Raw genomic sequence first — 56,349 nt, forward strand, 5'->3', positions numbered from 1 at the left:
TCTGGGCCGATGTGTTGGGCGTGCAGCGCGTGGGCCGCAACGACAACTTCTTCGAACTCGGCGGCCATTCGCTGCTGGCGCTGAGGCTGCTGGAGCGCATGCGCGCCCAGGGCTGGTCGACGCAGGTGCGCACGCTGTTCCAGCAGCCACAGCTCGGCGCATTCGCGCAGGCGCTGGTGCTGGAGCCTGCGCGGCAGGAGCTGTCCGTTCCTCCCAACGGCATTCCGGCGGATTGCCGGGCGATCCAGCCGGAGATGCTGACGCTGGCGACCCTGGATGCACGGCAGATCGCGCGCATCGAGGCGGCGGTGCCGGGCGGGGCCGCCAACATCCAGGACATCTATCCGCTGGTGCCGATGCAGGAGGGGATGCTCTTCCACCACCAACTGCAGGCCGAGGGCGACGCATACATCACGCTGAACCGCCTGAGTTTCGAAAGCCGCGGAAGGCTCGAGCATTTCGTCGCCAGCTTCAACGAAGTGATCGCGCGCCACGACATCCTGCGAACGGCCGTGATGTGGGAAGACCTTCCCGAACCGATGCAGGTGGTGCATCGCAAGGCCGTGCTCGAACTCCAGTGGCTGGCCGATGCCGGGCCCGGCGGCGCGAGCGCTTCCGCGCGGCTCGATGCCCACGTCGACCCGGCGCGCTACCGCATCGACGTGCGCAAGGCACCGATGCTGAGGGTGATTGCGGCCCACGAAGCGGACAAGGGCCGCTGGCTCCTGCAGCTGGCCAACCATCACCTGGTGGTGGACCACACCACGCTGGAGCTGGTCGTCGAGGAAATCGCGCTGATCCAGCAAGGCCGCAGCGCCGAGTTGCCGGCGCCCGTACCGTTCCGCCACTTCGTCGGGCAGGCCAGGCTGGACCTGAGCCAGGCCGGGCACAAGGCCTTCTTCAGCCAGATGCTCGCCGATGTGGAGGAGCCGACGGCGCCCTTCGGCCTGCTCGACGTGCAAGGCGACGGCACCCGGGTGCGGGAAGCCTCGCTTGCGCTGGATGCACGGCTCGCATCGCAGGTCAGGAGCCAGGCGCAGAGATGCGGCGTGAGCGCCGCGGCGCTGTTCCACATGGCCTGGGCGCTGGTGCTGGGCAAGACCACGGGCAGGGACGACGTGGTGTTCGGCACCGTGCTGTTCGGCCGCATGCAGGGCGGTGCGAATGTCGACCGGGCACTCGGCATGTTCATCAATACGCTGCCAGTGCGCATCCGGCTGGGAACGCAAAGCGTGCAGGCGTGCGTGCGCCAGACGCACGCGGCGCTCAGCGAACTGTTGAATCACGAGTACGCCAGCCTGTCGCTGGCGCAGCGCTGCAGCGCGCTGCCGCAACGGATGCCGCTGTTCACGGCGCTGCTGAACTACCGCTACGGCGCGCAGCAGGGCAAGGAGAAAGAGAAGGCCCCGTTGTGGGAAGGCATGGAGATCCTGGGCAGCAGGGAGCGCACCAACTACCCGATCGAGATGTCGGTGGACGACCTGGGCGAGGGCTTCCATCTGGTCGCGCAGATTCACGAGGCGGTGGATGCCGCTCGCGTGTGCGGCCTGATGGCCGCCGCCGTCGAGGCCGTCGTGCAGGGCCTGTCGGTGCAGCCCGAGCGGCCGGCCTGCGAACTCGAGGTGATGTCCGGCGACGAACGGCGCCAGCTTGCCGCATGGGGCGAAAACCCCATGCGGTATGCGCAGGACGAGCCGGTGCATCGGCTGATCGAGCGGCAGGCAGCGCTCAGGCCGGGCGCGACAGCGCTGGTCTTCGGTGACGAGGCGCTGAGCTATTCGGAGCTCGAGGCACGGGCCAATCGCCTGGCGCATTGCCTGATTGCCCTTGGCGTGAAGCCGGAGACGAAGGTGGGCATCGCGGTGGAGCGCTCCGTCGAGATGGTGGTCGGGGTCCTGGCGATCCTGAAGGCCGGCGGGGCGTACGTGCCGCTCGACCCGGAGTACCCCGTGGACCGCCTCGCCTACATGGTGGCCGACAGCGGCATCGGATTGCTGCTCACGCAAGACAACCTGAGAGCCCTGGTGCCGGGCGCCGAGGCGCTGCAGGTGGTGGCGCTGGACACGCTGGACACCGGCAGCCACTCCGATGCCGCCCCGCAGGTCGCGCTCGGAGGCGAGAACCTGGCCTACGTCATCTACACCTCCGGCTCCACGGGAAAGCCCAAGGGCGTGATGGTGCGGCACCGGTCGCTCAGCCACTTCATGCTGAGCATGATGCAGGCGCCGGGCATGACGCAGGACGACGTGCTGGTCGCGGTCACTTCCCTGTCGTTCGATATCGCCGCCCTGGAGCTGTACCTGCCGCTGCTCGCTGGCGCGCGCCTAGTGCTGGCACCGAGGGACGTGGTGCGCAACGGAAGTGCGCTCGGCCAACTGATGGACGGGTGCGGTGCCACCGTGCTCCAGTCCACGCCCGCGGGCTGGCGGCTCTTGCGGGCCGCTGGATGGAACGGCGGCCAGGCCGCGAACTTCAAGGGCCTGTGCGGCGGCGAGGCGCTGCAGGAAGACCTTGCGCAAGACCTGCTGGCGCTCGGCGTCGAGCTCTGGAACATGTACGGCCCCACCGAAACCACGATCTGGTCGACGGCGGCCGCGGTTCGCGGCAGGCCCCGCATCGGCGGGCCGATCGCGGCCACGACGCTGCACGTGTTGGACGGCTTCCTCAACCCGTCGCCCGTGGGCGTGCCGGGCGAGCTGTTCCTGGGCGGCATCGGCCTGGCGCGCGGCTATTTCCGGCGCGCGGGCCTGACGTCCGAGCGCTTCATCGCGGCGCAGGACGGCCAGCGGCTGTACCGCACGGGCGACCTGGTGAAGTGGAACCCCGAAGGTCAGCTGGAGTACCTGGGCCGCATCGACCACCAGGTGAAGGTGCGGGGCTTCCGCATCGAGCTCGGCGAGATCGAGGCGCAGCTGCTGGCGCAGCCCGAGGTTCGCGAGGCCGTGGTGGTGGCGCGCGAGAGCGCGAACGGCGCATCGCTGGCCGCCTACATCGCACTGCAGGCAGGGCAGGCGGCAGATACGGCGACGCTGCGCGACCGCCTCGCCGCGGCACTGCCCGACTACATGGTGCCGGCCGCCATCGTCGTGCTCGAGCGCCTGCCCCTGAACGGAAACGGCAAGATCGACCGCAAGGCGCTGCCGGAGGTTGAGTTCGCGAGCGACCGGGCATACGAGGCACCCGAAGGCGCGGTGGAAGAGAAGCTGGCCGCGATCTGGGCCGAGGTGCTGGGCGTGCCGCGCGTGGGACGGCACGACAGTTTCTTCGAGCTCGGCGGGCATTCGCTGCTGGCGGCGCAGCTGGCGTCGAGGGCGCGCGTCGATGGCGGATTCGACCTGCCGCTGCGCAGGATATTCGAGCACCCGGTGCTTCGCGACCTCGCGAATGTCGCCCGGGCGCGGCACGACGCCCCCTTGTCCGCTCGCGCGCCGGTGCTGCAACCGGTCGAGCGCGTGGCCGACATGAAGCTCTCGCCCGCGCAGCAGCGCCTGTGGCTGGTGAATCGGCTGTCGGATGCATCGGACGGCAAGCACGCGGCCTACAACATTTCGGCGGCACTGCGCTTGTCGGGCGCGCTCGATGTCGACCTGGTGCGCGCCACGCTCGACGCCATCGTGCAACGGCACGAAGTGCTGCGCACCTGGTTTCCCGAGAACGACGATGGCGATCCCGTGGCGCGCATTGCGCCGGAGAGCGAGCTTGCCGTTGCGCTGACGGATCTTTCGCACCTCCCGGCCGAAGTGCAGGCGAGGGCAATGCACGATGCGCTCGCCGCGCACGCGGGCACCGCGTTCGACCTGGCCACCCGCCCGGCCTTCGCGGCGGCCGTCCTGCGCCTGCAGCCCGAGGAACACGTGCTGCTGCTGTGCGTGCACCACATCGTGTTCGACGGTTGGTCCGAAGCCGTCTTCATCCAGGACTTCATGGCCCTGTATGCGGGGCTGCGGGAAGGGCGCGACTCACCCCTTGCGCCGCTCGCGATCCAGTACGCCGACTACGCCGACTGGCATCACCGCAAGCTCGCGCAGAACCTTGCGCGGGACGCCGCGTTCTGGCGCAGCTACCTCGAGGCCGCACCCGCCCTGTCCACGCTCAGGCCCGATCACGCCCGGCCTCCCGTGGCGTCGGCGGCGGGCGACACGGTCGGCATCGAGATCGGGCACGAGCTCGCGCAAGCGCTGCGTGGCCTTGCGCGGGAGCAGAAGACCTCGCTGTACGTGCTGCTGCTGTCGGCCTTCCTGCTCGTGCTGCACCGGCAGGCCGCGTCGGACGACCTGGTGGTCGGCACCGACGTCGCAGGGCGCGACCATCCGGCGCTCGAAGAGCTGATCGGCTTCTTCGTCGGCGTCGTGCCGCTGCGTTCCCGGCTCGCGCCCGCGTTGCCTTTCGTGCAGTGGCTCTCGAGGATCAAGGAGAGCACGCTGTCGGCCTTCGAACACCAGGACGTGCCCTTCGACCAGATCGTCGAACTGGTCGGCGCGCCCCGCAGCCGCCAGCACAGCCCGCTGGTGCAGGTGCTGTTCGTCATGCAGAACATGCCCGAGGGACGCTTCGAGATCCCCGGCGTGGTCATCGAGCCGATCCCGAGGCCCGGGACGACATCGAAGTTCGATCTCGCGGTGTTCGTGAGAGAGAACGAAAGCGGCCTGCGGGCCGAGTGGACCTTCGCCTCCAGCCTGTACCTGCGCGAGACCATCGAGCGCGCATCCACGGCGTGGCGCGGTCTCCTGCAGCAGGTCGTCGCGGCACCCAACGGGATGCTGGAGGGCTTCGTCATTCCATCCAACACGGAAAGAAACACCATGCCGTCTACCTCGCCCGCGCCGGGCAAGCTGCAGAAGCTCAAGAAATTCACCGCCAAGGATCGCAACGTCCAGGCCGCACCGCGCTCGCCCGTGCGCACCTCCTTCCTGTCGGACCAGCGGGCTTTCCCACTGGTCATCGAGGCCACGGGCAGCGACATCGACGCGGTGGCATGGGCCCGGGAGCAGGGCGCGTACATCGAGGCCAGCCTCGGCAAGCACGGCGGCATCCTGCTGCGCAATTTCGGCCTGCGCACGCCGCAGGAATTCGAGGCCTTCGCGGAAGTGATCGAACCCGAGCTCTACGGCGGCTACGGCGATCTTCCGAAGAAGGAGGGTGGGCGCAACACCTACCGTTCGACCCCGTACCCCGAGCGCCAGATGATCCTGTATCACAACGAGAGTTCGCACCTCGACCGCTGGCCGCGCAAGCAGTGGTTCTTCTGCGAGCTGCCTTCGCCCGTGGGCGGCGCCACGCCCATCGTCGATTGCCGCGAGATGCTGCGCCTCCTGCCGGCCGGCATGGTGGCCGAGTTCGAGCGCAAGGAGCTGATGTACGTGCGCACCTTCGTACCCCGGTTCGACGTGAGCTGGAAGGACTTCTTCAAGACCGAGAGCAAGGCCGAAGTCGAGACGCGCCTCGCGCTGGCCGGCACCGCCTGGCGCTGGCTGGACGAAGACACGCTGCAGACCCGTACCCGCTGCCCGGCGGTGATCACGCATCCCGTCACCGGCGAGCGCGTCTTCTTCAACCAGATCCAGCTGCACCATGCGAGCTGCCTGGAGGCGGACGTGCGCGAAGACCTGCTGGCCATGGCCGGTGGCCTGGAGTACCTGCCGCGGCATGTGACCTACGGCGACGGCACGCCGATCGACGACGAGACCATGGCAGTGGTCGGCCGCGCCTACGAAGCGTGCGCCGTGCGCTTCGACTGGCGCCAGGGCGACGTGGTGATGCTCGACAACATGCTCGCGGCACACGCGAGGGACCCGTACGAGGGGCCGCGCAAGATCGTGGTCGCCATGGGTGCGATGTGCGACCGCACCGCGCTTGCGCAGGCTCCCGGGGCCGCTCGGCAACCCGCCGTGTTCGAGGGCTGAAGCCATGGCTGCCATTCTCGAAACCACGACTTCCTCGCTGCCGCTCAGTCCTGAGCAACGTGCCATCCGGGCGCAGCATGGGGAGCAGGCCGCTCCCGGCGCGCCCAAGCTCGTGCTGCAGGCTGACCTCGACGGCGAGCTCGACGCGACGCGCCTCGAGGCCGCGGCCCGCTCGATCGTGCAAGCCCATGTGGCCTTGCGCTCGGCGGTGTTGCAGGTTCCCGGCTTCCGGGGTCTCAGGCAACAGGCCCTGGATGCGGCGGCTGCGCTGCGCTGGCAAAGGATCGACCTTCGCGGCAATGCCGACAGCGCGACCGCGCTGGCCGACTGGATCGCCGCGTGCACGCAGGAGCCGCTGGATGTCGCGAGCGGCGCGGCGCTGCGCGTCGGCATTGCCCGGCTCGGCGAAACACGGCACAAGTTCGTGCTGGTTGCCAGCGTGTTCGCCGCGGACAAGGGCAGCCTGCACGGCCTGCTGGATCAGATTGCAACGGCTTACCTTACGGGGCAGGCCGTCGATGCGGACGAGGTTTTCCAGTACACGCAGTTCGTCGAATGGCGCCAGGACCTCGACAGCGGCGAGGAGGCCGCCGACGGGCGCGGCTACTGGCAGACCTGCATCGACCGCGCCGATGTGCTGCAGGCACCGCGCCTGAACAACCGGATGGACGGGGTACGCGAGGTCGCGTCGCCGGCGCGTGCCAGCCTCTCCCTTCCTCTCGATGCGGCGTTTGCCGCCCGCACGCAGGAAGCGGCCGGGCAGCTCGGGTGCGGCACCGACCTGCTCCTGCAGGCCGTGTGGTGGCTGCTCGTGGCCCGGTTGACCGGCCACAGGCCTTTCGTCGCCGGCTGGCAGAACGATTGCCGGCACGACTACGAAGTGATGCGGGGAGCGGTGGGCGTCTTCGAGAAGATCCTGCCCGTGGTCGTGGACATCGCGCCCGACGAGCGCTTCTCCGACTGGATCGCACGCCTGGGCGAAACGCTCGAGGCGCACGCCGAGGCCCAGGAGTACTGGGCGATCGATGCGCCGCCGATCTCTGCGCACCTCGACGTGGGCTTCGGCTTCGACGAGATACCGGTGCGCTCGCACGGTGCCGTGGCCTGGCGCGTGGACACCGCGCCCGGGCCGCTGCCTTGTTTCGAACTGGCCATGCAGGTCGGTCGGGCCGGGCAGGCTTTCACGTTGTCCGTGCATGCGGATGTGTCGCGCTATTCGCCCCAGGCCGTGGAGCGGCTGCTGTGGCAGTACCAGACTTTGCTCGAGGATGCCGTGGCGCAGCCGCGCGCGCCGGTCGGCAGCCTCGCGCTGGTGTGTGAGCGCGAGCGCCAATTGCTGCTGCTGGCAGCGCGCGGTGCGGCGGCCGATTTCGGAAGCCTCACGCTGGCCGGGCATGTCGCCCGCTGGGCGCGGACGACGCCGGACGCGCCCGCGCTGGAGGCTGGCGACGTGCTGCTGAGCTATCGCGAATTCGATGCGCGAATCAACCGGATGGCGCACTGGCTGCAGGCCCGGGGCGCCGCGGCTGGAACGCTGGTGGCGCTCAACCTTCCGCGATCGGCCGATCTGCTGGTGGCGATGCTGGCGAGCTGGCGCATCGGGGCGGGCTACCTGCCGCTGGACCCCGAGTGGCCCGCCGCGCGCCGCCAGGCCGTGCTGGAAGACGCCGTGCCGTCGCTCGTGCTCCATGCCGCAGGCGTGCCTTCGGCTGGCGATGCGCCGTGGCGGCAGGCATCGCTGGACGACATGGACCTCGACGGTGTTGCCGACAGCGCACCGGCATGCCAACCCGCGATGCAGGATCTGGCTTATGTGCTCTACACCTCGGGTTCGACGGGGACGCCCAAGGGCGTGGTGATCGGGCAGGGGCAGTTGCTCAACTACGTGGCTGCGGTGTCATCGGCCATGGACCTGGCTCGCTGCCGCCGCTGGGCGCTCACAAGCTCCGTCGTCGCGGACCTGGGCAACACCGCGCTCTTCGGTGCGTTCCACAACGGTGCCTGCCTCGTCTTGGCGGGAGCGGGCGACGTGAAGGATGCGCGGGCCTTCGCCGGCTTCATGCGCGAACGCCGGATCGACGCGCTCAAGATGGTGCCCTCCCACCTGGAGGCCCTGCTCGAGGACGAGGCGCCGAAGCTGCCCGGCACGCTGGTGCTGGGCGGCGAGGCTGCACCGCGCTCGCTCATCGAGCGCATCGTCAGGCTTGCACCGGATACCGCGATCTACAACCACTACGGCCCCACGGAAACGACGGTGGGCGTGATGGTGCACCGCGTATCGGCGGGCGAGGCCGCATCCCCGGTGCTGCCGCTGTCGCGCGTGCTGGCGAACAACCGCGTCCATGTGCTGGACGAAGCCTTGCGCATGGTGCCGAGCGGCGCGCTGGGGGCGGTGTATGTCGGCGGTGCGCAGCTGTGCCGCGGCTACCTGAACCGGGAGGTGGAAGGCGCTTTCGTGGCCGATCCATTCGAGCCGGGGCAAGAGCTCTACCGCACGGGCGACCTGGCCTGCGTGCTGCCCGAAGGCGGCATCCGCCTGGCGGGGCGGGCGGACGACCAGATCAAGATCCGGGGCTTTCGCGTCGAGCCGGCCGAGGTGGAGGCGGTGTTGCTGTCGCAGCCCGGCGTGCGACAGGCCGTGGTGCTGGCGGTACCGGGCGGTGGAGGCGACGCCGAACTCCGGGCCTTCGTCGTGGGTGACGGGGCGCTCGCGTCGGAGGCCGGTCGCTCGGCGCTGACAGGACGGCTGGGCACGCTGCTGCCCGCACACATGGTGCCTGCGCGCTGTATCTTCGTCGCGGAGTTCGCGAGGCTGCCGAACGGAAAGATCGACCGGCAGTCGCTGCTGTCCGCGGCACGCAGCGATGACCGCAAGCCGGTGGCGGCGGCACCGCGCGACGCGCTCGAATCGGTGCTGGCCGAGTGCATGGCAAGCCTGCTCCAGCGCGACGCCATCGGCGTGGAAGACGACTTCTTCGAGCTGGGAGGGCACTCGCTGCTTGTGATCAAGCTTGTGGCGCGCATCCGCAAGCAGCTGCGGATCGACATCGCGCCGGGGCTGGTGTTCGACCATCCCAGCGTCGCCACGCTCGCAGCGGCGCTTCGCACGATGGAGAACGAGGGATCGGTTTCGGCATACAGGATGGAACAGTGATGAACAGCAGCAATGCGGCGCGGCGGATTTCAGCGGAGAACGGATGGGCGGATGACGATGGCGACGACGAAATCCTCCATCGCGTGTCGGACGGCGATGAGGTGCCGTTGTCCCCTGCGCAGGAGCAGCTGTGGTTCCTGCAGCGCCTGGAGCCGGGGCTGACGGCCTACAACCTGCCGCGGACGTTCCGCCTGCATGGCCCGCTGGACGCGGATGCGCTCGAGCGCGCGTTCCAGGCCGTGATCGATCGCCACGGCATCCTGCGCACCCGCTTCTTCGAGAAAGACGGCGTGCCCATGCAGCAGATGGTGCGGGACGTGAGGTTCATGCTGGAGCGGTTCGATCTGTCCCTGGAGTCCGGGGCCGCGCGGCAGGCGCGCGTCGATGCGCTGACGGGCGAGACGGCCCTGCATGTGTTCGACCTGGACGCCGCGCCTGCATTGGTGGCCAGGTTGATCCGGCTGTCGGGCCAGGAGCATGTGCTGACGGTCTGCCTGCACCACATCGTGTCGGACGCGTGGTCCAACCCCATCCTCGCTGCGGACCTCGCTTCGGCCTACCGCCTGGCATTGGCTGCGGGTGCGGCCGTGCGGCTGCCGGCCTTGCCGGCCCAGTACGCCGACTACGCGCTGTGGCAGCGCGAGCGCCTGCAGGGCGAGGGCCTGGCGAAGCAACTGGACTACTGGAACACCCACCTGGGTGCCGATGTGCCACCGCTGGAGCTGCCGCTCGACGCGGCGCGCCCTGCGCGGCAGACCTTCGACGGTGCGGTGCATCGCTTCGCGCTGGAGCCGGCGCTGGCGGTGGCGTTGCAGAAGTTCTGTCGCACGGAGAAATGCACGCCCTTCGTGGTCCTGCTCGCGGCGTGGCAGATGCTGTTGGGCCGGTACAGCGGCCAGAACGACTTTGCCGTCGGCGTGGCCAATGCCGGCCGCCATCGCGACGAGGTGCGCGACCTGGTGGGGTTCTTCGTGACGACCCAGGTGTTCCGGGCGCGGCTCGAGCCGCGCGCGACGTTGCGCGAAATCTGCCGGCGGGTGCGGCGCGATTCGCTGTCGGCGCTGGAGCATGCGGACCTTCCCCTCAATGCGCTGCTGGCCGGCCGGAACGAAAAGCGCGATGCGTCGCGCAACCCGTTGTTCCAGGCGATGTTCGGCGTGCAGATGAGCGACAGCGTTGCCGACCTCGCGTTCGGCGACGTGCGCGCGGAGCAGGTCGGGGGCGGCAACGCGAGCGCCAAGTTCGACCTGTCGCTGGATTTCTTCATCGAACCGACGCGTGCGTACGCGCAGATCGAATACAACACCGATCTTTTTGGGGAGGCCACCGTGGCGCGGCTGGCGGGCTGGTATGTGCGCCTGCTCGAGACGTTGACGGTCGATCCGGACCAGGTCTTTTCGGAGATCGATCTTTCGAGCGAGGCGGAGCGTGTGCAACTGGCCTCGTGGGGTGCGTGCAGGCAGGCAGCCGAAGCCGGCGAGCCGATCCATCGGCTGATCGAACGGCAAGTGCGTGCGCGCCCCGAAGCACCCGCGCTGTGCTTCGGCGAGCAAACGCTGAGCTACGGCGAACTCAACACACAGGCCAACCGCCTTGCACACCGGCTGATCGCCCGGGGCGTGAAGCCCGAGACCAAGGTGGGCATCGCGGTGGAACGCTCCATCGAGATGGTGGTGGGTATCCTGGCGATCCTGAAGGCCGGCGGCGCCTATGTTCCGCTGGACCCGGAGTACCCCGCAGATCGGCTGGCCTACATGGTCCGCGACAGCGGCATCGCGCTGCTGCTCACGCAGAGCCACCTGCAGATGCCGGGCACCGAGGCGCTGCAGGTGCTGGCACTGGACACGCTCGACCTGTCCGAAGAACCGTCGCACGATCCGCAGCTCGACCTGCACGGCGAGAACCTCGCCTACGTGATCTACACCTCCGGCTCCACCGGCCGTCCCAAGGGCGCGCAGCTGTGCCACCGCAACGTGACACGGCTGCTTGACGCCACCGATGCCTGGTTCGGCTTCGGCCCCGAGGACGTGTGGACGATGTTCCACTCCTACGCCTTCGACTTCTCCGTGTGGGAGATCTTCGGGGCCCTGTGCACCGGCGGCAAGCTGGTCATCGTGCCGTTCTGGGTCAGCCGCTCGCCGGAAGACTTCCTGCAGCTGCTGCAAGTGCAGAAGGTGACGGTGCTCAACCAGACGCCTTCGGCCTTCGGCCAACTGACCAGCCTGCCGCAAGTCCATGACTTGACATTGCGCACCGTCATCTTCGGCGGCGAAGCGCTCGACCCGCAGCGCCTGCGCGGGTGGATCGAGCACCATGGCGATGACAGCCCGCAACTGATCAACATGTACGGCATCACCGAGACCACGGTGCATGTGACCTACCGGCGGATCACCGCCGAGGACCTGGGCCTGCAGCGCAGTCCCGTGGGCATCGCCATCCCCGACCTGGGGATGCGCGTACTCGATGGGCAACTCAACCCGGTGCCGGTGGGCGTGGCGGGCGAGCTGTACGTCTTGGGGGCCGGACTGGCTCGCGGCTACCTGCACAGGGCGGGTCTGACATCGGAGCGCTTCATTGCGACGGAAGGCGGAGAGCGTCTGTACCGCACGGGCGATCTGGTGAAGTGGAGCCACGAGGGCCAGCTGGAGTACCTGGGCCGCATCGACCACCAGGTGAAGGTGCGGGGCTTCCGCATCGAGCTCGGGGAGATCGAGGCGCAGTTGCTGGCGCAGCCCGAGGTGAGGGAAGCGGTCGTCATCGCGAACGAGGGCCCGACGGGTACGCGGCTGGTGGGCTACGTGTCAGGGCAGGACATCGACACGGCACAGCTTCGGCAGAAGCTCGGCCAGGCGCTGCCCGACTACACGGTGCCCGCCGCGCTGGTGGTGCTCGACGCACTGCCGCTGAACGCCAACGGCAAGGTGGACCGCAAGGCCCTGCCGGCCCCGGAGTTCGGCCGTGCACCGACGTGCGACGAGCAGCCTCAGGAGGGCGCGCAGGGCGTGCTCGAAGCGGCACTGGCGGCGATATGGGCTCAGGTGCTGGGTGTGCCGCGCGTGGGGCGCAACGACAACTTCTTCGAGCTGGGCGGCGATTCACTCGTCGCGCTCAGGCTGCTGGCCAGGATCAACAAGTCCCGTGTGCTGAGCGTGCAGATCTCCCTGCAGGATCTGCTCGAGAAGCAGACGATCGCCAGGTTGGTCGCGCAGCTGGACATGGGCGCGCCGCCGCAGCCTGTCCAGTTGCTGAACGCGTATGCCGGGCCGGCGGATGCGATGCCGCTGTTCTGCGTGCCGCCCGCGCTGCGCCATCCGATCGACTACCGGCCGATGGCGCGCCACCTGGAAGACTCGCGTGCCGTCTACGGCCTGAGCTATGCGGATGACGTCGCCGGGCTGGATTCCATCGAGCAGATGGCCCGGTACTACGCCGATGTCATCCGCAGGACGCAGCCGCAGGGGCCCGTGGGCATCGTCGGCTGGTCATTGGGCGCAGTTGTCGCGGTGCATGTCGCCAGCCTGCTGGAACAGCAGGGCGTGGACGTCGCCTTCCTCGGCATGGTCGACAGCTTTCTGCTGGACGAGAGCTTCGATCCGCACGGCTGGTACCAGGACTTCCGGGATTTCGTCCTGGACACCGCGAGCGGCGGCATGGGCCACGAGGCCGTCAACGCGATGCTCGACAGCTTCGAGCCGATCCGCTCGGGCTCCGACGAGACCGTGCGCGACGCCGTCGAGGAAATCGTGGCGGCGGCTGGCATGGGCATGAAGCCGGGCGACATCTTCCAGGGGATCGTCGCCACCCGGCGCATGAACGCGATCACGCAAAAGATCGCCGCATTCCCGCGCGTGAAAGTGGCGCCGCATTTTTGGTGGAAGAAGGGACGGGCGGTTGCGCAGAAGAACGCGCTCTTGTCGCAGTTCGGCGGCAAGGCGCAGGTTTCGCTCGAGGTGAATGCCGACCATCAGGGCATCGTGCGCAACGCTGCGCTGCTGAGCCATCTGCATGCGGCCATGTGCGATGCGCAGCAGGCCAGGGAGAAGGCAGACGCGCGTCGATGATGGCGAGCGAAAGGTGACGAAGCCTCCCCCGCATTCACGCGGGGGAGAGGCATCGGATCAGAACTTGTACCGGGCGGTCAGGGTCGCCGTGCGGAGAGTGCCCTGGTAGCACTGTCCGTGGTAGCAGATCGAGTTGTACTGCTTGTTCGCCAGGTTGGAGATGTTGAGCGCGAAGCGCCACGGGCCGCGTTCGTAGTGCGCGGCCGCATCGAGGAGCGTCACGCCGCGTTCGTACGTGGTGTTGTGCTCGTCGTTCTGGCGCTTGCCGATGTAGCGCACGCCACCGCCGAACCCCAGGCCGTTGCCCATGGTGTAGTCGAGCCACACCGAGGCGGTCTGCTTGGGCACGAGCGGCGGGATCTTGCCGATTTCGCCCGCATCGGCGCTGTTGAGCACCTTCATGTCCAGCCAGGTGTAGGCGGCGGAGATGTTCAGGCCCGGTGCGAGCTCGCCCTTGGCTTCCAGCTCGAGGCCGCGGGAGCGCTGCTTGCCGATCTGGCGCCCCTCGGAGGTCGTCGGGTCGTAGGTGACCACGTTGGTCTTGCGCAGGTCGAAGACCGCCGCGGTATACGAGGTGCGCGAGCCCGCGGGCTGGAACTTGACGCCGACCTCGACCTGCTTGCCGCTGCTGGGCTTGAAGGGTTGGTTGTTCGCGTCGACGCCGCTGTTGGGCAGGAAGGACGTGGTGTAGCTCATGTAGGGAGCCCAGCCGTTGCCGAACAGGTAGCTGATGCCTGCCCGGCCACTGAACGCACTGTCCGATCGCCGGGTATGGCTCCTGGCCAGGTAGTTGTCGGTGAGCTGGCGCACTTCGTCGTGGCGGCCCCCGAGCGTGACGATCCAGTTGTCGCCGAACTTGATCTGGTCCTGGGCGTAGAAGCCGGTCTGGCGCGTCGATTGGGCCACGTCGGTCATCGGGATGGTGGACATCGCCACGGCCTGGCCGTAGACGGGCGCCCAGATGTCCAGGGTCGGCGCCGTGCCGCGGAAGCGCCGCTGCTTGCCTTTCTGGTCGCTGTAGTCGACGCCCAGCAGCACCGTGTGCTGGACGGAGCCGTACTGCAGCTTGCCCTGCACGCTGGTGTCCAGCGTGGCCAGGTCCACGGGGTCGTTCCAGGTCCTGGCAACGCGGGTGAGCGTGTGTCCGTCGTTGCGAAGCGAACCGGCCCAGACTGCTCGCCTGTCCAGGGCGATCTGGCTGTAGCGGAAGTTCTGGCGCAGCGTCCAGGTGTCGTTCAGGGCCGTTTCGAAACGGTAGCCGATGGCGCTCTGCGACTGCTTGAGCTGGCCGAAGCTGTAGTCACCTACCTTCACCGGATAGAGAACGTAGTCCTGGGTGAGGTAGTACGGGTCTTCGGCCGTGTTGTTCTTGAGAAACTCCCCGAAGACGGTGAGCGAGGTCGTCGAATTGGGTTGCCAGCGTACGGACGGCGCAATGTAGCTGCGCGTGTGGTTCAGCTTGTGGCCGTCGGGATACTTGTCCTGGTCGTTGCTGTCGAGGCCCACCCCGACCACGCGATAGCTCAGGTCGGTGTTGCCGATCCTGTCGCCGAGGTCGAATGCCAGTTGCTTGCGCTGGTAGCTGCCGTACTGCAGTTCGATCTCGCGGATCCGCTCGCCGGTCGGCTGCTTGCTCACGCGGTTGACGATGCCGCCGGCGTCTCCCTGGCCGAACACCATCGACGAAGGGCCGCGCAATACCTCCACGCGCTCCAGCGCGTAGGGCTCGGTCAGGTAGTAGGTGGGGCCGAACGCCGGCTGCGCGAGCCCGTCCCTGTAGACACCGTTGGAAGAGGTGCTGAAGCCCCGCAGCAGGATGTATTCCCAGCCGCGGTTGTCGGGGCCGTAGGTGTTCGTCGTGACGCCCGGCGTGTAGCGGATGGCCTCCATGACGTCCTGTACGCCGCGCGCATCCATTTCCTCGCGGCCGATGACGGAGATCGACTGCGGCACCTCGATGAGCGGTGTGTCGGTCTTGGTGGCCGTGCTGCTGCGGCGGGCCGCATAGCCGGAAACCGGGCCGATGGGCGATTCCTCGGCGTTGGCCACCACCTGCACCGCAGGCAGGGTGCCCTGCGAGTTGGGAGCGCCGGCGGCGCGGCGGATCGCGAGGCCGCCGCTGGCGGTGCGCGTGGCTTCCAGTGAAGTGCCCGCGAGCATCTGGCGCAGGGCCTGGTCGACCGTGAGCTTGCCTTCCACGGCGTGCGAGCTGGTGCCTGCGACCACTTCGCCGGCGGCGAATACCTGCACGCCGGTCTGGCGCGAGAACTCGTTGAGCGCCGCGCCGAGCGCCTGCGATGGCACCTTCACCTCGAACACCTGTGCCGCGGCCTGGCCGGAAGCCTGTGCTGAAGCGACAGGGGCCCAGACGGTGAGAACGGAACCGAACGCCGCGGCAAGCGCGGCGTTCAGCAGATGTTGGCGAGGCAGGGGACGCATGGCAGAACAACTCCAGTTTTTTGAATTACGACGCATTCACATTCAGGTGCGGGGGCCGGCCCGATTTCCGGTCTCTGGCGCATCTATGAGTAAGACGTTCGAACTCATCAAACAGAGACACCATGTCCTAAGACTTTTTTCGCCGTCGCGGTCCGGCGACCCCGGGATTCAGGTCTGGACCGCCTCGGGTTCCGGCCTCAGGTGGAGCGGCGTGCCGGCCGGCGCGGCCAGCAGGGCGCTGCCGATTTCGCCGGTACGCACCGAGGTGACCGACAGCAGGGTGTCGCTCAGGCCGTGCGAGTCCTCGCAGGCGCCTTGCAGGTAGATGGCCGGATGGAAGCCGGGCGCGGCCTGCACGCGGTAGTGGCGGTCGACCGTGTAGTCGCCGAGGTAGCCCGCCAGCGGCGCGAGCAGCGCCTTGTGGTGCTCGCGCACATAGCCGGTGGCGAGCACCACGGCGTCGTAGCGCACCGTGTGCTCGCGCAGGACGTTCTGGTCCCACAGCGCGAGGTGCACGCCCTGGCCGTCGGCCGTGGCACTGCGGATGTCGTGCCGGCGCAGGAAGCGCAGGCGGTTGCCACCGGTCACTCGCTGCTGGTAGAAGGCCTTGTAGATCTGCTGGATCAACTCCAGGTCGGCCACCGCGTAGTTGGTGTGCCAGAACTCGTCGAGCAGCGCGGCGCGCTCTTCCTCCGAGCGGCTGAAGGTGTAGTCGGTGAACTCGGCGTTGAAGATCTCGTTCACGAAGGGGCTGTCGTCCGCCGGGCGGATCGAGCGGGCACGCGTGATGAGGTCGACCTGCGGCGCGCCGGGGCGGCCCTGCAGGTCCATGAAGATCTCGGCCGCGCTCTGTCCCGCGCCCACCACGGCGATGCGGCGCGCATCCGGCAGCTGCGCGATGTCCTGCAGGTAGCTGCTCGAATGGAAGACGCGCGGGTCGCTGCGCAGCGCGCGGAAGCCGTCGGGGATGTTCGCCGCGCCGCCGATGCCGACCACGAGGTTGCGCGCGAGCCGCTCGACCAGCTTGCCCGCGTGGTTGCGCGAGCGCACGCGCAGCAGCTCCACCTCGCCGCCCCTTTCCTCGGGCAGCACCTCGAACACTTCCTCACCGTAGGCGCAGGCGTCCTCGAACTGTTCGGCGGCCCACGAGAGGTAGTCGTTGAACTCGTGCCGGCTGGGGAAGAAGCTCTTCAGGTTGACGAAGTCGGTCAGCCGGCCTTTCTCGTGCAGGTAGTTGATGAAGGTGAAGCGGCTGGTCGGGTTGCGCAGCGTCGCCAGGTCCTTCATGAAGGAGATCTGCATGTGCGCCTGGTCCAGCAGCATGTGCGGATGCCAGGCGAAGCTCAGCTGCTTTTCGATGAAGAGCGTGTCGAACGGCCGGCCGGCGTGGCGCTTTTCCTCGAGTGCGATGGCCAGGGCGACGTTGGACGGGCCGAACCCGATCCCGACCAGATCATGGACGTGTGGCATTGAAATCAACTCCTGTGGTGCAGGGCGGTGTGAAAGAAGACAGGACGCTCGGCGGGCGCGCGATGTTCACGCGTCCACCGTCTCGGCCATCAGGGCCAAGCCCTGGTGGAGCGCGGGAAAGAGGCTGTGGTTGAAGTTGTTCCAGCGCAGCTCGAGGATGGTGTCCTCGGGGTCGATGTCGGTGCCCAGCACGTCGAAGATGACTTCGCCCGAGTCGATGCCGGTGTCCACGTAATGGAAGGAGGCGCCGGTCTTGCGCACCGGCTCGACCGCGACCGTCTCGCGCGTTTGCCAGTCGACCACCCGCTGGCCGCGGGCGCCATACAGCGCGTCGAGCGTGGCCCAGGCGCCGCGGCGCTCGAAGGGCGACTCCAGCCGCGTGATGCCCGGGTGGATGTTCACGATCCGGCGGAAGAACGGGCTTTCCGGCCGGGCCAGCCGGTCGAGGATCACCAGCAGGCCGTCGAGCACCACGAGGTCGGCCTCCAGCGCGTGCAGCCGTTCGAGCAGGCGCTGCTCGAACTCCTTCTTGCCGGCGGCGCGTTCGGCGGCCGCGTCCAGCGGCAGCCGCCGGTAGGTCGAGGGCACGTTGTGGAACATGTCGTTGACGCGGCGGCCCTGCACCTGCAGCTCGCCCGGGTGGATCCAGCGGCGGGCGGGATCGAAGCCGAAGCCGTACGCCTGCAGCACCTCGCGGTCGCGCGGCGAGCCCTCGTCGTCGTCGAACAACACGGCCTCCAGCGAGTAGGCATCGCCCAGCGGTGTGCGGTCGAGTGCCCCGGCCAGGTACTCCAGCGGCGACTTCATGTAGCGCTGCCCGCCCTTGTAGTCGATGTACTGGCCGGCCTGGTCGGCTGCCGCATTCCTCAGGGACATGATGTAGACGAGTCTTGCCTTGGACATGGTGATGCGCTCGGTAGTGGGTGGAAGAAGTGGGAGCGGGATGTCAGCGGTGCGCAGGCGACAGCGGGCAGGCGCCGCAATGGCCTTCGCGGGGCAGCAGGTGAAAAAGGCAGCACTGGCGGTGCAGCTTCACTGTCCGGTTGCGGCCTTCGAGGCGCACGCGGACTTCGCGCTGCGGGCCGGGCAGGGGATTGGTCCATGCCGGCCAGGCGGCGTCGTGCAGCAGCCGTTGCCTGTCGCGGGCGATCGGCGGCGATCCGCCGGTCAGCGCAAGCGCCTGCTCGAGCACCGGCTCGAGGTTGCGTGCCGCGTTGCCCCACAGGATCTTGGACGGAATGCCTGTCAGGTGGCACAGCGCCGAGAACAGCGGCTCCAGGTGCTGCCACAGCAGCGCCGAGTAGCGTTCCTCGGTGGTCGCGCCGCGCTGCGGCCGGCCCAGTTCGCGGATGTGGAAGCTCAGCGGCCGGGCGTGCGGGCCGAGGCGCACCCATACCTGCTCCGCGGCCACGGGAAAGCCATGCTGCAGCACGCTGGCGGCAGCCGCGACCGGTGGCAGCAGCATGCCGAGATAGGCCATGCTCCAGGACGACGCCACGGCGCGCAGGTCTTCGCCTTCGACCCCGAGGTGCGATGCGTGCAGGCGCAGCACGTGGCCCAGCAGCCCGTGCGAGCGCACCAGATCGACGACGTGCAGCGCGCCCGCGGGCGGCTGCGGCGCGCACTGCAATGCCTCGCCGTGCGGCGCCAGGTCGCCCTGGAACAAGGGCTCCAGCAGGGCGATCATGGGGCCGTCGGGCAGGAGGGGGCACCGGCGGTGCGGCGTTTTGCAGGGCGCATGAAGCTAGGACGGTTGGGCGGCGCAGGTGTTCATGCGCACCGTGTTCGAACTGCTGCGTGAACATTTGCGCGGGCCGCCCGTCAAGTGGGGTACAGGCAGTCCGCTGCCGTCCGCAGCTCTGCCGGCGCGGCGGGCCGCCATTACGTTCGCGTCCGGCGGCAAGGCTTGTCCGCGCCGCCGGGCCCCAGTCGCCCGAGGGCGGAAAGAGTTCTTGCATGACAACAGCCCCTGGTTCCGACGGCGAGTTCGCACGCCTGCTCAAGCCGTTCCTGCCGTGGATGCTGCTGTCGGCGGTCACCGGCATCGGCGCGGGCGCGGCCACGGTCGCGCTGCTGGGCACCATCAACCAGGTGCTCAACCGGCAGGGCGGCCTCTCTGGCGGCCTGCTGCTGACCTTCATCGGGCTGTGCGCGGCGGCGCTGTTCGGGCGCATGGTGTCCGATGTCTCGACCAACTTCGTCGGCCAGCGGGTGGTCGCGCTGGTCCGCAAGAGCCTGGCGCAGAAGATTCTCTCGGCGCCCATCGATGCCCTGGAGCGCTACCGCACCCACCGGCTGATGCCGGTGCTGTCGCAGGACGTGGACATGGTCAGCGACGTGGCGTTCGCGCTTGCCGCCACGCTGATCGCCTGCGTCACGGCACTTGGCTGCCTGGCCTACCTGGCCTACCTGTCGCTGCCGCTGTTCGGCGTGCTGGTGGTGGCGCTGGCGATCGGTGCGATGGTGCAGGCCATGGCGCAGATCCGCGGCGTGAACGGCTTCTGGAAGGCGCGCGAGCATGAAGACCAGCTGCACAAGGCCTACCGCGCGATCAGCGAGGGCGCCAAGGAGCTGCGCATGCACCGCGCGCGCCGCCAGCGCATGTTCGGCGGGCAGATCGAGCGCATCGTCGACAACATCCGCGCGGTCAACGGGCGCGCGATCAACACCTTCGTCATGGCCACCGCATTCGGCTCGGGCCTGTTCTTCCTGCTGATTGCGCTGATTCTGGGCTGGGCCTCATTCCGGCCGACCGAGCCCGCGGTGCTCAGCGGCTTCGTGCTGGTGCTGCTGTTCCTCAAGGGGCCGATGGACCAGATCGCGGGCGCGCTGCCTGCCGTGGGGCGCGCGCGGGTCGCGTTCCGGCGCATTGCCGACCTGTCGGCGCGCTTTGCCACGCCGGAGCCGCACCTGCACGTCGGCCGCACCGGCAGCGAGCTGAAATTCGAACACGAGATCGCGCTGCGCGGCGTGCGCTACGCGTTCGATGCGCCCGAGGGCGGCGAGGCCTTCGCGCTGGGGCCGATCGACCTGCGGCTTTGCCGCGGCGAGATGGTGTTCGTGGTGGGCGACAACGGCTCCGGCAAGACCACGCTCGTCAAGCTGCTGCTGGGCCTGTACGCGCCGCACGAGGGCTACGTGGCGATCGACGGTGCCGCGGTGGACGCCGAGCGCCGCGACGACTACCGCCAGCTCTTCACCACCGTGTTCTCCGACTTCTACTTGTTCGAGGACCTGGCCGCCGGCGAGGGCGAGGCGCACGGCGAAGCCAGCATGCAGGTGCTGCCGCAGCGCGCGTTGCCCTACCTGGAGCGCCTGGAGATCGCCCACAAGGTGAGCCTGAAGGACGGCGCCTTCACCACCACCGACCTGTCGACCGGCCAGCGCAAGCGGCTCGCGCTGGTGCACGCCTACCTGGAAGGGCGGCCGGTGCTGGTGTTCGACGAATGGGCCGCCGACCAGGACCCGACCTTCCGCCACCTGTTCTATACCGAGCTGCTGCCCGAGCTGCGCGCCAAGGGGCACCTGCTGGTCGTGATCTCGCACGACGATCGCTACTTCCACCTGGCCGACCGCGTGATCACCATGCGCGCGGGCCGCATCACGGACGACCGGCCTCGCGTCCACCTGGAGAGCCTTGCCGCATGAGCTCCCGTGGGCAAAGCGCTCGGCGGTGCCCGGGGCGTGGGCCGGTGGGCGTTGGCTTTTCGTCAGCGCGCCAGCAGCGCCACGCTCCCGTCGGGGCGGGGCGCGACCGTGAGCGGCAGGATCGTCGGCAGCGCGGCCATCAGCCCTTCGGAGTCGTTGACGCGGAAGCGGCCGGACAGCCGCATCGCATCGATGCGCGGACTGTCGCTGACGATGGGCCGCGTGCGGTAGCTGTTGACCGCGGCCAGGGCATCGCCAAGCGGCGTGTTCTCGAACACCAGCCAGCCATCGCGCCACGCGGACAGCGCGGCCGTGTCGGCCTGCTGCACGCGGCCGGCCTGGCCGTCGGCGATCTCGACGCGGTCGCCCGCATACAGGTCGATCGCCGCGCCTTCGGTCCCGGCGAACCCGGGGTGCGGCGCGACACCTACGCGCACGTGGCCGTGCTCCACGCCTATGGTGATCGGCCCGCCGCGGTCGCGTACGGTGAACGCGGTGCCGACCACCTCGATGACGGCGGCGCGCGTTTGCACGTGCAGTGGGCGGTCCTTGTCGGGCGCGACCTCGAAGCGCACCTCGCCGCGAGCCATGTCGACGAGGCGGCGGTTGGGGTACAGGGTGACCTCGACGGAGCTCTGCGGCGCGAGGTCGAGCCGGCTGCCCGGCACGCCGCGGATGCCGTCCGCGAGCGTCACCTTCAGCATCTGCGTGGTGGCTGTCCGGTAGGTGGCGAGGGACACCGGCTGCTGCCAGTACCACTGCACGCCGCGCCCCGCGACGAGGCCGGTGCCCAGCAGGGCCGCCACCGAGAGCAGTATCTTGCGGCGTTGCTGGCGGTGCGGTGACTTCGCCGCGGCTCCCGCATGGGCCATCAACGTGCCGCCGGGCTCTTCGAAATGCGCGCGCAGGCCGTTCGCCATGCCGCCGAGTGCGTCCCAGCGCTGGCGCGCTTCCTGGACGGCCGCGGCATGCTCCGCCGATTTGCCGCGCCATTGATGGAGTGCCAGGCGGGCGCTGCCGGCGGCCTCGCCGGGCGCCATTTCGCCTTCCACGATCAGCGCCAGCGCGCGCTCGATCAGCCTTTCGCGCGGAGCGCTCGCCGCAACGATGCCGTTCACGAGAAGTCTTCGGCCAATGCGGCGTCGAAGCCGGGGCGGTTCATCAAGACCTGGGGTTCGATCAGCTCGGAGCGCAGTTCTGCGAACACGCGCGAGCAGTCGATGGTGGCGCGCAACAGGTGCTTGGCCACGGCCATCTCGGTGATGTTGAGCCGCTGCGCGATCTCGGCGCGCGTGTGGCCGTAGGCGCGAAAGAGCAGGAAGACCTCGCGGCGGCGCGGCGGCAGCTTTTCCATGGTTTCGACCACCCGCGTCAGCACCCGTTGCTGGGCGACGACGTATTCGCTGGACTGCACTGTCCGGTGCATGCCGGCGTCTGCATGCGAACCGGCCCAGTCCTGCGCCACCTTGCGACGCCGCGCGTCATCGACGCACAGGTTGCGCGCCACGCGAAAGAGCAGGGCGCGAGGCGATTCGATGCCACCGTTGTCCTTGATGTCGTCCGGCGCCGCATCGATGCGGGCGACTCCGCGCGACTTCGTGGCCTGTGCGTACACCCGCTCGAAACTCGACTGCGCGATGTCGGCCGCGTAGTGAGGGTCTCTCAGGTCGCGAGTGAGCTGTCGGCGCAGGTCCGCATAGTGAGCTACAAGTTCCTGGACGAGGTCGCGCATCCGGCCGCCTTCTCGCAAGCATCGACAATGGCCCCGGAACCGGCCGCTGGTCATGTCCGCAAGATCGCCGCCTCCTGCAAGGAACGACGAACTGGCGATGCCGGTGCTGCGCTTCGGTGATCCCGGGGGAGGGAGTTAATAAGAATTATTCTTATTGAGTGTATCACCGAGTTGCCGGCTCCGGCCTCGCGAACTAGACCCGGATCACCCGCCCCGGGTTCAGGATGTTCTTGGGATCGAGCCCGCGCTTGATCGCCCGCATCATCTCCAGCGCCACCGGCGACTTGTACTTTTCCAGCTTGTCGACCTTGAGCGAGCCCACGCCATGCTCGGCCGAGAACGAGCCGCCGAACTTCTCGACCGCGTCGTACACCAGCGTGTTGATGCGCTCTTCCTCGTTCTTCAGGAAGGCCTTGGTGTCGATGTTCTCCGGCGCCTGCACGTTGTAGTGCAGGTTGCCGTCGCCCAGGTGGCCGAAGTTCACCAGCCGCACGCCGGCGATCTCGCGCGCCAGCAGCGCATCGGTCTCTGCCACGAACGCGGGGATGCGTGACACGGGAATGGAAATGTCGTGCTTGATGTTCAGGCCTTCCTCGGCCTGTGCGAGCGGAATGCTCTCGCGGATGTGCCAGAGCTGGTGCGCTTGCGTGAGGTTCTCGGCCACTACCGCGTCGGTCACGCAGCCGTCTTCGAACGCGGTTTCGAGCAGCGCTTCGAAGCGGGCGCGTGCGTGGTCCTCGGATTCGCTGTCGGAGTTTTCCAGCAGCACGCAGTACGGCACGGCATCGTCCTTGATGAACGGCACGCGCAGCTGCGGCATGTGCTTGTCGACCAGGCTCAGCGCAAACTTGCCCATCACCTCGAAGCCCGTGAGGCCCGGGCCCAGGTGCTTGTGCGCGAGGCCCAGCAAGGTGACCGCGTGGTCGAGCGAGGGCACCGCGGCCCAGGCCGTGAGCTGCGCGGCAGGCAGCGGGTAGAGCTTCATGGTCGCGGCGGTGATGATGCCGAGCGTGCCTTCGCTGCCGATGAAGAGGTCGCGAAGGTCGTAGCCGGTGTTGTCCTTGCGCAGGCCGCTGGTGCCTTCCCAGATCTCGCCCTGCGGCGTGACCACTTCGAGGCCCAGGCACAGCTCGCGCGTGTTGCCGTAGCGAACCACCTGCGTGCCGCCTGCATTGGTCGCGAGGTTGCCGCCGATGGTGCAGCTGCCTTCGGCCGCCAGGCTCAGCGGGAACAGGTAGCCCTGCTTTTCGGCGGTTTCCTGCAGCGTCTGCAGGATGCAGCCGGCTTCGACGGTCATCGTAAGGTTGGCCGCGTCGATCGCGCGGATCGTGTTTAGCCGCTGCAGGCTCAGCACCACCTGCGTGCCGCTCTCGTCCGGAATGGAGCCGACCGCGAGGCCGGTGTTGCCGCCCTGTGGAATGACCGCCGTGCCGGCCGCGGCGCAGGCCTTCACCACGTCGGCCACCTGCTGTGCATTGGCCGGCCGCACCACGGCCAGCGACTTGCCGCGCGCGCGCTTGCGCCAGTCCTGCTCGTAGGCGGTGAGGTCGCCCTCGTTCAACACGTGGGGTGCGCCGACGATGGCGCGCAGTTGCTCGATCAGGGGCGTGGCAGTGGTCATTGGGCGGAGGTCTCCAGTGGACGGGCAGCAGCGGCTTTGGCGTGGCGCAAGCGCAGCCGCACATGCCAGGCGCAGGCCGCGAAGAGCACGAGGCACAGCAGCACCTCGACCAGCGCGAGCACTTGCCCCACGCCGTTGATGTCGCTCCAGGCGCGCACCACGCCCTCGGTGAAATAGAGCCAGACCATCAGGCTGACCCAGCGGTAGGTGTACATGCGGTTCTTCCACAGGCCTGCGAGCGGAATGACGAGCGGCAGCACCTTCAGTGCCAGCAGCGAGCCGCCTGGGCGCAGCGGCGCCAGCCACAGCTCCCATGCGAGGCCCAGCACGATGAGGCCGACGAGGCTGCCCACGGCGGCCCAGCGGGTGGCGCGAACGGAGGAGGGCGGGAGCGGCGGCGGTTTGGCGTTCATGAGCGGGATACCGCGGAACCGGCTTTGCCGGGCCGCTGGTATCGCCCCCGGTGAGGGGGTTGGCGCAGCGACACGAAGTGCGCGGAGACTGGGGGAGAGTTCAACTCCTATGATAGCCGCCATGAATCGCAGGCAACTCTGGAGGGATCTTTCGCGCTTTCCGTGGGGCAACACCGCAGCGGTGCTGGGCGAGCGTTTTCGCGAAGACCGGCTCGGCCTCACGGCCAGCAGCCTGACCTTCACGACCACCATCGCGATGGTGCCGTTCTTCACGGTGGCGCTGGCGCTGTTCACCGTCTTCCCGATGTTCGCGAAGATGCAGGGCCGGCTGCAGCGCTGGCTCATCGAGAGCCTGATTCCCGACAACATCGCGCGGCAGGTGCTGGGCTACCTGAACCAGTTCTCGAGCAAGGCCGGCGGCCTGGGCATCGCGGGCCTGGTCGTGCTGCTGATCACCGCCATCGCGCTGATCCTCACGATCGACAAGACACTCAACAACATCTGGCGCGTGCGCTCGCCGCGGCCGTTCGCGCAGCGGGTGCTCATCTACTGGGCGGCCATCACGCTGGGGCCGATCATCCTCGCAGTGAGCCTGTCGACCACCTCGTACGTGGTCTCGGCCACCAGCGGCGTGGTGGGGCGCGGTATGGTCAAGCTGTTCTTCGACACCTTCGAATTCATGCTACTGGCGGTCGGCATGGCCTCGCTGTACCACTACGTGCCCAACACCAACGTGCGCTGGTCGCATGCATGGGCCGGCGGCATCTTCGTGGCGGCCGCCATCGAGATCGCCAAGCGCGTGCTGGGCTACTACCTGAGCCTCGTGCCCACTTATTCGGTGCTGTACGGGGCCTTCGCCACGGTGCCGATCCTGCTCGTGTGGATCTACGTGGCCTGGGTGATCGTGCTGCTCGGGGCGGTCATCGCGGCCTACCTGCCGAGCCTGCTGACCGGCGTGGCGCGGCGCGGCGGCGCCGCGGGCTGGCCGCTGCAACTGGCCATGGAAACGCTGCAGCACCTGGCCCGCGCGCAGGCCGTGCCGGCCAAGGGCATGGGCGCGAGCGAACTGGTCACGCGCATGCGCGTCGATGCGCTGCAACTGGCGCCGGTGCTCGAAACACTGGTGGCGCTCGACTGGATCGCGCCGCTCGCCGAAGAGCCCGCCGACGAAGACCCGCGCTACGTGCTGCTCGCGGACCCCTCGACGCCGGTCGAGCCGCTGCTGAAGGAACTGCTGATGCCGCAGGCCGAGCCGCTCGAAGACCTCTGGCAGAAAGGTCCGCTGCGCTCCCTGAGGCTGGGGGACGTGCTGTTGATCTAGTGGCGTTCCGGATTGATCCGGGAACACCGTGGAACCGGCTTTGCTCCCTGCAAGGGGGTTAGATAATTTTTACCCGCCCCAGCCAGATGTCCCGGTACATGGCCCAGTCGCCCATGAACGAATAGAGCGGCCGCTTGAACGAGGCCGGCTTGTTCTTCTCGAACCCGAAGTGCCCGACCCAGGCGAAGCCATAGCCCGCCACGAGCCCGGCCAGCAGCCACAGCGGGTTGAGCGTGACCACCAGCGCCACCAGGCACAGCAGCGACAAGGTCGAGCCCGCGAAATGCAGGCGCCGGCAGGTGAGGTTGGCGTGCTCGCTCAGGTAGAAGGGATAGAACTCCGCAAAGCTCTTGAATTGGCGCGGATCGACGGCAGATCCGGTGGCAGCCGAGGTGTTCATCATGCGACTCTCCTGTGCCCCCGAACCCCGGCGAGTCCCGTGGGCGAGAGCTTTGTCCATAATAGCCACGACCTCCCGGCCGTACCACCCCGGCCTTCCGATCACACCACCGACGCATCAGCCTTGAGCGCCCTTCCAAGCAACCCCGAATCCGCCGAGCCGGCCAGCGATGCGCCGTGGGTCGTGTGCCTGTGCGCCGAATGGTGCGGCACCTGCCGCGACTATCGGCCGCTGCTCGGACAGGTGGCGCGCGCGCATCCGCAGTTCCGCTTTGCGTGGGTCGACATCGAGGATCACGCCGACATCGCCGATGCCTTCGACGTCGAGACCTTCCCGACCCTGCTGGTCGCGGGTGCCGACGGCACGCGCTTTCTCGGCCCGCTGCTGCCGCATGCCGAGACGCTGTCGCGCATGCTCTCCGCGCTGCAGCCGCCGAAGCCCTCGAGCCTCGACGTCGACCTGCTGCTCGCCGTGCTCAACAAGAAGCCGGCCGTCTTCGCGGTCTGACCGGAGCCTGCCATGAAGATCCTGATTTTTGGCGCCACCGGCATGGTGGGGCAGGGCGTGCTGCGCGAGTGCCTGCTCGCGGCGGACGTGGAAAGCGTCGTCGCAGTCGGCCGCAACCCCACGGGGCAGCAAAACCCGAAGCTGCGCGACCTGGTCCACAAGGACATGTACGACTACGGCGACATCGAGCCGCAGCTGCAGGGCTTCGATGCCTGCTTCTTCTGCCTCGGCGTGTCGTCGGTCGGCATGAAGGAGCCCGAGTACAAGCGCATCACCTACGACCTGACGCTGGCGGCAGCCACCGTGCTCGCGCGGCTCAACCCGGGCATGACCTTCACCTACGTGACGGGCGCGGGCACCGACAGCAGCGAGCGCGGCAGCAGCATGTGGGCGCGCGTGAAGGGCGCGACCGAGAACGCGCTGCTGCGCCTGCCGTTCAAGGCGGCCTACATGTTCCGCCCCGGCATGATCCAGCCGATGCATGGCGTGCGCTCCAAGACGCCGCTCTACGATGCCGCCATCTTCGTGCTCAAGCCCGTGCTCGGGCTGGCCTATCGCCTGTGGCCGAACCGGGTGACGACCACCGAGAAGGTCGGCCGCGCGATGCTGGCCGTGGCGCGCAACGGCGCACCGAAGGTGCTGCTCGACCCGGCGGACATCAACGCGCTCGGTTGAGCTTCTTCTTCAGGCGGCGGCCCGCGCGCGGCCGAGCTTGCGCCGGCCCGCGCTGGTGATCGCGCCTACCAGGTGCTCGACGAAGTCCTGCGCCAGCGTCGGCAGCGTGCGGCCTTCGAGCGCCAGCACCTGCAATTGCCGCTGCTGCAGCGGCGCTTCCGCGAAGGGCCGGGCTACCACGGTGCCCGCGTCGATCAGGTGCATCACCGTGAGATGGCCCGAAAGCATCACGTCGGGCGTGCGCAGCAGGGGCAGCAGCACCGAGGAAAAATTGCTCACGAAGATCGCGTGGTACTGCAGCCCCTGCAGGCTGCAGGCCTGGTCGAACAGCTGGCGTGCGGTCACGCCCTTGTCGCCCACGGCCAGCGGGTAGCGCACCGCGTCGGCCACCGACACCACGCGCTGCCGCGCGAGCGGATGGTCGGGCCGCAGCACGGCATACACGGGCGCGGTGGCCGAGTGCTCGATCTTCAGGCCCGGCTCCGGGGCGACTACGTATTTGAGCGCGATGTCGGTCTCGCCGCGCGCCAGCAGCGCGCTCACGCCGTCGGGCGAGCCCACGTGCAGCTCGAGCTGGCAGCCCGGGTGCGCCGACTCGAAGCTGCGCATCACCAGCGGCATGAAGTGCCCCGCGAAGCCTTCGGTGCAGGCCATGCGGATGCGCCGCGCGCCTTGCCCGCCCAGGTCGCGCACCTGTTCGACGACCTGCTCGATGTCGAGCTGCGCATTGCGCAGATGCGCCGCCAGCCGCTCGCCGGCGGCGGTCAGTGCCATGCCGCGCGCATGCCGCTCGAACAGCGGTGTGCCCAGGCTGTCTTCGAGCTTGGTGATCTGCCGGCTCACCGCCGACGATGCAACGAAAAGCCGCGCTGCGGCCTGATTGACCGAGCCGCTGCGCGCCACTTCGAGGAAGTGGCGCATCGGGATGCTGAGAAGCGGGAGCGTCATGGCGGCGTGTGGAGTATTGCCTTCAAGGCAATGGTAGCTTGCCAAAACGATGCTGGAAGCATTGGCCCGCAGGCCTTGTACTTGCTGCACCCGATGGACAGACAAGGAACCCCTTCATGCAACGCACAGACAGCCTGGCCGCTGCCGCCGCCTACTTCGACGCGGGCGGCTTCTTCGCCGACCTCCAGCGCCGCGTCGCCTTCCGCACCGAAAGCGACACCGGCGCCGCCACGCCCGCGCTGGAGGCCTACCTGCGCGAGGAACTGGTGCCGCCGCTTGCGGCGCTGGGCTTCGCCTGCGAGGTGATCGCCAATCCGGTGCCCGGCGGCGGGCCCTTCCTCATCGCGCGCCGTATCGAGGCCCCGGCCCTGCCCACGGTGATGACCTACGGCCACGGCGATGTGGTCAGCGGGCAGGACGCGCAGTGGGAGGAAGGCCTGGCGCCGTGGGCGCTCACGGTGCGCGGCGAGCGCTGGTACGGGCGCGGCACGGCCGACAACAAGGGCCAGCACAGCATCAACCTCGGTGGCCTGGCTGCAGCGCTGGAGGCCCGCGGCGGCCGCCTGGGCTACAACGTGATCTGGCTGGTCGAGATGGGCGAGGAGGCCGCTTCGCCCGGCCTGCATGCGGTGTGCGAGCAGCAGCGCGACAAGCTGCGCGCCGACCTGTTCATCGCCAGCGACGGCCCGCGCGTGAGCGCGACGCGGCCGACGCTCTTCCTCGGTTCGCGGGGCGCGGTCAACTTCAGCCTGCGGCTGCGCGCCCGGCCGCGCGGCTACCACTCGGGCAACTGGGGCGGCGTGCTGGTCAATCCCGGCACGGTCATCAGCCATGCGGTGGCCTCGCTGGTGGATGCGCGCGGCCGCATTCTGGTCGAGGCGCTGCGCCCGCCGCCCGTGACGCAGGCGGTGCGCGACGCGCTGGCCAGCATCGCCATCGGTGGCGGCGCGGACGATCCCGAGGTCGACGAGGGCTGGGGCGAACCCGGCCTGAGCCCGGCGGAGCGGCTGGTGGCCTGGAACACCATCGAGGTGCTGGCGCTCGGCGCGGGTTCGCCGCAGCGGCCCGTCAACGCGATTCCCTCCGAGGCCGTGGCGCACTGCCAGCTGCGCTTCGTGGTCGGCACGCCGTGGCAGGACCTGCAGAAGATCGTTCGCGCGCACCTCGATGCGCACGGCTTCGGCCAGGTCGAGGTGGAGGTCACGCTGACCGGCGCGGCGACGCGGCTCGACGTGGAGAACCCCTGGGTGGGTTGGGCGCGCAAGTCGATCGAGGAAAGCAGCGGCCGGCGGCTCGACCTGCTGCCCAACCTCGCCGGCTCGCTGCCCAACGACGTCTTCGCCGACCTGCTGGGGCTGCCGACGCTGTGGGTGCCGCATTCGTACCCGGCCTGCGCGCAGCACGCGCCCAACGAGCACCTGCTCGCGCCGCTGGCGCGCGAGGGCCTGCAGATCATGGCCGGCCTGTACTGGGACCTGGGCGAGCCGGGCCTCGCGCCATGGGCCGCCGGCCGGCTTGCGCAATCCGCTTCCACTCTCTCCTGACACGCACCATGGACAACGCCATCTCCCGTCGCCGCTTCGGCCTGCTGCTCTCCGCTTCCGCCTTGCTGGGCACGCATTCGCCCGTCTTCGCCCAGGGGGCCTGGCCCGAACGCCCGATCAGGCTGGTCGTGCCCTTCCCGCCGGGCGGCGGCACCGACCTGGTCGCACGCGCCATGGGGCAGACGCTGTCGGAGCAGCTCGGCCAGCCCGTCGTGATCGACAACAAGCCCGGCGCCTCCACCATCATCGGCACCGATGCGGTCGCCAAGGCCGCGCCCGACGGCTACACGCTGCTGCTGTCGGGCTCGACCAGCTTCAGCGTGAACCCGGCCCTGCGCGCCAAGCTGCCCTATGACACGGTGCGCGACCTGGCGCCCATCGCCATCGTGGCGCGCACGCCGCTGGTGCTGGTGGTGGGCAAGGGCCAGCCCTGGCAATCGCTGCCCGAACTCATCGCGGCGGCCAAGGCCAAGCCGAAGAGCATCCGCTACGCCACCTTCGGCTCGGGCTCGGGGCCGCACCTGTCGGGCGAGCTGTTCGCGCTGGCCGCGGGCATCCAGCTGCAGGACATCCCGTACAAGGGTAGCAGCCAGAGTTCGCTGGCGGTGATCGGCGGCGAGGTCGAGATCGCAATCGATACCGTGGCCGCCGTGGCGCCGCACGTGCGCGCGGGCAAGCTGCGCGCGCTGGGCATCGTGGGCGCGACGCGCTCCAGCATGCTGCCCGAGGTGCGCACGCTGGCCGAGCAGGGCCTGCCCGAAGCCACCTTCGACGCCTGGTACGGCTTTGCCGCCCCGGCGCGCACGCCGGCGCCGATGATCGACAAGCTCGCTCGCACGGTGGTCGCGACCATGGGCCACCCGGCGCTGCAGGCGCAGCTGCGCGCGCAGGGCATGGAGCCGGTGGCCATCGGCGCGGCCGCATTCCGCGCGCAGATGGAAGGCGAGATCTCGCGCTACCGCGCGCTCGCCCACCGGGCGGGCATCGCGGCGGAATAAGCGCTCGCGCCCGGCGCTCAGGCGCTCAGGAAGTCGCGCAGCGCGAACAGCACCGCGTCGGGCGCCTCGCTCATCAGCGAGTGGCCCGCGTGCACCGTCACCACCTTCGCGTTGCGCGCCTTGCCCACCAGCGCCTTGGTGGCGCGCGGCGGCGTCATCTGGTCGGCGTCCCCGAGCAGGAACAGCACCGGGCACTGCACTTTCTCGATGGCGGCCTCGCCGTTCGCGTAGTCGTTGCAGGCCTTGAAGCCGATGTGGAACACGTTGGCTTCGCGGTTGCTCGCGAGCACGCGGCGCATCAGCGCGCGCGAGCTGCCGTAGAGCCAGGTGCCCGGGCCGAGCGAGGAGGGCGGCGGCGCCAGCAGCGAGTGCGAGAAGGTGTTGACCATGGCGATGGCGCGCTGCGGGTCGCTCACCGAGCTTTCGAGCAGCGCGGGCGACACCACCATCGGGTAGGCCGTGCCCACCATCGCGAGTTGCGTGATGCGCTCCGGCGCGCGCGAGGCCGCCTCCAGCGCGATCAGCGAGCCGAAACTGTGGCCGACGAGCGCGGCCTTCTGCACGCCGGCCGTATCGAGCAGCGCGATCACGAACTGCGCCGCCTCTTCCACGCTGGCCGGCGGCGGGCCTTCGCTCTTGCAGTGGCCGGGCAGGTCGACCGCGAGCACGTTCCAGCCGTGGTTGGCGAACCAGCGGCTCTGCAGGATCCACACGCTGTGGTCGTTCAGCACGCCGTGGATGAAGACGACGGTGGGCCTGGCCGCATCGAAGGGCTTGCCGCCGGTGTAGCAGTACGCGGTGTGGCCGTTGACGGTGTAGTTCATGTCAGGCACCCGCCTTTTCCGCGGCCTTCAGGGCGCGCTTCAGGTCGTCGATCAGGTCGGCGGGGTCTTCCAGGCCGATCGACAGGCGGATCGTGCCCTGCGAGATGCCCGCACCGGCCAGCGCCTCGTCGGTCATGCGGAAGTGCGTGGTGCTCGCGGGGTGGATCACCAGGCTGCGGCAGTCGCCCACGTTGGCCAGGTGGCTGAAGAGCTTCAGCGCTTCGATGAAGGCCTTGCCCTGCGCGCGGCTGCCCTTGATGTCGAAGCTGAACACCGCGCCCGCGCCGCGCGCGCCATGGCGAAGCAGCTTCTGCGCGAGCACGTGGCTCGGGTGCGATTCGATCAGCGGATGTCCCACGCGCGACACGAACGGGTGGCTCGCGAGGAACTCGACCACCTTCTGCGTGTTGTCGATGTGCCGCTCCATGCGCAGGGGCAGCGTCTCGATGCCCTGCAGGATCAGCCAGGCCGTGTGCGGGCTCATCGAGGCGCCGAAGTCGCGCAGGCCCTCGCGGCGGGCGCGCAGCAGGAAGGCGCCGACGGTGCTTTCCTCGCTGAACACCATGTTGTGGAAGCCGTCGTAGGCCTGGGTCAGCTCGGCGAATTTGCCAGACTTTTCCCAGTCGAAGCTGCCGCCGTCGACCACCACACCGCCGATGACGGTGCCGTGGCCCGAGAGGAACTTGGTGGCCGAGTGGTAGACCAGGTCGGCGCCCCAGTCGAAGGGCTTGATGAGGTAGGGCGAGGTGAGCGTGGAGTCGACCAGCAGCGGCACGCCGGCCTCGTGCGCGATGTCGGCCACGGCCGGGATGTCGAGCACGTCCAGCCCGGGGTTGCCCACCGTCTCGCCGAAGAAGAGCTTGGTCTCGGGCCGCACCGCGGCGCGCCAGCCGTCGAGGTCGCCGGGCTTCACGAAGGTGGTCTCGATGCCGAAGCGGCGCATCGTGTAGTGCAGCAGGTTCTGCGAGCCGCCGTACAGGGCCGTGCTGGCCACGATGTGCGAGCCGGCGCCCATCAGCGTGGCCACCGACAGGTGCAGTGCCGCCTGCCCGCTGGCGGTGGCGATGGCGCCGATGCCGCCCTCGAGCGCCGACACGCGCTGCTCGAGCACCGCGTTGGTCGGGTTGCTGATGCGCGAGTACACATGGCCCGCGCGCTCCAGGTTGAACAGGGCGGCCGCGTGGTCGCTCGACTCGAAGACGAAGGAAGTGGTCAGGTGGATCGGCACCGCCCGCGCGCCGGTCGTGGGGTCGGGCGCGGCGCCGGCGTGCAGCGCGAGGGTGTCGAAACCGGGGTCGGAATAACCGGGCATGAGGGCCTTTCTGTGGCTGAGCGTTGTCTCCTGGCAATGCCCCGTTACGTCTGCAATTCATGCGTCCGCGACATGGGCGCTCAGGTCGGCGTCGATTGTGGGCTATATTCAAATCGGCACGCCGCCGAGATAGAAGTCCGAGAGGAGCAAACGATGAAAGTCAGCGACATCCTTCGCGTCAAGGGCAATACGCTCTTCACCATCACGCCAGACGACCTGCTGGCAGAAGCCGCCAACACCATGGCGGAAAAGGACATCGGTTCGCTGGTGGTCATGGAGCATGGCGACCTGGTCGGCATGCTCACCTTTCGCGAAGTGATCGTTGCCGTCGTCAAGAACGGCGGCCAGATCGGCACCACGCTCGTGCGCAAGGCCATGGACGACGCGCCGGTCACCTGCACCCTGGAAACCGACCTCGACGAAATCCGCCGCATCATGCTGGAGCGCCACGCGCGCTACATGCCCGTGATGGACAAACGCATGCTGATGGGCGTGATCAGCTTCTACGACGTGGCCAAGGCCGTGGTGGACAGCCAGAACTTCGAGAACAAGATGCTCAAGGCCTACATCCGCGATTGGCCTGCGGAGGACGAGAAGGCCGGCTGACCGGCCGGCCCGCGCGGCGTCCCCCGTTCAGGGCAGCCGCGCGATCTCCGCGCGCAGCAGCGCGTGGAAGCCTTCGGCATCGGCCTCGCCGATCCACAGCGCATTGGGCGCGCGGCGGTTGTAGCCGCGAAAATCGACCACCGTCGCGCCGGTCGTGAACTCCCCCTTGGTCTCCACGTCCACGCTCACCTTGGCGCCCTTGAACAGCTCGGGCCGCAGCAGGTACGCGATCACGCAGGGGTCGTACACCGGCCCCACGGCCACGCCGCGCCGGCGCACGCCGTACGCCATCATCGAATCGAAGATGTCCGCCACCACCTTGCCGGCGTTGTTGCCCATGGCGCGAAAGGGCGCGATACGCTCGGGCGTCACCAGCACACGGCGGGCCGCGTCGTGCGACATGGCAGTCACCGGCACGCCGCTGCGGAACACGATCGAGGCCGCCTCCGGGTCTGCATACACGTTGAAGGTGGCGGCGGGCGTGATGTTGCCGCCCACGCCCCAGGAGCCGTCCATCACCACGATCTCTGCAATGGCGGGTTTGATGTCGGGCGCCGAGTTGAGCGCGGCCGCGAAGTTGGTGAGCGGCCCCAGGCCCACGAGCGTGATGCTCTTCGGCGGCGCGGCGCGCAGCGTCTCGACGATGTACTGCACCGCGTGGGTGGGCATCAGCGGGCCGTGCGGCTCGTGCAGCGTCGGGCCTTCCATGCCGGTCTTGCCATGCACGTCGTCGGCGAAGATGGGCTCGCGCACCAGCGGGCGCGGATAGCCGGCATAGACCGGGATGTCGGGCCGGGCGGCCCAGTCGCGCACGATGCGCGCGTTCTTCGCGGTCATGGCCAGCGGCAGGTTGCCCACGCTCACCGTCAGCGCCTTGATGTCGAGCCGGTCGGTGGCGGCCATGGCCATCAGCAGCGCGACGGCGTCGTCCTGGCCGGGGTCGGTGTCGATGATGACCTGGCGCTTGCCGCTCGCGGGCGGCAGTTGTGCGAGCGGCGTGCCGGCCAGCGCTTGCGCCAGCTCGGCGGGGCCGGGGCTCTGCGCGAAGGCCATGCCGGCAAGGCCGGCGGCGGACGCGCCGAGGAGCGCGCGGCGGGACAGCAGCGGCGAGGTCATGGTGCGCTCACTCCTTGATGTTGGCGGTTTGCACGATCTTCTGGTTGCGGGCGTACTCGGCCTGCACGAACTTCCCGAACGACTCGGCCGTGCTGTTGCCCGGCAGCGCGCCTTGCTCCAAGAGCTTGCTGCGCACGCCTTCTTCCTGCAGCACCGCGTTGAGCTCGCGGTTGATCTGCGCGACCACCGCCGGCGGCGTCTTCGCGGGCGCGAAGATGCCGGTCCAGCTCACCATGTCGAAGCCCTTGAGGCCGGGCATCTCGTCGAATGTGGGCACGTTGGGCAGCGCGGCCAGCCGCTTGCTGCCGGTGATGCCGAGCGCCTTCAGGCGCTTGCCGTTCACGTGCGGGATGGCGCTGGTGCTGACCAGCATCGCCAGGTCGACCTGATCGCCAATCACGTCGGTGGCGATCTGTGCGCCGCCGCGGTAGGGCACATGCGTGACGAAGATGCCGCTGCGTTCCTTCAGCAGCTCCATGGCGAGCTGCAGCACCGTGCCCACGCCCGAGGTCGCGTAGTTGTACTTGCCGGGCTTGGCCTTCGCGAGCTTCACGAAGTCGGAGAAAGTCTGGGCCTCCAGGCCGGGCCGCGCCACCAGCACCATCGGCGCGGTGTTGAGCAGGCCCACCGGCGCCAGGTCTTTCAGCGGATCGAAGCGGAAGGCCGAGGGGTTCACCAGCTTGCCGATGGCGATGGCGCTGTCGGGCCCTGCCACCAGCGTGTAGCCGTCGGGCGCCGCGTTCACGGCCTTGGCCACGCCGATGGCGCCACCCGCACCGGCCACGTTCTCCACCACCACCGACTGCTTGAGCCGCTCGCCGAGGCGCTGGGCCACGAGGCGCGCGTTCACGTCCACGCTGCCACCGGCCGTGAAGGGCACGATCAGCGTGATGGGCTTGGCCGAGGGCCACGCTTGCGCGAGGGCCACGGTGGGCAGGGCGGCGCAGAGCGCGGCGGCGAGTAGCAGGCGACGGGGCGTGTTCATGGCGTGGGTCATCCGTGGGAGGAGGGAGTGGGTTCTGTGTCGAGGCGGGCGCGCAGCGAATCGAATTCATCGCTCCACTGCGTGCGCCATGCGCGGCGCTGCGTGCCGTCGATCCACGCGCCGTCGAGGCCGTTGTGCATGAAGCAGCGCAGATCGTCCAGGCCGAAGCCGAAGTCGCGCACCATCATCAGCCAGGCCTGCGTGGGCGTGACCTTGTGCAGCGTCGGGTCGTCGGTGTTGGGGTGGATGCGCAGGCCCAGGCCGGGCATGCGGCGGATCGGATGGTCCAGCGCCCAGCGCTCGGGCGCCAGCGTGCGCAGGTAGTACGAGTTGGTGGGCACCACGGTGAAGATCACGCCGCGCTCGGCGCACCGGCGCGCGAAATCGGGCTGGTCGACCACCGTGTAGCCGTGGTCGATACGGTCGACCTGCAGCACGTCGAGCGCGGTGCGCACGTTGGTCCAGGGCATGCCGAACTCGCCCGCGTGCGCGGTGGTTTTGAGGCCGGCCTTCTTCGCATTGGCATAGGCCTGCGTGAAGAGCTCCGGCGGGCGGTCGACCTCGCGGTAGTCGATGCCGATGCCGATCACCTCCTCGCAGCGGTGCGCCTTGACCCATTCGACCATCTCCACGGCGGCCTCGGGGCTGGCTTCGCGGTCGATGGCTGCGATGAGGCGGCCGACGATGCCGAACTCCTGCTGCGCATCGTGGATGGCGCGAACGATGGCGCCTTGTGCGTGCGGATAGGCAATGCCCGAGCCGTGCACCGTGCCGGTCGGGTTCCAGAAGAACTCGGCGTAGCGCACGTTGTGGGCGGCCGCGTCCTGCAGGTATTCGAGCGTGAGCTGGTAGAGGTCGCCGGCGCTGCGCACCAGCTGGGCGTCGAGCGCGCGCAGCACGCGCAGCACGCCGACCGGTTTTTCGCCGCGCGTGTAGAAGCCCTCGATCTCGTCGGCCGCCAGCGGCGAGCCCGCGCGCTGGTTGAGCTGCTTGAAGGTTTCGTGGCGCACCGTGCCGAACAGGTGGCAATGCAGCTCGGCCTTGGGGATGGCGCGGAGCATCGATTCCAGCGTGAGCAGGGCAGGGGTGGGGCTGGTCATGCGGGCCAGTCTAGTAATGGAGGTCTCATAAGGAAAATTTTGAATTTCTATAATTTGATTCGCTGAATCAATAACCGGAAGTGCCCATGGCCGCCTTGCCCCTGCGTGCGCTCACGCTGCGCCAGCTGCAGTTCTTCTCGGTGCTGGTGGAAGAAGGTCAGTTCGGCCGCGCGGCCCGCAGGCTGGCCATCACGCAGCCGGCTTTGAGCAATGCCATCAAGCAGATGGAAAAGCTGCTCGGCGCCGAACTGCTGTCGCGTTCCACCCACCGGCTCGAACTCACGCCCGTGGGCGCCGAAGTGCTGGCGCGCACCGACTTTCTCGTCAACACCTTCGAGGTGGCGCTGCGCGACATCGAGAGCACAGTGCAGCGCGGCCGCGCCTTCGTGCGCATCGGCGTGATTCCCTCGGCCAGCGCGCGCGTGGCGGCGGCGGCCAGCGAATTCCTCAAGAGTGGCGGCGAGCGCGAGGTGGAACTGGCCTGGCGCGACGCGCCGTCGAACGCGCTGCTGGCCGAACTGCGCAGCGGCCAGATCGACATGGCGGTGGCCGCGATCACCGAGCCGCCGGGCGGCTTGACCTGCATCGACCTGTTCCGTGACCCGCTGGTGCTGGTGGTGCGGCGCGACCACGCACTGGTCGCGGCCGGCGGCGCGAACTGGGAGGCCATCGGCAGCGAGCGGCTGGTGCTGTTCGAGAGCGGCAGCATGCCGGCGCTGGGCAACCCGGCGCGCGCGCAGTTCGCGCAGGGTGCGCAGCCGTACCGGGTGAGCTATTCCGAGACGCTCTATGCGCTGGTGCGCAGCGGACAGGCGCTGGGGCTGATGCCGCGTCTGTACACCTCGTCGCTGCGCGACCCCGAACTGGCCGTGGTGCCGCTGCTGAAGCCGCGCATCGAGCGCCGCGTGGTGCTGGCCTACCTGCCGGGGCCGATGCGCAACGTGGTGGCGCAGGAACTCATTGCCTTCCTGCGCGAGCGCCTGCCGCAGGCCGGCGAGGCGACGGTGCGGCGCGTGAGCGGCAAGGGCGCGCGGGCGCGGCGCCAACCGTAGTCAATTCAGCCCAGCTCGGCCGCGGCGTGGATCGTCTCGCGCACGCGCGGATAGATCTGCGCGTTCCACTTGCTGCCGCTGAACACGCCGTAGTGCCCGACGCCGGCCTGCAGGTGGTGTGCCTTGAGGTAGGGCCGGATGCCCGTGCAGAGGTCTTGCGCCGCCACCGTCTGCCCCACGGAGCAGATGTCGTCACGCTCGCCTTCCACCGTGAGCAGCGCGGTGCGGCGGATGGCAGCCGGGTTCACGGTGCGCTCGCCGACGGTGAGCCTGCCCAGCGGCAGGTCGTAGGTCTGGAACACGCGCTCCACTGTCTCCAGGTAGAACTCGGCGGGCAGGTCGTTCACCGCCAGGTATTCGTCGTAGAAGGCGCCGATGGTGCGGGCCTTCTCGACGTCGCCTTCGACCAGGTGGCTGTACATGTCCTGGAACTGCTTCTTGTGCCGCTCGGGGTTCATGCTCATGAAGGCCGACAGCTGCAGGAAGCCCGGGTACACGCGCCGCATCATGCCGGCGTGCGGCCACGGCACATGGCTGATGAGGTTGCGCCTGAACCAGTCGATGGGCCGGTCGGTGGCGAGCTTGTTCACGGCGGTCGGGTTGATGCGGCAATCGACCGGGCCGGCCATCAGCGTCAGGCTGCGCGGCGTGGCGGGGTTGTCGTCCTCGGCCATCAGCGCGGTGGCGGCCAGCGCGGCCACGCAGGGCTGGCACACCGCCACCATGTGCACGCCCGGGCCCACGGCCTCCAGGAAGCCGATGAGCTGCAGCGTGTAGTCGTCCAGCCCGAAGCCGCCATGCCACAGCGGCACGTCGCGCGCGTTGTGCCAGTCGGTCAGGTACACGTCGTGGTCGCGCAGCAGGGTGCGCACCGTTTCGCGCAGCAGCGTGGCGAAATGGCCCGACAGTGGCGCGGCCAGCAGCACTGGCGGATGCACCGCATCGGTGTTCTTGCGGAAGTGCAGCAGGGTGCCGAAGGGCGAGACGAGGGTTTTCTCCTCGTGCACGGCCACCTCGGCGCCGTCGGAAACCACGCTGTGGATGCCGTAGTCGGGCCGGGTGTGGGTCAGCCGCATGCGCGAGAACACCTCGAATTGGGCCGCCATGCGCCGCAATATGGTGCGTTCGGTGCCGTCCTTCCACAGCGCCCTGGCCATGTATTGCGCCGCGAGCCGCGCCGGGGAGAGCAGGTCGGCTTGGTTCTGGTAGGCCCGGTACAGCATGGACTTCGCGCAGGCAAGTTGCGGGCCAGCCGCTTGGCATGCGGCTTGCACGCAGACTGGACGAAAGGGCGCCACGCCCAAGGAGAGCTTCGAGATGGCCAAACCCGTTCTCACCATCAGCAGCAAGAACTACGGCGCGTGGGCGCTGCGCGGCTGGCTGATGTGCAGGCTGGCCGGGCTGGAGTTCAGCGAGAAGGTCATCCCGCCCGACGACCCGGCCATGAAAGCCGAGATGCTGCTGCTGTCGTCCTCGATGCTGGTCCCCTCGCTGCAGCACGGCGGCGTGAAGGTGTGGGACACGCTGGCCATCGGCGAGTACCTCAACGAGATCAAGCCCAAGGCCGGCCTGTTGCCCGCCGACGTGGCGGCCCGCGCCCACTGCCGCGCCATCTGCGGCGAGATGCATTCGGGCTTCGCCTCGATGCGCGGCGCGCTGCCGATGAACATCAAGGCCCATTTCAAGAACTTCAAGGTGTGGTCGCGCGCGCAGGCCGACATTGACCGCATCGTTGCCATTTGGCGCGAGTGCCTCAAGGCCTACGGCGGCCCGTTCCTCTTCGGCAGCCAGCCGGGCATGGCCGACGCGATGTATGCGCCGGTGGTCACGCGTTTCCTGAGCTACGACGTGGCGCTGGACAGCGTGTGCGCGGCCTACTGCAAGCGGGTGATGGAACTGCCGGCCATGAAGGAATGGGTGGCTGCGGCGAAGCAGGAACCCGACGAGATCGACGAGCTGGATGCGGAGTTCTGAACTGCGGCCCTGCCTCGCACTTCATTCATTGGCGGGCGGCGGCTCGAAGCCGCCCTGCGCCAGCTTGCGCTCGATGTTCTGCGCGGCCTGCTGCATGTCGGCGAGGTGCGCGGACACGATCTCGCGCTCGCTTTTCACCGCCGGCAGCCACGCGCAGCTGAGACAGCCAACCACCCTGTCTTCGTGGCGCAGCGGCACCGACACCGCGCCGAAGCGGTCGGGCGAATCCATGCTGGTCGAGGTCGGGTCGCGCGCCACATAGCCCAGGTCGCGCGCGTGCGCCACCATGCGGCGGACGTTCTCGGGGCGCCGTGCGGCGCGGTCGAAGTCGTTCGGCGAGCGCGCCAGCGCGGCGAGGATCTCGCGCCGCTCGTCCTCGGGGCAGAACGACAGGTAGCAGCGGCCCAGCGACGACAGCAGCATCGGCGGCCGGAAGCCCAGCGCGCGGTAGTTGACCGCCAGGCCGTTGCGCGGCCGGTCGGTGTCGAGGATGAGCATGGCCGTGCCGTCGCGCACGCCCAGGTCGATGGGCCATGGCACCAGCCGCTGCAGCGTGGCGCGTGCAGGCGCAGCAAGCGCCGAAAGCCGCGTGCGCCATGCCGCCACGGGCCCCGACTGGCCGGTCGCCGACGCGGGCACGTAGCGCTTGTCGTGCTCGCTGCGCTCGACCCAGCCCGCCTGCTGCAGCGTCTTGAGGATGCGCAGCAGCGTGGCTTTCGACACGCCGGTCTGCCGGTGCAGCTCCTGCAGCGTGACGGCCGAGGAGCGCTGGATGGCCAGCATCACGTCGAGCCCGCGGCGCAGCGCGTCGATCGACTTCACACTCTGCGCGCCCATGGTGTCGGACATGCCGGCCTCCAGAAAAAAGGTTCACTGAGTGAAACTATATCTTCTGGCCGCGCGGCCTCGTTCCTACAGTGCGTTCGACCCCAACGTCGTCCCACCGAGAAGGAAAAGAGCATGTTGTTTCACCACCGAAACGCGGCCCATGCCGCTGCTGCAGCCGTTCTTTCGCTATGTGCCGCCACCGCGGCCATGGCGCAGGCATGGCCCACGAAGCCCATCACCATCGTCGTGGCCTATCCGGCGGGCGGCGACACCGACGCCATCGCGCGGACCTATGCCGAGAAGCTGTCGCAGCGCGTCGGCCAGCCGGTGCTTGTCGACAACCGGCCCGGCGCGAGCGGCATGATCGGCAACGTGTGGGTCGCCAAGGCGCAGGCCGACGGCTACACGCTGCTGTTCACGCCCAGTACCTTTCCGATCGCGCAGCATGTGCTGAAGACCGGTCCCGGCGTGGCGCATGACGTGGTGAAGGACTTCACGCCCATCGTGAAGACCGGCAACATCCCGTTGCTGCTGGTCACCGCGCCTGCGACCGGCATCCAGAGCGTGGCGCAGCTCGTGGCCGGCGCGAAGGCCGGCAAGGCCTTCACCTACGGCACGCCGGGCGCGGGCTCGCCGATGCACATCGCGGGCGAGCTGCTCAACAAGGACGCGGGCATTGCCGCGACGCATGCGCCATACCGCGGCGTAGCCCCCGTGGTCAACGACACGCTCGGCGGCCACGTCAGCGTGGGCTGGATCACGCCCGGTGCCGTGTCGGGCCACATCGCCGCCGGCAAGCTGATCCCGCTCGCGGTCGCCGAGCGCCAGCGCACGAAGCTGATGCCCAACGTGCCCACCTTCATCGAACTGGGCTACCGGGACGTGGACGTGAGCGCATGGATGGGCCTGCTCGGCCCGAAGGCCATGCCCGCCGATGTCGTGCAGGCGCTCAACCAGCACTTCAACGAAATCCTGAAGATGCCCGACGTGCAGGCCAAGATGGCCGCGCTCGGCATCGAGCCCGTCGGTGGCGCGCCCGCCGTGCTGGCGCGCCAGATCCTGGATGACGACCAGCGCTTCGGAAAGCTGGTGCGCGAGTTCGGCATCCGCGCCGATTGAAGGACGGGGAGACGACAAGCATGTTGAGCGAAGAAAAAAACCGCCTGCTGACCGAAGTGGGCCCCGGCAAGCCGATGGGCGACTACCTGCGCCGCTACTGGCACCCGATCGCCGGCGCCAGCGAGTTCGACGGCAAGGCCGTGAAGCCGCTGCGCATCCTCGGCGAAGACCTCGTGCTCTACAAGGACCTGAGCGGCAACTACGGACTGGTCGACCGCCGCTGCCCGCACCGCAATGCCGACATGTCCTACGGCTACGTCGAGAAATGCGGCCTGCGCTGCAGCTACCACGGCTGGCAATACGACCAGGGCGGCCAGTGCATTCACCAGCCCTTCGAGGAAACGCTGGACCCCGGTGCGCGCATGCGCAGGAACACAAAGATCAAGGCCTACCCGGTGCAGGAGAAGGCCGGCCTGCTCTGGGCCTACATGGGCCCGCTGCCCGCGCCGCTGCTGCCTGACTGGGAGCTGTTCAACTACAAGAACGGCTTCGCGCAGGCGGTGTTCGCGGAGATTCCGTGCAACTGGTTCCAGTGCCAGGAAAACTCCATCGACCCCGTGCACTTCGAGTGGACCCACAACAACTGGACCACGCGCCTGCAGGGCGAGGAAGGGCCGTACGTGCCCACGCATCTGAAGCTGGCCTTCGAGGAGTTCGAGCACGGTTTCGTCTACAAGCGCCTGCGCGGCGGCGAGCGCGAAGACAACGTGATGTGGACCACCGGCCGCGTCACGCTGTGGCCCAACGGCTTCTTCCTGGGCCATCACTTCGAATGGCGTGTGCCCATCGACGACCACCATACGCTCAGCGTGCTGTGGGTGCTGAGCCGCGTGCCGACCGAGCAGGAGCCCTATGTGCAGGAGCGCATCCCCTCGTGGTACGGGCCCATCAAGGACCCGGCCACCGGCCGCTGGATCACCAGCCACGTCGCCAACCAGGACTTCGTGGTGTGGGTGGGGCAGGGCACCGTCACCGACCGCACGCGCGAGAAGCTGGGCCAGAGCGACAAGGGCATCGTGATGATGCGCCGCCGCTTCTTCGAGGAGATCGAGGCGATGCAGGCCGATCCGGCGCACGAGCCCAAAGGGCTGATCCGCGACGCGGAGAAGAACCGCGATGTGTTCCTGCCCTCGGCCTGCCGCGACGAGATGCTGAGCGGCCTGCCGCGTGCCGAACTGGCCGCGCATCCGCTGCTGGGCCCGTACCTGAAGGACTTCTTCGGGCAGGCCGGCCAGCCCGACGACGTGCGCGCAGCCTACGAACAGGCCATCGGCCAGAAGGTCGAGGGCGCGACCTTCTTCAAGGTGCACGGTGCCGGCTCGGAAGAGAAGGCCTAGTCAGTGCCGGAACATCCGCAGGTCGAGTGCGCTTTCTTCGCCGAGCCACATGGCATGCGCCGTGTGGTCGGCAAGGTCGTCGCCGGTCACGCCGTGCACGAACACGTCGAGCCCGTCGCGGTTGGCTTCGAGCCAGCCGATGACCTGGTCGAACTCGGCGGCGTCGAAGGCGATCTGGCAGCTCCAGTGCGGATGCGGCCCCACCAGCCGCTCGTGCACGCGGCCGACCACCACCATCAGCTCGCGGCCCGCGCGCTCGCAAAGGGCCTTGGCCTGTGCGAGCGTGTCGGGCCCGAAATAGACGTGGGCGTGATACTGGGCGTAGAGGTTTTCTGGACGGCGCGGCATGGTGCGCTCATTGTGATCCCGTTCGCGGGCCGAGGTGAAAGCGCCCGCTGTATCGGAACACGTCGCCGAGCCAGCGGTGGCGCAGCAGCATCTTGATCGTGAAGCGGTCGGCATCGGCCGGGTCGGCCGTTCTTCGACGTAGGCGGTGCCGAGAAAGAGGCAGAGCGGCAGCGGAATGCGCAACCCCGCGATGCGCCAGACATAGCCCATGTCAGTCCCAGGCGGGGCCCAGCGCTTGCTGGAAGACGGGCTGCACCGTCGTCATCCGGCGGTGGGCGGCATTGCCGTGGCTTCGCTGCGCGCCTTGTAGAAGCGCAGGATGTTCTCCGAGGCGTCGTCCAGCAGCAGATGCATGACACGGTCGGCATACCAGTTGAAGCTGGTGCTCAGCCGCCACGACACCGCCACGCGCAGCTCGGTGCCGCCGTCGCGCGGTGTCAGCGTGTAGGTGGCGTCGCGCAGGTCGAAGTATTGGCCGCCGATCATCACGTGGTCGTCGAGCGCGCCGGCCGGGAAGGAATCGGGCGAGAAGCGGAAGCGCCACTTCAGCAGGCGGTTGGGCTCCCATCCGGTGATGACCTCTTCGAAATGCACGTTCTTCTGCCACTGCACCTGGCGCACGCGGCCCTCGGGCGTGTCGACCGTCACGCCCGACACCGGCATCGGCACGCCGATGCGGTAGGCCCATGCGTCGCCGACCTCGGCGGGGCGGATGTCGCTCGCGGCATTGAGCTCGTGCCACACCCGCTCGGCCGGCGCTGCGATGAAGAGCGCGCGCGAGGTGTTGGAGAAGCGGTCGGGGTTGGACAGTTGGGGCTCGATGGCGCCGAGCACCAGCGGCAGCATCGCGAAGCTGTAGACCGCCTGCTTCGGCCAGTTGGTAATGCGGCACACGATGCCCATCGCGAGCCCACCCACGCTGCCCATGGTGGCGAACAGCGGCACGATGACGATGGCGCAGATCAGGCCTTCGATGAACACCAGCAGCGTTCCGCCGACGAAGAGCGAGGTCGCCACCCACGGCGCCCAGATGTAGTAGCCCCAGCTGCGGCGCTCGATGCGCTCGGCCATGTACACCGTGACCGCGCCGCACACCGCGGGCACGAAGTAGACGAAGGAAGCCAGCATGGCCGAGTAGGGCTTGCCGGGGGCGCTGCTGAAAAAGAGGCGCAGCACGAGCGCGACCGCGGCGCCGATGGCCATGGGCCAGAACCAGCCGAAGGGCATGCCGTGAACCGGCTTGGGCTGTGCTTCCTCGCTCTTCGCGGGCTGTGGCTCGACGGGGGCCAGCCCGCCGAACCTGCTTTCCTCGGGATCGTTTTGCATGAAAAGCCTCTTCTCCTCTGTCTGTTTGTATTCGTGTTGCGCTCAGTCGGCGCAGCGCCTGGCGGTGACCATGCAGTAGTCGAAGTCGCGCCAGAACATGCCCAGCGCCAATGCGCAGTAGCTGGCCACGATGTGCTTGCGCCGCCATGGGCTGAGCCTGCCGCGCGCCTTCCAGAGTTCGGCCAGCGTGAAGCGGGTGGCCAGTACCGGGATGTGCAGCGCGCTGGGCGCGACGCGCCAGCGCAGCGACTTCACTTCCACGTCGTCGAAGCCGTGCTCATGCAGTGCAGCGATGAAGTCTTCGCGCACGGCCAGTGTGGGCACGGCCCAGCTGTCGGCCCACAGGCGGTGCAGCCAGCCCGCGAGGCGACCGGGGCTGCGGCGAAGCAGGAAACCGTCGACCACCGCAAGGCGCGCGCCTGGCCTCAGCAGCCGCGCGGCTTCGCGGATGAAGTCCGCCTTGCTGGTGCCGCCGGCATAGCAGGCGCTCTCCACGGCCCACGCGCCATCGGCCTGTGCTGCGGGCAGGCCGGTGCGGGTGTAGTCGGCCTCGATGTGCGCCATGCGGTCGGTCACGCCCGCGGCGGCGTCGAGCTTCGCGGCGATGCGGTTCTGCACGGCGACGTTGGTCACGGTGATGGCGTAGAGCGACTCGTGGTCGCCAACCAGCGTGCGCGCGGTGGCGCCGGCGCCGCAGCCCAGGTCGATCACGCAGCGGCGTTGCGCCGCGCTGCCGGGCCGTGCCTGGCCGAGCTGCAGCGCGCGGCCGACCACGCGATTCATTTCCACCAGCATGCCTTCGCGCCGAAGCGGGTTCAGGCCCGCGCGCCAGAAGCCGAAGTGCATGTTGTAGCTGGGACTCCACGCGCTGTAGTCGACTGCGACTTCGGTGAAGTAGTCCTGCGTGTCCTCGGCCGTGATGGGCGCGCTTGCGTGGCTCGCCGGGATACGCAGGGGCGTGTCGTGGGGCGTGCGGAAGTCGGGCCGGAAAACAGTGGACATGGCGATTCCCTCAGATGGTTGTTCGTTGGTTCTCAGAGGCGGCAGTTGCCGTCGTCGCAGGAGGACGCGACGCGCCCCGCCAGCCTTGCGGCCAGCCAGCGCGGAATGCGGTAGCGGTTGCGCGCCAGCAGCGCATAGGCGCGGTCGGCCAGCGGTGCGACCAGAGGCAGGTCGAGCAGGAAGCTGCCGCTGGACAGGCCGACCGCCGTGCGGCAGATGCGGATCGCCGGCACGCCGACGAAGACCCGGCCTTCGGCGTCCGATACGTGGATGGCCGCCATCAGCGCGCTGCGCGGGGCCGGACCGCTGCTGAACGCCACTGGCGAGCAGTCGACCAGTTGCAGCCGGGCTTCCGCGTCGCGCGCCTTGAGGCTGCCCATTTCGGCAGAGCAGATCGCGCAGCTGGCATCGAAGTAGATCGTGAGCGGGTAGGCGGGAAGGGCGGGGCGGCTCATGGCGTTCTTTGTTATCGATATTTCTGTTAAAACAGAAATAAATGGGCAAAAAAAGAGACCTCAGATCATCGGCAGGCTGGCGTGGTGCGCGTCGGCGTCATCGCCCTTGCCGGGCGACGCCGATTCGCCGCGAACGAACTTCTGCACGCTGGCGCCCAGCGTCATCACCTTGTCGAGCGTGCCGGGCGACAGCCGCAGCATTTCGTCGGCCCAGGTGGCGAGCTTGTCCATGAGTTCCATGGTGGAGCGGATGCGGTCCTGCGCATCGGCGGGCTCCTTCTGGAAGTCGGGGCTGGAAACCAGCTCGCGCAGCACGCGCACGGTCGGGTCGAATTCGCGTTCCTTGCGCTCGCGCACGACGGTGCGGAACAGCTCCCACACGTCGACGCTGGTCTCGAAATAATCGCGGCGGTCGCCCAGCGTGTGGGTCACGCGCACGAGGTTCCAGGCCTGCAGTTCCTTGAGGCTGTTGCTGATGTTGGAGCGGGCCACGCCGAGCGTTTCGCTCAGTTCCTCCGCGTTCATCGGCTTGCCGTGCGCGAAGAGCAGCGCGTGGATCTGCGAGACGGTGCGGTTGACGCCCCACATCGAGCCCATTTCACCCCAGTGCAGCACGAACTTGCGTTGAATGTCGGTGAGTTCCATGGCGTCGAGTTTAGGATTTACGAAATTTCTGTCAATAGAGAAATAGAAAAATTGGCGACGAATGTGAATCGGTGAAATACTGTATTAATACACAGTACTTAAGCCCAAGGAGCTGCCATGCCAACTGCACGGATCCCCGTTCACGCCATCAAGGGCCGCGGTGCGGCCACGCAACTCGCGCACCGTTTCTCGAAGGACGAGCGCAGCGCCTTCGACGACGGCTGGGGCACGCTCGAGGAAGGCGTGGCCGAGGCTAACGAGCTGCAGCCCATCGCCACCGAGATCCGCTTCGAGGACGTGAAGTCGGTGCTCAACGAGAACGACTCGCCCGACGTCCCCTTCGACCGTTCGATCAATCCGTACCGCGGCTGCGAGCATGGCTGCATTTATTGCTTTGCCCGGCCCACGCACAGCTACCTGAATCTCTCTCCGGGCCTCGACTTCGAGACCAAGCTCATCGCCAAGCGCAACATCGTCGAGGTGCTGCGCGCCGAACTTGGGCGCAGGAGCTATCGGCCCAGCTACATCGCCATCGGAACCGCCACGGACTGCTACCAGCCCATCGAGCGCGAATTGCGGCTCACGCGCTCGATCATCGAACTGCTGAAGGAAACGAGGCATCCGTTCGCGCTGGTCACCAAGTCGAGCGCCATCGAGCGTGACCTCGACCTGATCGCGCCCATGGCGGCCGACCGCCTTGCGGCCGTGTACGTCACCGTGACCACGCTCGACGGCGACCTCGCCCGCAAGCTGGAGCCGCGCGCCGCAGCGCCGCATCGACGGCTGCGAGCCATCCGCACGCTGGCCGCGGCCGGCGTGCCGGTGGGTGTGAGCGTAGCGCCGCAGATTCCCTTCGTGACCGAAGACATGGAACTGGTGCTCGAGGCCGCGTGGGAAGCCGGTGCGCGCAGCGCCTTCTACACGGTGGTGCGGCTGCCTTGGGAGGTCGCGCCGCTCTTCAAGGAATGGCTTGCGCTGCACTATCCGCAGCGCGCCGACCGCATCATGGCGCGCATCCACGAGATGCGCGGCGGCAAGGACTACGACGCCGACTTCGCCACACGCATGAAAGGCTCAGGCCTGTGGGCCGACCTGATCCATCAGCGTTTCGAGAAGGCTGCGAACCGCCTCGGCTTCAACCGCGAGCGCATTCCGCTGGACATCACCGCGTTCCGGCCGCCGAGCGCAGTGGGGCAGGGCAGCTTGTTCTAACTGTGCGGGCTGGAATAAGCAAAGATTCATATATGAATCAGCAAAGGGCCAATTGCGGAAAAAACGTCTTGGCGGAGATAGTGGATTAGATCAACTATCTGCTATTTCCATATAAATGGCAGCCGCGCGGAATAGCTCCGCAGCGAAGGTCTATTTCGAAACTTATTTGTAAAGGCGCCCGTCGATGATAATTGGTCAGCTGGTGCTCAGGATTTTTGGAATTGTATCCGCACCTGATGGATTTTGATCGATTGCAAAGCGGTGATTGATCGATAGCAAAAACGGAATTGATAAATCGAAGCGCGCAAGCGAATTTGAAATCACCTATTGACAGAAAGAATCTCGTGCTCGACCTGAATGAAGTCGCAATGTTCGTCCAAGTCGCGCGCTTCGGCAGTTTTGCCGAGGCGGCGCGGCAGCTGCGCATGCCCTCGGCAACGGTGAGCCGCCGCATCCAGCAGCTCGAGGCGCGCCTGGGCACCCGGCTGATGCAGCGCTCGACCCGCAAACTGACGCTGACCAGCGCGGGAGAAACCTTTCGTGAACGATGCGGCCCCGCGGTCGAGGAGCTGATCGAAGCAGGGCAATCGCACGTCTCCGGCAGCCAGGAGCCGTGCGGCCCGGTACGGGTGGCTGCATCGGCCAGCTTCTTCGAATACTTCGAGATGGAATGGGTGACGGCGTTTCTCGATGCGCATCCGTTGGTCCAACTCGACTTCGTTCTCAGCGATGTCCCGGCGGATCTCATTGCCGATCGCATCGACGTGGCATTTCGCATCGGCCCGCTGGCCGATTCGAGCTACGTTTCCCGAAGGATTTTCGCGAGCCACGCTGGCCTCCTGGCCAGCCCCGCCTACCTGGCGGCGCACGGTGTACCCGCCACGCTGCAAGAGCTGAGCGAGCATGAATGCCTGACGCAGCCACCGGAAACCGGCAGCCACGCCACCTGGCGCCTGCAGGGGCCCGACGGCACAGAGGAAGAAGTGCGAGTGAGAGGGCGCTTCACCAGCAACGTGCAGGTGGCGCTGCGCAGGGCCGCCTGCGCCGGGCTCGGCATCGTCGCGTTGCCGGCGGTCCTGACGGCATCGGAAGTGGCCACGGGCCAGCTGGTGCCCGTGCTGCCGCTGTACATGCGAGCGGGACGCGGGATGAGCGTGGTGTATCCCAGCCGCCAACAGCGCCCCCTGGCGGTTTCGGCATTCGTCGACATGGCGGTGGAAAAACTCTGCCTGCAGGAATGGAGGCCGCTGTCCAGCGCGGAGCCTGCGTGAACGAGGGTGGGTGGCCTCAATTGGCGCGACCCATACTGGGGAATTGAAATTTTTCTTGGTGCATGACATGCAATGTGTCGTGCCCATTGCCTCAAAACTGAGTGGCTGAACCCCACTTGCGGCGCCAGTAACGAGTCATAAAGTAGTAAAAAATTGTCGCATGCGCTGATTCGTTTCATGCGGAATGTCCTTGCGGACTGCTTCGAATTGAACGCATCTTTCAGCACGGGCCAATTCATCCATTTTCATCGTTTTCAAGATGGGTCGAACTTTATTTGGCAAGGAGATAGCGGATGCAAATTGATCGAATTGGCGCGAAGTGCCGGCGGTGAACTGACATGAGCGCCGCAAGCAGGACACGCCCATTGCTGAGGCTCGGCGTCTACAAGCTGCCGCTTGCCGAAGTCGTCGTGATCCAGACGATCGTGCGGCTGTATGCGAGCGACGCCGCGTTCCCGTGGCAGCTGGTCAATGCGCCGCCGTACGACGCGCTGCTGGTCGATGGTGCCGCCGTGGAAGAGGGCTGCCCGCAGGTGGCCGGCATGGCCGCTGCCGTGCTCAGGCTCACGCGCATGCATTCGGGCGGAAAGCCCGACACGCTGGAGCGGCCGATACGTGCCGACAGGCTGCAGCAATGGCTCAAGACCACCGAGCACGCGCTGCGCGAGGCGACGCCCGCGCGGTCGACGCTGGACGACGCAGCCGCCATGGAGATCGAGGTTTCCGATTCGGTGCGCTTCATGCTCCGCCGCTGGCCGCCAGCCCTGCTGTTGCGCAACGACCTCGACAACATCCGCATGGCGAGCCTGCTGGCACGGCGTGCATTGAACGCGGGCGAACTGGCCGACATCAGCCAGCTTCCGTTCTCCCAGTGCGTTTTATTCCTGCATTCGCTGCAAACGGCCGGTGTGCTTGAACTGCATGTGGGGCCGGCTGTGCTCTCCCACGCGCCGCGCAGCGACGGGGCAGTGCGGCGCGACTTCGGGCCAGGTCTCATCAACGGCATCCGCCGCCGGCTGGGCCTGCGAACTTCATGCTGAAGGAAGGATGAAGGAACTTCTGAGGGAGGTCCGGTCCCGCCGCGCCACCGTATTGGCGATGGCTGCGCGGTGATCACTTCGAGGGAGAGCCAAGTCACCCAATGACTTCAGGCCAGTCCGTATGGAAGAACTGTCCTTCGGGCTTGTCGGTGCGCTCATACGTGTGCGCGCCGAAGAAGTCGCGCTGCGCCTGCAGCAGGTTCGCCGGCAGGCGCTCTGTGCGGTAGCTGTCGTAGTAGGCCAGCGAGGCGCTGAACGCCGGCACCGGAATGCCGTTGCTCACCGCCAGCGCCACCACCTCGCGCCAGTTCTGCTGCGTGCGGTTCAGCAGGTCCTTGAAGAACGGATCGAGCATCAGGTTGCCCAGCGCCGGGTCGGTGCGGAAGGCGTCGGTGATGCGGTTCAGGAAACGCGCGCGGATGATGCAGCCGCCGCGCCAGATGGAGGCGATGCCGCCGAGGTCGAGCCTCCATTGCTTCTTGTCGCCCATCGTCTTGATGAGGTCGAAGCCCTGTGTGTAGCTGATCACCTTGGAGGCATACAGCGCGTCGTGCACCTTGGCCACCAGCGCCTTCTTCTCGAGCGAGAGTTCGATCTTCGGGCCCTGCAGCACCTTGCTCGCCGCCACGCGCGCCTTCTTCTGCGACGACAGCACACGCGCCTCGACCGCGGCGTTGATGGTGCTGATGACCACCGCGTTCTCGGCCGCGTTGATCAGCGTCCATTGGCCCGTGCCCTTCTGGCCCGCCTTGTCGAGGATGAGGTCGACGATGGGCTTGCCCGTTTCCGGGTCCTTCTGTTCGAGCGCCTTGGCGGTGATCTGGATCAGATAGCTCTGCAGCTCGCCGTTGTTCCATTCGTTGAAGATCGCTGCCATCTCGTCCGTGCTGAAACCGGCCGCCTTGAACAGGCTGTAGGCCTCGCAGATCAGCTGCATGTCGCCGTACTCGATGCCGTTGTGCACCATCTTCACGTAGTGGCCGGCTCCGCCGGGGCCGATGTGGATCACGCAGGGCTCGCCGTCCACCTTGGCCGCGATGCTCTCGAAGATAGGCTTCATCACCTCCCAGGTGGAAAGCGGGCCGCCCGGCATGATCGACGGGCCCTTGCGCGCGCCTTCCTCGCCGCCCGACACGCCCGCGCCGATGAAACGCAGGCCCTTGGCTGCAAGGTAGGCGTCGCGGCGCTCGGTGTCGGTGTAGAGGCTGTTGCCGCCGTCGATGACGATGTCGTCCTTGTCGAGCAGCGGGATGAGCTGTTCGATCACCTGGTCGACCGGCGCGCCGGCCTTCACCATGATCTGGATCTTGCGGGGCCTGGCCAGGCTCTGAACGAACTCCTCGAGCGTCTTCGCGCCGACCAGCTTCTTGCCGGGGTTGGCCGCGATGAAGGCTTCGGTGGTCGCCTCGGTGCGGTTGTGCACGCTGACCTGGAAGCCGCGGCTTTCCACGTTCAGCACGAGGTTCTGGCCCATCACGGCCAGGCCGATCAATCCGAAATCGCTTTTGTTGCTCATGGCCTGTTCTTTCATGTGCGTGCGCCGGAATGCCAGCGCACCGGTTTCATTCGCGGAACATTTTGCCGGTGTCGGGCCTGGGACAGAGATGGGCGCGTTTTATTCCCGCTTGGCAAGCGGGCATGGATTGGGGTGTGGGCGCGGTCTGCGAAGTGCCCCGCGTCGAGCCTGGGCAGCTCAGGGCTTGGCGGCGCGCTGGCCCTTCGCGTCGATGACCACCTCGCCGTCTTCCTTCAGGAAAGCGCCTTGCTGCGGATGCGGCAGGATGTCGAGCACAGCTTCCGAAGGCCGGCACAGCCGCGTGCCGAGCGGCGTCGTCACTATCGGCCGGTTGATGAGGATCGGGTGCTGCAGCATGAAGTCGATCAGCTGTTCGTCGGTCCACTTCGGGTCGTCGAGGCCGAGTTCGTCGTACGGCGTGCCCTTGCGGCGCAGCACCTCGCGCACCGGAATGCCCATCGCGGCGATGAGCTGCTTCAGCGTGGCGCGGTCGGGCGGGTGCTGGAGGTATTCGATGACCCTGGGCTCGTCGCCCGTGTTGCGGATCAGCGCGAGCACGTTGCGGGACGTGCCGCAGGCGGGGTTGTGATAGATCGTGATGTCGTTCATGGAAGTGGAATGCTCAATCGAAGTGCCAATGCCGCAAGGGTCACGAACAGCACAGGCAGCGTCAGCACGATGCCGATCTTGAAGTAATACCCCCAGCCGATGGCCGTGCCCTTCCTGGCGAGCACGTGCAGCCAGAGCAGGGTGGCAAGGCTGCCGATGGGCGTGATCTTGGGGCCGAGGTCGCAGCCGATCACGTTGGCGTAGACCATCGCTTCCTTCACCGCGCCGCTCGCGTTCGATGCGTCGATGGACAGCGCGCCCACCAGCACCGTCGGCATGTTGTTCATGACCGACGAGAGCCCCGCCGCGAGAAAGCCCGTGCCCATCGCCGCGCCCCAGACGCCGCCTTGCGCAAAGACATTCAGCAGTGCGGCGATGTGGCCCGTCAGCCCCGCGTTGCGCAGCCCGTAGACCACGAGGTACATGCCCAGCGAGAAGACCACGATCTGCCAGGGCGCGCCATGCAGCACCTTCCTGATGCTGATCACCGGGCCGCGTCCCGCGACCGCCAGCAGCACGACCGCGCCAAAGGCCGCCACCGCGCTGACCGGCACACCCAGGGGCTCCAGTCCGAAGAAGCCTACGAGCAGCAGCAACAGCACGACCCAGCCCGCGCGGAAGGTCGCGGGGTCGCGGATCGCAGCGGCCGGCGGCTGGAGTTGGCCGACGTCGTAGCTTGTCGGGACGCCGCGTCCAAAGCGAAGCAGCAGCACCAGCAGGCTCGCGAGCACCGCCGCGATGTTCACGGGAATCATGACCGAGGCGTATTCGCCGAAGCCGATCTTGAAGAAGTCCGCCGAGACGATGTTCACCAGGTTCGACACGATCAGCGGCAGGCTGGCCGTATCGGCGATGAAGCCCGCCGCCATCACGAAGGCGAGCGTGGCCGCCGGCGAGAAACCCAGCGCGACGAGCATCGCCATCACGATGGGCGTGAGGATCAGTGCCGCGCCGTCGTTGGCGAACAGCGCGGACACGGCAGCGCCCAGCAGCACGATGAACGCGAACAGCAGCCGCCCGCGTCCGCCGCCCCAGCGCGCCACGTGCAGCGCGGCCCATTCGAAGAAGCCCGCTTCGTCGAGCAGCAGGCTGATGACGATCACGGCAATGAAAGTGCCGGTCGCGTTCCATACGATGCCCCAGACGACGGGGATGTCGGACAGCTGGACCACGCCGAGCAACAGCGCGACCGCCGCCCCGAGCGAAGCGCTCCAGCCGATGCCCAGCCCGCGCGGCTGCCAGATCACCAGCACGAGCGTGAAGATGAAAATTGCGACGGCGCTCAGCATGCCGGCGGGCACCCGGTGGTGCAGGGTTCGCCCTGGCAGCAGTTCTGCGTGAGGTAGGCAAGCAGGCCGTTCATCCGGTCGAACGCCGCACGGTAGATGAGGTTGCGGCCCTGCCGCTCCTGGGAGACGAGCCCCGAATGCATGAGTTCCTTGAGGTGGAACGACAGCCCCGTTGCCGGCACCTCGAGCGCTTCGGTCAGCGCGCCGGGCGTGAGGCCGGCCGGGCCTGCCTCCACCAGCGCACGGAACACCCGCAGGCGAACGGGCTGCGCCAGTGCGGCCAGGGCGTGGACGACGTCATCTTCTTTCATATTTCAAATATCGTTGAATTATTGAATCATAGCAGCGTCGATCCGGCACGGGCCGGTCATCGCGCTGGCGCACAACGGCCACCCGCAGTACACCATTGCCCCTACAGTCATTCCCCTCACAACGAAGGAGACAAGCCCCCATGTCCGACACCTACGTTCTAGTCCACGGCGCGTGGCATACCGGCGCCGAGATCGAAGTCGTGGCCGACGGCCTGCGCGCAGCCGGCCACACTGCGTACTGCCCCACGCTTGCCGGCAACAACCCCGGCGACGACCGCGCCAGCACCACGCTGGAGGACGCGATCGCCTCGGCCGTGCGCTACATCGAGGAGAAGAATCTCACCGAGGTCCGCCTCGCGGGCCACAGCTACGGCGGCATGGTGATCTCGGGCGTGGCGGACCGCATCGCGCCACGCCTGAAGCGGCTGGTGTACATCAACGCCTTCGTGCCGCTCGATGGCGAGTCGCTCAACGACATGGTGCCGCCGCCATACGTCGCAATGTTCGACGCCGTGGCGGCGGCCAACGCCAACGCGGTGACCCTGCCTTTCGAGATCTGGCGCGAAGCCTTCATCAACGACGCCGACCTGGCGACGGCGCAGGCGGCCTACGAAAAGCTCAACCCGCATCCGTACCGCACCTTCACCGACAAGATCAGGCTGCGGCAGCCGCTGGCCGCGCTGGCGCTGGGCAAGTCGTACGTCAACTGCCAGCAGGACACCGCGATGCCGCACGGCATGCCGTGGCATCCGCGCCTGTCGGAGCGGCTGGGCCTGTTCCGCCTGGTGGAGTGCCCCGGCAGCCACGAGATGTTCTTCTCGAACCCCGGGCGGCTCGCGCAGGCGATCCTGGAGGCGGGGCGGGACTGACCGGTCAGCTGCCGCCGAAGAGCGCGTCGTACACGCGGATGGATGCATAGGCGTCATTGGCCGCGTAGCGGATCTGCGCCTCGGTGAGCTGCCGGTTGGCCCAGTTTGACGTGGTCGCCTTGCGCGACTTGATGAAGCGGCGGTTGAACACCAGCGCCACGGCCGCCTTCACGCCAACCGACTTGCGGTAGCCGCGGTGGCGGAATTCGGTGTCGATGTCGAACACCGCCTTCGGCTCGATGCCGAGCCGCAGGCGGATCAGCGTGAGATCGCCCGAGAGCCCGAAGCCGACCTTGCGCAGCTCGGCCGAGGCGATCAGCGCGGCCACCACCGGGTTGCACTCGGTGCGGTGCAGCTGGAACAGCCACGCCGTGTCGCGCGTCGAGAACTGCACCACGTGCGGGCCGCCCGACACCTCGTTCTTCGCGAAGGTGGGCTTCGATTCGGTGTCGAAGCCGGCGATGCCGGCTGCCAGCAGCGTGGCGGCCGCGCGCTCGGCCTCCTGCAGCGTGGTGACGACGACGATGTCCTTGGGACCGAGGCCTTCGAAGGGTTCGAGCAGCGCGATCTGTTCGCGTTCGGGAAGGGGCGGGAGCGTCGGGTTGTGGGCGCTCACCGGGAGGCTGCCTTGCTTGTCTTTTTCTTCACTGCGGCTTTCTTGGCGGGTGTTTTCTTCGGCTTCGGCGGCTGGCCCGAGCGCAGCGCCGCCTCGTAGGCCCGGCGGCCCCAGAGTGCGGCTTCGTGCCGGTCCTCGAACAGGTCCGCCGGGGCTTGCCGGTACGACATCGGCATCGACTGGCCCTGGCGCACGTAGGTGAACGGCGGCAGGTCGAGCGCGTCGAAGTACGGCGCGCTCTCGGCATCCGACTTGAGGTAGAGCGTGTCGTTGGCCACGAGGGCGATCATGCGGTCCTCGTGCCACACGCCATGGCCGCCGAACATGCGGCGCGTGCGGATGCGGCCCAGGCGCTCGAAGGTTTCGTGCAGGCTATCGACGAAATCGCTCATGCCGTGATCTCGATGCGGTTGCCGTCCGGGTCCAGCACCACGCTTTCGTAGTAGCCGTCGCCGGTGCGGCGCGGGCCGTCGAGCAGCGGATGGCCGTCGGCCTTCAGGCGTTGCGTGAGTTCGTCGACTGCTGCGTCGGAGCCCACGCTGATCGCGAGGTGCGTCCAGCCCATGCGCTGTGCGCCGGCCTCCGCCGTCACGGGAGAGAGCGTGCTCGTCGTCATGGCCTCGATGCGTGCGCCGTCGCCAAGGCTCAGGAAGCACGAGGCAAAGCCCTTGGCCGGATTGACGTAGCCCGCGCCGGCGGTGGCGCCGAAATAGTCGACATAGAAGCGCTTGCAGCGCTCGAGATCGGTGGTCC

General features: G+C 68.0%; 47 protein-coding genes (1 of these 47 only partly in view). 18 read left to right on the plus strand and 29 right to left on the minus strand.

Features of this window, described 5'->3' with window-relative positions:
• The first annotated feature begins 11 nt into the window (after positions 1-11).
• From ACCC97_RS08445 to ACCC97_RS08455, 3 genes are read left to right on the plus strand one after another with little or no spacing between them, the layout of a single operon-like run.
• Positions 12-5,903: an amino acid adenylation domain-containing protein gene (locus ACCC97_RS08445; RefSeq protein ID WP_413332374.1), complete on the plus strand. Its 5,892-nt coding sequence runs from the start codon at positions 12-14 to the stop codon at positions 5,901-5,903.
• 4 nt (positions 5,904-5,907) lie between these two features.
• Positions 5,908-9,057: a non-ribosomal peptide synthetase gene (locus ACCC97_RS08450; protein ID WP_413332286.1), complete on the plus strand. Its 3,150-nt coding sequence runs from the start codon at positions 5,908-5,910 to the stop codon at positions 9,055-9,057.
• Positions 9,057-13,118, plus strand: a complete 4,062-nt coding sequence (locus ACCC97_RS08455; RefSeq protein WP_413332288.1) for an amino acid adenylation domain-containing protein — start codon at positions 9,057-9,059, stop codon at positions 13,116-13,118. The genes ACCC97_RS08450 and ACCC97_RS08455 overlap by 1 nt, the downstream gene beginning before the upstream one ends.
• A 57-nt stretch (positions 13,119-13,175) precedes the next feature.
• On the opposite strand, the gene ACCC97_RS08460 is transcribed toward ACCC97_RS08455, so the two are convergent.
• From ACCC97_RS08460 to fhuF, 4 genes are all read right to left on the minus strand, one after another.
• Positions 13,176-15,557, minus strand: coding sequence for a TonB-dependent siderophore receptor (locus ACCC97_RS08460; protein WP_413332290.1), 2,382 nt, complete (start codon positions 15,555-15,557; stop codon positions 13,176-13,178).
• A gap of 168 nt (positions 15,558-15,725) precedes the next feature.
• Positions 15,726-17,027: a lysine N(6)-hydroxylase/L-ornithine N(5)-oxygenase family protein gene (locus tag ACCC97_RS08465; protein ID WP_413332292.1), complete on the minus strand. Its 1,302-nt coding sequence runs from the start codon at positions 17,025-17,027 to the stop codon at positions 15,726-15,728.
• Between the two features lie 66 nt (positions 17,028-17,093).
• Positions 17,094-17,930 carry a formyltransferase family protein gene (locus ACCC97_RS08470; RefSeq protein ID WP_413314498.1) on the minus strand — a complete coding sequence of 279 codons (837 nt, stop codon included), beginning with the start codon at positions 17,928-17,930 and terminating at the stop codon, positions 17,094-17,096.
• Between the two features lie 43 nt (positions 17,931-17,973).
• Positions 17,974-18,714 carry a siderophore-iron reductase FhuF gene (gene fhuF / locus ACCC97_RS08475; protein ID WP_413332294.1) on the minus strand — a complete coding sequence of 247 codons (741 nt, stop codon included), beginning with the start codon at positions 18,712-18,714 and terminating at the stop codon, positions 17,974-17,976.
• 269 nt (positions 18,715-18,983) lie between these two features.
• Between fhuF and ACCC97_RS08480 the strand changes: the two genes are divergently transcribed.
• A complete protein-coding gene (locus ACCC97_RS08480; RefSeq protein WP_413332296.1) occupies positions 18,984-20,675 on the plus strand; it encodes a cyclic peptide export ABC transporter in 1,692 nt (563 codons plus the stop codon).
• A 62-nt stretch (positions 20,676-20,737) separates the two neighbouring features.
• On the opposite strand, the gene ACCC97_RS08485 is transcribed toward ACCC97_RS08480, so the two are convergent.
• The 4 genes from ACCC97_RS08485 to ACCC97_RS08500 all read right to left on the minus strand — a co-directional run bounded on the left by ACCC97_RS08485 (position 20,738) and on the right by ACCC97_RS08500 (position 24,441).
• Positions 20,738-21,793 carry a FecR family protein gene (locus tag ACCC97_RS08485; RefSeq protein ID WP_413332298.1) on the minus strand — a complete coding sequence of 352 codons (1,056 nt, stop codon included), beginning with the start codon at positions 21,791-21,793 and terminating at the stop codon, positions 20,738-20,740.
• Positions 21,790-22,407: an RNA polymerase sigma factor gene (locus ACCC97_RS08490; RefSeq protein ID WP_007835037.1), complete on the minus strand. Its 618-nt coding sequence runs from the start codon at positions 22,405-22,407 to the stop codon at positions 21,790-21,792. Before ACCC97_RS08490 ends, ACCC97_RS08485 begins: the two co-directional genes overlap by 4 nt.
• A gap of 193 nt (positions 22,408-22,600) precedes the next feature.
• On the minus strand, positions 22,601-24,028 hold the full coding sequence (locus tag ACCC97_RS08495; RefSeq protein ID WP_413332300.1) for an FAD-binding oxidoreductase: 1,428 nt from the start codon (positions 24,026-24,028) through the stop codon (positions 22,601-22,603).
• A complete protein-coding gene (locus ACCC97_RS08500; protein WP_007835040.1) occupies positions 24,025-24,441 on the minus strand; it encodes a DUF2069 domain-containing protein in 417 nt (138 codons plus the stop codon). Before ACCC97_RS08500 ends, ACCC97_RS08495 begins: the two co-directional genes overlap by 4 nt.
• 109 nt (positions 24,442-24,550) lie before the next feature.
• On the opposite strand from ACCC97_RS08500, the gene ACCC97_RS08505 reads away from it, so the two are divergent.
• Entirely contained in the window at positions 24,551-25,762 is a 1,212-nt protein-coding gene (locus tag ACCC97_RS08505) for a YihY family inner membrane protein (protein ID WP_413332302.1), read from the plus strand.
• Positions 25,763-25,820: 58 nt separating this feature from the next.
• Here the strand turns inward: ACCC97_RS08505 and ACCC97_RS08510 are convergent, their stop codons facing one another.
• A complete protein-coding gene (locus ACCC97_RS08510) occupies positions 25,821-26,162 on the minus strand; it encodes an Mpo1-like protein (protein WP_042673646.1) in 342 nt (113 codons plus the stop codon).
• A 123-nt stretch (positions 26,163-26,285) separates the two neighbouring features.
• Here ACCC97_RS08510 and ACCC97_RS08515 point away from each other — a divergent pair, with 123 nt between their 5' ends.
• Both ACCC97_RS08515 and ACCC97_RS08520 read left to right on the plus strand, forming a co-directional pair.
• Entirely contained in the window at positions 26,286-26,669 is a 384-nt protein-coding gene (locus ACCC97_RS08515) for a thioredoxin family protein (protein ID WP_413332304.1), read from the plus strand.
• Between the two features lie 12 nt (positions 26,670-26,681).
• Entirely contained in the window at positions 26,682-27,344 is a 663-nt protein-coding gene (locus tag ACCC97_RS08520; protein WP_413332307.1) for an NmrA family NAD(P)-binding protein, read from the plus strand.
• A gap of 9 nt (positions 27,345-27,353) precedes the next feature.
• On the opposite strand, the gene ACCC97_RS08525 is transcribed toward ACCC97_RS08520, so the two are convergent.
• Positions 27,354-28,292: a LysR family transcriptional regulator gene (locus ACCC97_RS08525; RefSeq protein ID WP_413332309.1), complete on the minus strand. Its 939-nt coding sequence runs from the start codon at positions 28,290-28,292 to the stop codon at positions 27,354-27,356.
• 116 nt (positions 28,293-28,408) lie between these two features.
• Between ACCC97_RS08525 and ACCC97_RS08530 the strand changes: the two genes are divergently transcribed.
• Positions 28,409-29,836 (plus strand): M20 family metallopeptidase, encoded by a 1,428-nt coding sequence (locus ACCC97_RS08530; RefSeq protein ID WP_413332311.1) that lies wholly within the window; start codon positions 28,409-28,411, stop codon positions 29,834-29,836.
• A gap of 8 nt (positions 29,837-29,844) precedes the next feature.
• Positions 29,845-30,834, plus strand: coding sequence for a Bug family tripartite tricarboxylate transporter substrate binding protein (locus ACCC97_RS08535; RefSeq protein ID WP_413332312.1), 990 nt, complete (start codon positions 29,845-29,847; stop codon positions 30,832-30,834).
• 17 nt (positions 30,835-30,851) lie between these two features.
• Here the strand turns inward: ACCC97_RS08535 and ACCC97_RS08540 are convergent, their stop codons facing one another.
• Positions 30,852-31,658: an alpha/beta fold hydrolase gene (locus ACCC97_RS08540; protein WP_413332314.1), complete on the minus strand. Its 807-nt coding sequence runs from the start codon at positions 31,656-31,658 to the stop codon at positions 30,852-30,854.
• A gap of 1 nt (position 31,659) precedes the next feature.
• Positions 31,660-32,970, minus strand: coding sequence for an O-acetylhomoserine aminocarboxypropyltransferase (locus ACCC97_RS08545; protein ID WP_413332316.1), 1,311 nt, complete (start codon positions 32,968-32,970; stop codon positions 31,660-31,662).
• Between the two features lie 153 nt (positions 32,971-33,123).
• On the opposite strand from ACCC97_RS08545, the gene ACCC97_RS08550 reads away from it, so the two are divergent.
• A complete protein-coding gene (locus tag ACCC97_RS08550) occupies positions 33,124-33,576 on the plus strand; it encodes a CBS domain-containing protein (RefSeq protein ID WP_007835053.1) in 453 nt (150 codons plus the stop codon).
• 27 nt (positions 33,577-33,603) lie between these two features.
• On the opposite strand, the gene ACCC97_RS08555 is transcribed toward ACCC97_RS08550, so the two are convergent.
• Genes ACCC97_RS08555 through ACCC97_RS08565 form a run of 3 tightly spaced genes read right to left on the minus strand, consistent with a single transcriptional unit; the run spans position 33,604 to position 36,777 of the window.
• Positions 33,604-34,692: a nucleoside hydrolase gene (locus ACCC97_RS08555; RefSeq protein ID WP_413332318.1), complete on the minus strand. Its 1,089-nt coding sequence runs from the start codon at positions 34,690-34,692 to the stop codon at positions 33,604-33,606.
• 7 nt (positions 34,693-34,699) lie between these two features.
• Complete coding sequence (locus tag ACCC97_RS08560) at positions 34,700-35,677, minus strand: Bug family tripartite tricarboxylate transporter substrate binding protein (protein ID WP_007835057.1); 978 nt, start codon at positions 35,675-35,677, stop codon at positions 34,700-34,702.
• 8 nt (positions 35,678-35,685) lie between these two features.
• The gene (locus ACCC97_RS08565) at positions 35,686-36,777 is read right to left on the minus strand and encodes an adenosine deaminase family protein (protein WP_413314486.1); all 1,092 of its coding nucleotides are present in this window, start codon (positions 36,775-36,777) and stop codon (positions 35,686-35,688) included.
• An 86-nt stretch (positions 36,778-36,863) separates the two neighbouring features.
• On the opposite strand from ACCC97_RS08565, the gene ACCC97_RS08570 reads away from it, so the two are divergent.
• Positions 36,864-37,829 (plus strand): LysR family transcriptional regulator, encoded by a 966-nt coding sequence (locus ACCC97_RS08570; protein WP_413332320.1) that lies wholly within the window; start codon positions 36,864-36,866, stop codon positions 37,827-37,829.
• Positions 37,830-37,834: 5 nt separating this feature from the next.
• Here ACCC97_RS08570 and ACCC97_RS08575 read toward each other — a convergent pair whose 3' ends face one another.
• Complete coding sequence (locus ACCC97_RS08575; RefSeq protein WP_413332322.1) at positions 37,835-39,052, minus strand: polyhydroxyalkanoate depolymerase; 1,218 nt, start codon at positions 39,050-39,052, stop codon at positions 37,835-37,837.
• Between the two features lie 94 nt (positions 39,053-39,146).
• Here ACCC97_RS08575 and ACCC97_RS08580 point away from each other — a divergent pair, with 94 nt between their 5' ends.
• The gene (locus tag ACCC97_RS08580) at positions 39,147-39,803 is read left to right on the plus strand and encodes a glutathione S-transferase (protein WP_007835071.1); all 657 of its coding nucleotides are present in this window, start codon (positions 39,147-39,149) and stop codon (positions 39,801-39,803) included.
• A gap of 21 nt (positions 39,804-39,824) precedes the next feature.
• Here the strand turns inward: ACCC97_RS08580 and ACCC97_RS08585 are convergent, their stop codons facing one another.
• A complete protein-coding gene (locus ACCC97_RS08585; RefSeq protein ID WP_413332324.1) occupies positions 39,825-40,652 on the minus strand; it encodes a helix-turn-helix domain-containing protein in 828 nt (275 codons plus the stop codon).
• Positions 40,653-40,763: 111 nt separating this feature from the next.
• Here ACCC97_RS08585 and ACCC97_RS08590 point away from each other — a divergent pair, with 111 nt between their 5' ends.
• Positions 40,764-41,750 (plus strand): tripartite tricarboxylate transporter substrate binding protein, encoded by a 987-nt coding sequence (locus ACCC97_RS08590; RefSeq protein ID WP_007835077.1) that lies wholly within the window; start codon positions 40,764-40,766, stop codon positions 41,748-41,750.
• Between the two features lie 20 nt (positions 41,751-41,770).
• Positions 41,771-43,087, plus strand: coding sequence for an aromatic ring-hydroxylating dioxygenase subunit alpha (locus ACCC97_RS08595; RefSeq protein ID WP_007835079.1), 1,317 nt, complete (start codon positions 41,771-41,773; stop codon positions 43,085-43,087).
• Here the strand turns inward: ACCC97_RS08595 and ACCC97_RS08600 are convergent, their stop codons facing one another.
• From ACCC97_RS08600 to ACCC97_RS08620, 5 genes are all read right to left on the minus strand, one after another.
• The gene (locus ACCC97_RS08600; RefSeq protein WP_007835080.1) at positions 43,088-43,435 is read right to left on the minus strand and encodes a DOPA 4,5-dioxygenase family protein; all 348 of its coding nucleotides are present in this window, start codon (positions 43,433-43,435) and stop codon (positions 43,088-43,090) included.
• A gap of 261 nt (positions 43,436-43,696) precedes the next feature.
• Complete coding sequence (locus tag ACCC97_RS08605; RefSeq protein ID WP_413332327.1) at positions 43,697-44,761, minus strand: SRPBCC domain-containing protein; 1,065 nt, start codon at positions 44,759-44,761, stop codon at positions 43,697-43,699.
• A 42-nt stretch (positions 44,762-44,803) separates the two neighbouring features.
• Positions 44,804-45,763, minus strand: a complete 960-nt coding sequence (locus ACCC97_RS08610; RefSeq protein ID WP_413332329.1) for an SAM-dependent methyltransferase — start codon at positions 45,761-45,763, stop codon at positions 44,804-44,806.
• A gap of 32 nt (positions 45,764-45,795) precedes the next feature.
• The gene (locus ACCC97_RS08615) at positions 45,796-46,218 is read right to left on the minus strand and encodes a thiol-disulfide oxidoreductase DCC family protein (RefSeq protein ID WP_413332332.1); all 423 of its coding nucleotides are present in this window, start codon (positions 46,216-46,218) and stop codon (positions 45,796-45,798) included.
• Between the two features lie 60 nt (positions 46,219-46,278).
• Complete coding sequence (locus tag ACCC97_RS08620; protein WP_413332335.1) at positions 46,279-46,863, minus strand: GbsR/MarR family transcriptional regulator; 585 nt, start codon at positions 46,861-46,863, stop codon at positions 46,279-46,281.
• A gap of 117 nt (positions 46,864-46,980) precedes the next feature.
• On the opposite strand from ACCC97_RS08620, the gene ACCC97_RS08625 reads away from it, so the two are divergent.
• The 3 genes from ACCC97_RS08625 (at position 46,981) to ACCC97_RS08635 (ending at position 50,386) form a co-directional block, all read left to right on the plus strand.
• Complete coding sequence (locus tag ACCC97_RS08625) at positions 46,981-48,075, plus strand: PA0069 family radical SAM protein (RefSeq protein ID WP_413332337.1); 1,095 nt, start codon at positions 46,981-46,983, stop codon at positions 48,073-48,075.
• A 344-nt stretch (positions 48,076-48,419) separates the two neighbouring features.
• Positions 48,420-49,346, plus strand: a complete 927-nt coding sequence (locus ACCC97_RS08630; protein ID WP_413332339.1) for a LysR family transcriptional regulator — start codon at positions 48,420-48,422, stop codon at positions 49,344-49,346.
• Between the two features lie 365 nt (positions 49,347-49,711).
• A complete protein-coding gene (locus ACCC97_RS08635) occupies positions 49,712-50,386 on the plus strand; it encodes a hypothetical protein (protein WP_413332341.1) in 675 nt (224 codons plus the stop codon).
• 94 nt (positions 50,387-50,480) lie between these two features.
• On the opposite strand, the gene gnd is transcribed toward ACCC97_RS08635, so the two are convergent.
• The 4 genes from gnd to ACCC97_RS08655 all read right to left on the minus strand — a co-directional run bounded on the left by gnd (position 50,481) and on the right by ACCC97_RS08655 (position 54,111).
• Positions 50,481-51,902: a decarboxylating NADP(+)-dependent phosphogluconate dehydrogenase gene (gene gnd / locus ACCC97_RS08640; RefSeq protein ID WP_413332343.1), complete on the minus strand. Its 1,422-nt coding sequence runs from the start codon at positions 51,900-51,902 to the stop codon at positions 50,481-50,483.
• Positions 51,903-52,079: 177 nt separating this feature from the next.
• A complete protein-coding gene (arsC, locus tag ACCC97_RS08645) occupies positions 52,080-52,511 on the minus strand; it encodes an arsenate reductase (glutaredoxin) (RefSeq protein WP_007835100.1) in 432 nt (143 codons plus the stop codon).
• Complete coding sequence (locus tag ACCC97_RS08650) at positions 52,508-53,800, minus strand: arsenic transporter (protein ID WP_413314467.1); 1,293 nt, start codon at positions 53,798-53,800, stop codon at positions 52,508-52,510. The genes arsC and ACCC97_RS08650 overlap by 4 nt, the downstream gene beginning before the upstream one ends.
• Positions 53,794-54,111 (minus strand): ArsR/SmtB family transcription factor, encoded by a 318-nt coding sequence (locus ACCC97_RS08655; RefSeq protein WP_007835104.1) that lies wholly within the window; start codon positions 54,109-54,111, stop codon positions 53,794-53,796. The genes ACCC97_RS08650 and ACCC97_RS08655 overlap by 7 nt, the downstream gene beginning before the upstream one ends.
• A gap of 140 nt (positions 54,112-54,251) precedes the next feature.
• On the opposite strand from ACCC97_RS08655, the gene ACCC97_RS08660 reads away from it, so the two are divergent.
• Positions 54,252-54,980 (plus strand): alpha/beta fold hydrolase, encoded by a 729-nt coding sequence (locus ACCC97_RS08660; RefSeq protein WP_413332345.1) that lies wholly within the window; start codon positions 54,252-54,254, stop codon positions 54,978-54,980.
• Between the two features lie 4 nt (positions 54,981-54,984).
• Here the strand turns inward: ACCC97_RS08660 and ACCC97_RS08665 are convergent, their stop codons facing one another.
• The 3 genes in view from ACCC97_RS08665 to ACCC97_RS08675 are tightly spaced (each overlapping or abutting the next) and all read right to left on the minus strand, a layout consistent with a single transcriptional unit that may run on beyond the window.
• Positions 54,985-55,596 carry a 3'-5' exonuclease gene (locus ACCC97_RS08665; protein ID WP_413314465.1) on the minus strand — a complete coding sequence of 204 codons (612 nt, stop codon included), beginning with the start codon at positions 55,594-55,596 and terminating at the stop codon, positions 54,985-54,987.
• Positions 55,593-55,988 carry a TfoX/Sxy family protein gene (locus ACCC97_RS08670; RefSeq protein WP_007835110.1) on the minus strand — a complete coding sequence of 132 codons (396 nt, stop codon included), beginning with the start codon at positions 55,986-55,988 and terminating at the stop codon, positions 55,593-55,595. The genes ACCC97_RS08665 and ACCC97_RS08670 overlap by 4 nt, the downstream gene beginning before the upstream one ends.
• Positions 55,985-56,349: the 3' portion of a VOC family protein gene (locus tag ACCC97_RS08675; RefSeq protein ID WP_056520849.1), read on the minus strand. 25 nt of this gene lie beyond the right edge of the window; only the last 365 of its 390 coding nucleotides appear in the window; its start codon lies beyond the right edge, outside the window; the stop codon is at positions 55,985-55,987. Before ACCC97_RS08675 ends, ACCC97_RS08670 begins: the two co-directional genes overlap by 4 nt.

The sequence above is a fragment of the Variovorax sp. Varisp85 genome (assembly GCF_047304045.1).
In the GTDB taxonomy this organism is placed as follows: domain Bacteria; phylum Pseudomonadota; class Gammaproteobacteria; order Burkholderiales; family Burkholderiaceae_C; genus Variovorax.

Bases quoted from the DNA above. Each gene is read 5' to 3' on its own strand.
- ACCC97_RS08545 (WP_413332316.1), bottom strand. From the start codon at position 32,970: ATGCCCGGTTATTCCGACCCCGGTTTCGACACCCTCGCGCTGCACGCC.
- ACCC97_RS08600 (WP_007835080.1), bottom strand. From the start codon at position 43,435: ATGCCGCGCCGTCCAGAAAACCTCTACGCCCAGTATCACGCCCACGTC.
- ACCC97_RS08510 (WP_042673646.1), bottom strand. From the start codon at position 26,162: ATGAACACCTCGGCTGCCACCGGATCTGCCGTCGATCCGCGCCAATTC.
- ACCC97_RS08500 (WP_007835040.1), bottom strand. From the start codon at position 24,441: ATGAACGCCAAACCGCCGCCGCTCCCGCCCTCCTCCGTTCGCGCCACC.
- ACCC97_RS08615 (WP_413332332.1), bottom strand. From the start codon at position 46,218: ATGAGCCGCCCCGCCCTTCCCGCCTACCCGCTCACGATCTACTTCGAT.
- ACCC97_RS08660 (WP_413332345.1), top strand. From the start codon at position 54,252: ATGTCCGACACCTACGTTCTAGTCCACGGCGCGTGGCATACCGGCGCC.
- ACCC97_RS08580 (WP_007835071.1), top strand. From the start codon at position 39,147: ATGGCCAAACCCGTTCTCACCATCAGCAGCAAGAACTACGGCGCGTGG.
- ACCC97_RS08555 (WP_413332318.1), bottom strand. From the start codon at position 34,692: ATGACCTCGCCGCTGCTGTCCCGCCGCGCGCTCCTCGGCGCGTCCGCC.
- ACCC97_RS08605 (WP_413332327.1), bottom strand. From the start codon at position 44,761: ATGCAAAACGATCCCGAGGAAAGCAGGTTCGGCGGGCTGGCCCCCGTC.
- ACCC97_RS08575 (WP_413332322.1), bottom strand. From the start codon at position 39,052: ATGCTGTACCGGGCCTACCAGAACCAAGCCGACCTGCTCTCCCCGGCG.
- ACCC97_RS08495 (WP_413332300.1), bottom strand. From the start codon at position 24,028: ATGACCACTGCCACGCCCCTGATCGAGCAACTGCGCGCCATCGTCGGC.
- ACCC97_RS08650 (WP_413314467.1), bottom strand. From the start codon at position 53,800: ATGCTGAGCGCCGTCGCAATTTTCATCTTCACGCTCGTGCTGGTGATC.
- ACCC97_RS08525 (WP_413332309.1), bottom strand. From the start codon at position 28,292: ATGACGCTCCCGCTTCTCAGCATCCCGATGCGCCACTTCCTCGAAGTG.
- ACCC97_RS08620 (WP_413332335.1), bottom strand. From the start codon at position 46,863: ATGGAACTCACCGACATTCAACGCAAGTTCGTGCTGCACTGGGGTGAA.
- ACCC97_RS08670 (WP_007835110.1), bottom strand. From the start codon at position 55,988: ATGAGCGATTTCGTCGATAGCCTGCACGAAACCTTCGAGCGCCTGGGC.
- ACCC97_RS08550 (WP_007835053.1), top strand. From the start codon at position 33,124: ATGAAAGTCAGCGACATCCTTCGCGTCAAGGGCAATACGCTCTTCACC.
- ACCC97_RS08470 (WP_413314498.1), bottom strand. From the start codon at position 17,930: ATGTCCAAGGCAAGACTCGTCTACATCATGTCCCTGAGGAATGCGGCA.
- ACCC97_RS08610 (WP_413332329.1), bottom strand. From the start codon at position 45,763: ATGTCCACTGTTTTCCGGCCCGACTTCCGCACGCCCCACGACACGCCC.
- ACCC97_RS08590 (WP_007835077.1), top strand. From the start codon at position 40,764: ATGTTGTTTCACCACCGAAACGCGGCCCATGCCGCTGCTGCAGCCGTT.
- ACCC97_RS08490 (WP_007835037.1), bottom strand. From the start codon at position 22,407: ATGCGCGACCTCGTCCAGGAACTTGTAGCTCACTATGCGGACCTGCGC.
- ACCC97_RS08585 (WP_413332324.1), bottom strand. From the start codon at position 40,652: ATGTCCGACACCATGGGCGCGCAGAGTGTGAAGTCGATCGACGCGCTG.
- ACCC97_RS08570 (WP_413332320.1), top strand. From the start codon at position 36,864: ATGGCCGCCTTGCCCCTGCGTGCGCTCACGCTGCGCCAGCTGCAGTTC.
- arsC (WP_007835100.1), bottom strand. From the start codon at position 52,511: ATGAACGACATCACGATCTATCACAACCCCGCCTGCGGCACGTCCCGC.
- ACCC97_RS08505 (WP_413332302.1), top strand. From the start codon at position 24,551: ATGATAGCCGCCATGAATCGCAGGCAACTCTGGAGGGATCTTTCGCGC.
- ACCC97_RS08540 (WP_413332314.1), bottom strand. From the start codon at position 31,658: ATGAACTACACCGTCAACGGCCACACCGCGTACTGCTACACCGGCGGC.
- fhuF (WP_413332294.1), bottom strand. From the start codon at position 18,714: ATGATCGCCCTGCTGGAGCCCTTGTTCCAGGGCGACCTGGCGCCGCAC.
- ACCC97_RS08565 (WP_413314486.1), bottom strand. From the start codon at position 36,777: ATGACCAGCCCCACCCCTGCCCTGCTCACGCTGGAATCGATGCTCCGC.
- ACCC97_RS08625 (WP_413332337.1), top strand. From the start codon at position 46,981: ATGCCAACTGCACGGATCCCCGTTCACGCCATCAAGGGCCGCGGTGCG.
- ACCC97_RS08450 (WP_413332286.1), top strand. From the start codon at position 5,908: ATGGCTGCCATTCTCGAAACCACGACTTCCTCGCTGCCGCTCAGTCCT.
- ACCC97_RS08480 (WP_413332296.1), top strand. From the start codon at position 18,984: ATGACAACAGCCCCTGGTTCCGACGGCGAGTTCGCACGCCTGCTCAAG.
- ACCC97_RS08520 (WP_413332307.1), top strand. From the start codon at position 26,682: ATGAAGATCCTGATTTTTGGCGCCACCGGCATGGTGGGGCAGGGCGTG.
- ACCC97_RS08455 (WP_413332288.1), top strand. From the start codon at position 9,057: ATGAACAGCAGCAATGCGGCGCGGCGGATTTCAGCGGAGAACGGATGG.
- ACCC97_RS08535 (WP_413332312.1), top strand. From the start codon at position 29,845: ATGGACAACGCCATCTCCCGTCGCCGCTTCGGCCTGCTGCTCTCCGCT.
- gnd (WP_413332343.1), bottom strand. From the start codon at position 51,902: ATGAGCAACAAAAGCGATTTCGGATTGATCGGCCTGGCCGTGATGGGC.
- ACCC97_RS08465 (WP_413332292.1), bottom strand. From the start codon at position 17,027: ATGCCACACGTCCATGATCTGGTCGGGATCGGGTTCGGCCCGTCCAAC.
- ACCC97_RS08460 (WP_413332290.1), bottom strand. From the start codon at position 15,557: ATGCGTCCCCTGCCTCGCCAACATCTGCTGAACGCCGCGCTTGCCGCG.
- ACCC97_RS08560 (WP_007835057.1), bottom strand. From the start codon at position 35,677: ATGAACACGCCCCGTCGCCTGCTACTCGCCGCCGCGCTCTGCGCCGCC.
- ACCC97_RS08655 (WP_007835104.1), bottom strand. From the start codon at position 54,111: ATGAAAGAAGATGACGTCGTCCACGCCCTGGCCGCACTGGCGCAGCCC.
- ACCC97_RS08595 (WP_007835079.1), top strand. From the start codon at position 41,771: ATGTTGAGCGAAGAAAAAAACCGCCTGCTGACCGAAGTGGGCCCCGGC.
- ACCC97_RS08530 (WP_413332311.1), top strand. From the start codon at position 28,409: ATGCAACGCACAGACAGCCTGGCCGCTGCCGCCGCCTACTTCGACGCG.